Below are 55,590 nucleotides of genomic sequence, written 5' to 3' on the forward strand. Positions count from 1 at the left end.
GCTCCATGGCGGATCCCAGACCAATTCGACCTCTGCATCGCGAATCCCCGGTACTGAGGACGCGCGCAATTCAACCTCGCCCGGCATCGTCTCGGCAACCGGACAATGCGGCGTGGTCAGCGTCATCGTGATGGTCGCATCGCACTCATCATCAACCTCAACCCCGTAAATCAGGCCAAGATCATAGATGTTGACCGGAATTTCCGGGTCATAAATCTCTTTGAGCGCGTCGATAACGGCTTGCTGCAAATCGCCACCGGCGCCGGTCGCGGTTTCGGCAGGTTTCTGGTGAAGAAAACCTTCCAGATAATCGCGCGTGCGCGGTGCTTCGGCGCCCGTTTCGGTGGTCGCTTCATCGGGATCGATAGCGTCCTCCACCCTTGCGCGGGGCGGCTTTGTGGGAGCGTCGTTTGGCGTGGTCATATCTATATGCCTTTTCCAAAGATCTTACGGGTGCGGGCGATGCCGTCGAGAAGCGCGGTCACGTCTTCTTGCGTCGAATAAAGCCCGAAACTTGCGCGCGCGGTTGCTGGCACGCCGAGATAATCCATCAAGGGCTGGGCGCAATGGTGCCCGGCGCGAATGGCGACGTTTGCCTCATCGAGAATAGTGCCGAGGTCATGCGGGTGAATGTCATCGATGGTGAAGCTGACAATGCCCGCGCTATTGGCTGGACCATAAACGGTCACATCATTCATCGCCGTAAGCTCGCGGCGCAAACGCTCGACAAGCTTGGCTTCGGCTTCGTGCATTGCCCCAAGCCCGACCTCTGACACGTAATCGACCGCCGCGGCAAATGTGATCGCCTCGGTTATGGCAGGAGTGCCCGCTTCAAACCGCTGTACCCCTGAGCCGTAGGTCGTGCCTTCAAAAGTAACGCGGTCGATCATTGCGCCGCCGCCTTCCCATGCAGGCATATCGGCAAGGATGTCCGCACGCGCCCACAGCGCTCCAATACCCGTGGGGCCATAGAGTTTGTGGGCGGAGAAAACGTAGAAATCGCAAGTCAGAGCCGCCACATCGACGGGCATATGCGCCACCGCCTGACAGCCATCGAGGAGCAGCTTTGCGCCAACCTTATGCGCCATATCGGCTGCGCGCTTGGCGTCGAGAACGCTGCCCAGAACGTTGGAAACGTGCGCCAAAGCAACGATCTTGTGCTGTTCGGTCAACATCGCTTCGGCAGCGTCCAGATCAATCTGGTGATCATCGGTCAGCGGCACCACATCGATATCCGCGCCCACTTCCTGCGCCAACATTTGCCACGGCACGATATTGGAGTGGTGCTCCAACTGAGAGAGCAAAATCCGGTCACCCGCCTTGAGATTGGCCCGCCCCCAGGTCTTCGCCACGAGATTGATCGCCTCGGTCGCCCCGCGCGTGAAAACCAACTCGTCTTCCTTGCCGCCGATCAGAGCGGCAACCCGCCGACGCGCAGCTTCATAGGCCATCGTCATATCGGCGGAGCGCGAATAGACACCGCGGTGAACGGTTGCGTAATCCTCACCTAGCGCACGCGTCATCGCCTCGATCACGGCCCGCGGCTTTTGCGCGGTCGCAGCGGTGTCGAGATAATGCCAAGGCTTACCTTCGACAGTGACAAGACCGGGAAAATCAGCGCGCAAATCGCGGTTTAGGGCTGTGGGAGCATTCACAGCGCCGAACTTTCCAGCGCGGTGAGCGCTTTTTCGAGCAGCTTTTCGCGGGCTCCCTCATCGTCGAGCTCTACAAAGGCATCGCCGATAAACGCCTGTACCAAAAGCCGTTGCGCTTGCTCAGGAGAGAGGCCCCGCGCAGCCATGTAAAAGCGCGCCGCTTCATCCAATTGGCCAACGGTTGCACCGTGAGCGCACTTCACATCATCTGCGAAGATTTCGAGTTGCGGTACGGCGTTTGCGCTCGCGCCTGCCTCGAGAAGCAAGCCTTTGAAATCTTGCGCAGCGTCGGTTTTCTGCGCGTGGCGAGCGACCTTGATCTCGCCAAGGAAATTGCCCGTTGCCTGCCCCCAATGAACCGCGCGAACGGTTTGGTTTGATGTCGCATTGGGCTCAGCGTGCACAGTTTGCGTCACAAATTCGCGCACCGCATCGCCGCCGCCAATTGTGACCCCGCCAAATTCGAAATGCGCAGCCTTGCCAAGCGTCACTTCGATCTCAAGCCGGGTGTAATCGGAGCCCGCGCTGGTCGCGAAGACTTCCGCCCGCGCGCCGTCGCCCACCGTCAGGCGGAGGCGGGTGACTTCTGGCGCGTCGCCGCCGACAGTCAGGCAGATACGCTTCGTCTCACCGCTGGCGACCGCGACGTCCTGCCAGTCGGCAAGCGCATCTGCGCCAAGCTTCGCGACCGCATCAATATCGGCGTAGCGCCACGCTTCGTCGCGGCGAGTAGGGAGGGTTGCGGCCTCGCTCACGCCGCGACCTCTGCCATCACCGCGTCATAGCCTTCATCTTCAAGGCGAAGCGCCAAGTCTGGCCCGCCGGTTTTCACGATGCGTCCACCCGCGAGGATGCTAACCCGGTCTGGTTTCACCACGTCAAGCAGGCGTTGGTAGTGGGTGATAAGGAGCACGCCTTTATCGGGTGCGCGCATGATCGAATTGATGCCTTCACCCACAATGCGCAGCGCGTCGATGTCGAGGCCGCTGTCGGTTTCATCAAGCACGGCGAATTTCGGGTTGAGAATGCCCATCTGAACCATCTCAGCGCGCTTCTTCTCGCCACCGGAGAAGCCGACATTCACTTGCCGCTTGAGCATTTCCATGTCCATTTTGAGAAGGCCCGCCTTCTCTTTGGCAAGTTTCAGGAACTCGCCGCCCGAAAGAGGCTCTTCTCCGCGGAACTTGCGCTGGGCGTTCAGAGCTTCGCGCAGGAATTGGACGTTGGAGACGCCGGGGATTTCAACCGGGTATTGGAAGCCAAGGAACAGGCCCGTTGCCGCGCGCTCATGCGGGTCGAGGTCGAACAGGTTACGCTGCGCAAACTCGACCGATCCGCTTGTCACCTCATATCCGGGCTTACCGCCAAGGACATTGGCGAGCGTCGATTTGCCCGCGCCATTGGGGCCCATGATGGCGTGAACTTCGCCTGCTGCGACTTCGAGGGAAAGGCCTTTAAGGATCGGTTTTGGGTCGTCCTCGCCAACAGTGGCGTGAAGGTCGGTGATCTTAAGCATTGCGGTCAAATTTCCTGCGGTTAGGGCGCGAATAGTCTTGGTTGGGGTTGGCCTCGCGGTGGGCGCGGGCGGCCTCTTTCTTGTCGCCGATACGCATTCGCATTCCAGCGGTGATGCGCTGGAGCACGGCGTCCATGTCATCGAGAATGTCGGTGGCCTTGATCCGCATCACGCGAATGCCGACAGCCTCAAGGCTCTTATCCCGGCGTTTGGCGAGGGTCTCGTCCTGATCCTCTTCATCGATCATGATCGCCATGCCGAGGTTGTGGCAGTTGAAGTCGACAATGGCCGAGCCGACGACGGCAAAGCGCTTGAAAGTGTAGCGGCCGAGATCGGCGTCTGCGAACTTTTTGGCGAGCGCCTTGTTCGCAGGCGAAGCAAAGCGCCGCATTTCGCGCGCACGGTTGTGCAGCTCGTCGAGGCGCTTCTCGGAAATCTTCCACCCGCGGCCCTTTTTGTTGAGGGCGGGTGCTTCATCAGAGGGCTCGCGCAGGCCTAGGGTTTTGCGGTCTGTCATTGCCGAATTCCTTTGTTTCCAGTGGACTCGAACAACGCGTGGTTTAGTAGGACAATGTAAGCCTGATCTCGCAATATGCCCGAGGCGCAACCGATGACGGCTGCTTCGCCACATTTGGGGCAAATGGCCGTCCATCGCTTAACCCGATTCGATGTTTCAGGACTGACCCATTCGTCTTTCCACTGCGTGACTGATTTTGCGCTGAAAGCAGCACAACAGCTTGCACATTCAGCGCGTTTGCTTTGCTCAATCTCTGCACGATTGCCCGTCATGTGAGGACGAGCCTCAGCTATGAATTCATTCCTTGAGAGCTGCTTCACCCCACACTCCCCTCAAGCGAGATCGCCAGCAGCTTTTGCGCTTCCACGGCAAACTCCATCGGCAGCTCTTTCAGAACATCTTTGGCAAAGCCGTTGACGATCAGCGCCACGGCCTCTTCTTCGTCAAGCCCGCGCTGCATGGCATAGAAGAGCTGCTCATCGGAGATTTTGGAGGTGGTCGCCTCATGCTCAATCTGAGCGCCGGGGTTCTTGACCTCGATATAGGGCACGGTGTGCGCGCCGCATTCATCGCCCAGCAGCAGGCTGTCGCACTGGGTGAAGTTGCGCACGCCTTCCGCCTTTGGCCCCACGCGAACAAGGCCGCGATAGGTGTTGTTTGATTTGCCAGCGCTGATCCCCTTGGAGATGATGGTCGAGCGCGAGCCCTTGCCATTGTGGATCATCTTGGTGCCGGTGTCGGCCTGCTGGTAATTGTTGGTGACCGCGACCGAGTAGAACTCGCCCACGCTGTCTTCGCCATTGAGGACGCAAGACGGGTACTTCCACGTCACAGCGGAGCCAGTTTCAACCTGCGTCCAGCTGATCTTGGAGCGGTCGCCTTGGCAAAGCCCGCGCTTGGTCACGAAATTGTAGATGCCGCCCTTGCCTTCGGCATCGCCGGGATACCAGTTCTGGACGGTCGAATATTTGATCTCTGCATCTTCCATCGCGACCAGTTCAACTACGGCGGCGTGCAGCTGGTTTTCATCGCGCATGGGGGCGGTGCAGCCTTCAAGATAGGAGACGTAGGAGCCCTTTTCCGCGACGATCAAAGTGCGCTCGAACTGGCCGGTGTTTTCGGCATTGATGCGGAAATAGGTGGAGAGCTCCATCGGGCAGCGCACGCCTTCGGGAATGTAAACGAAGGTGCCATCGGAGAATACGGCTGAGTTGAGGCAGGCAAAGTAATTGTCGCGCGTGGGCACCACGCGGCCCAGCCACTTTTTAACAAGCTCAGGGTATTCCTTGATCGCCTCTGAGATGGAGAGGAAGATCACGCCCGCTTTTTTCAGTTCCTCGCGGAAAGTGGTCGCAACGCTGACGCTGTCAAACACCGCATCCACCGCGACTTTGCGCGCGCCTTCGACCCCGGCGAGCACCTCTTGCTCTGCCACGGGAATGCCCAGCTTGTCGTAAACCGCCTTGATCTCGGGATCGAGGTCATCGAGCGATTCAAGCTTCGGCTTCTTCTTGGGCGCGGCGTAGTAATAGGCGTCCTGATAGTCGATTTTGGGATAGCCAACCTTGGCCCAATCGGGTTCTTCCATTTCCTGCCACAGGCGGAAAGCTTTGAGCCGCCAATCGAGCATCCATTCAGGCTCACCCTTTTTGGCGGAGATGAAACGGACGGTGTCCTCGTTCAGCCCTTTTTCGGCGAACTCGGTTTCAATGTCCGAGGACCAGCCATGCTCATACTCAGCCGCAGCCGCTGCTGCGTCTTTCGCATCCTGGTCCATTTCTGGCCTGTCTAATTGGACGTCTTGGTCGACGTTATCGGTCATACCGTAAGCTCTTTTTGTGGGATCGTTTGAGAGGGTTGGTTTGCTGGTTTTTGGCGCAGGTCAGCGAGAGAAATCTCTGCCAACGCGCCACGCAGCTTGGAATTGATGAGCGGCCAGTGCGGCTTCATATTACAGCCCGCGTCGTAATCACACTCGCCATGGTCGATGCAGGACGTGAGCGCAATCGGGCCCTCCACCGCCTCTACAATATCGGCAACCGTGATCGCAGCCGCCGGACGGCCCAATTGAAGCCCACCGTTCACGCCGCGCACCGAGCGCAAAAGATGCGCCTTTGTCAGTTTGGAAACAAGCCGCTGCACCGTGGGTACGGGGAGGCCAGTTTCATGCGCCAGTTCGGCCGCACTCACCCGCCCGTCCCCGCAATGGGTCGACGCTTGCACCATGGTTATAATGGCATAGTCGGTGAGATTCGAAAGGCGCATCGGAGCGTAAAAATGCCTTGTTGCGAGTGGTTCTTAAATCGGACTGATTGAGTCGGATTTGAAATACGCACAAACTGGTCCGATTTCAAGGCCCCTTCCGGTTCGAGCCTGTCTCGTTCAGCGCACGCGCCCTTTGCTTGAAGGCAGAAAAAAAGGACGGCCCAGCATTTGTGGAGCCGCCCTTTAAAGTCGAGGAACTCTTTGCACTGCTGCGTTGAGCCCTTCGGGTCGCATCAGTTTGATAGCCATCGGAACCCTTTGTGAATTGTATTGAAGCGACAAGCTGCGTTTCTTTGCATTTTTCTTGGCGACCGCCCGTCGCATTGCTTTTTGCGGATGCCTTTTGGGTGCTTCTGCTTGGGCAGGCCGGGATGGTTTGGCCTCGACATCTGTCACTTTTTGGGGCTTAGCGCGAAAGCCATGCTCAACCCGTTCAAGCTCTTCGATCTCGCCCGCCCTGCCATTTTCGCGCTCGACCCTGAAAAGGGTCACAGGCTCGCGATAAATGCCCTCAAGACGGTGCCCGTTGCCGCGTCTCGTGCCAATGATGCAACCAACTCCATGCTGCAGACCGAAGTCGCTGGCCTAACCTTCCCCAACCCGGTCGGTGTGGCTGCGGGATTTGACAAGGATGCAGAGGTGCCTGACGCGCTGCTTGCGCTGGGCTTTGGTTTTACAGAAGTGGGTTCGATCACCCCCCGACCGCAAGCGGGCAATCCGAAACCGCGCCTGTTCCGGCTGACCGAGGATCAAGCCGTTATCAATCGGATGGGGTTCAACAATGCGGGCGCTGAGGTTGCGCTTGAACGCCTTAAGGCGAGAAAAGCGCGCGGCGGGATTGTCGGTATCAATATTGGGGCCAATAAGGATTCCGAAGACCGCATCGCAGATTACGCCCATATGGCCCGCGCGATGACGCCATATGCAAGCTATCTTGCGGTCAATGTGTCGAGCCCCAATACGCCGGGACTTCGTGCGCTTCAGGACGAAGGGGCGTTGTCCGCGCTGATCGATGGCGTGATTGCAGCGCGCGCTGAGGCTGCGGGCGAACATGTGCCTCCGGTTTTCCTGAAGGTCGCGCCCGATCTTGAGCCTCAGGATGTAGACGCGATTTCGCGCATTGCCATCGACAAGGGGTTGGGCGCGCTGATCGTCTCCAACACCACGATTTCGCGCGATGGACTGACCTCGCGCCATGCGGGCGAAGTGGGCGGCCTTTCAGGAGAGCCATTGCGCGCGCTTGCGCTTCAACGTTTGCGCGATTTTCGCAAAAGCACTGGCGGCGAAATCGCATTGGTCGGCGTTGGAGGGATTTCCACCGCTCAGCACGCGTGGGACCGGATCAAAGCGGGCGCGAGCCTTGTCCAGCTCTATTCCGCAATGGTTTATCACGGGCCCACCTTGGGCGAGCAAATCGCACAGGGCCTAGTCGAGATTATGAAGCGCGAAGGCGTGACGAGCATTGCAGAGGCGGTGGGAAGCGAATAACTCTTGTGCCCATGTTCAAACCCCTGATCGCACTTTCGCCGCTCGCGCTCTTTATTTCAGCTTGCGTAGATGCCCCAACAACCGTCACCAGCACCCCTGACCCGGTCGCGGCGAACAGTGAGGGTGCGGTAAGCAGCGCTGACCCGCGCGCCACCGCTGCTGGCGAGGCGATCCTTGCGAAAGGCGGCTCTGCCACCGATGCGGCGATTGCGGTCATGCTGGCGCTTACCGTGGTTGAGCCGCAAAGTTCCGGCATTGGCGGGGGCGGATTTATGGTGCGTGCCGGCGGGGAAGGCGGCGAGGACGGCGTGACTACGCTTGATGGCCGCGAAACCGCGCCAATCGCTGCAACGGGCACGCGGTTTCTTGATGAAGAAGGCGACCGCTTGCCGCGCGAACTTCGCGTCACTTCTGGCCTTAGTGTCGGTGTGCCCGGCAACCTTGCGCTGGCGGCGAAGGCGCATGAGAAATACGGCAACTTGCCTTGGGCTCAATTGTTTGAACCTGCGATAGCTTTGGCGCGCGATGGTTTCGTGGTGAACCGCCGGCTGCACGCAAGTTTGAGCGGTCGCAAGGAGCACGCAGGTAAAACCGAAGCTGCGCGCGCAATATTCTTCGGCGCTGATGGCGAGGCGTTGCCGGTTGGTGCAAAGGTGAAGGTGCCAGAACTCGCCGAAACGCTGGAGCGCATTGCCGCGGACGGGGTCGGCGTTTTCTATGAAGATAGCGCTGAGGAATTTGCAGCCTATGTCGCGGGCGAGACCCCGCAAGATGGTTTGATGACCGCAGGCGACGTAATGGAATATCAGGCCAAAGAGCGTGAGCCGGCTTGCGTTCGTTACCGCGTCTATAAAGTCTGCGGCATGGGCCCGCCTTCGTCTGGCGGTGTTGCGGTCGGGCAAATGCTGGGCCAGCTTGAACGCTTTGATCTGGCCGCGATGGGCCCGCAGAGCGTGCAATTCTGGCACCTGTTCCTTGAATCGCAGCGCGTCGCCTATGCTGACCGTGAGTTATACATTGGCGATGAAGATTTTGTCGAAGTGCCTGTCGATGGGCTTCTTGATCGCAGCTACATCGCAAGCCGCAGTGCGCTTATCGACCCTGATAAAGCGTTGGAAGAAGCGCTTCCCGGCACACCTCCCGGTGCACCTTTAGCGCGTGCAGACGGTGATGAGCCAGTTGAAAATGGCACCACCCATTTCGCTGTGGTCGATGCCAATGGAAATGCGGTTAGCTACACTTCCACCATCGAAGGGGCATGGGGCTCTGGCCTGCATTGGGGCGGTTTTTACCTGAACAACGAACTCACCGATTTCAGTATGACGCCCGAGGTTGACGGCAAGCCCGTCGCGAACCGTGTCCAAGGCGGCAAACGCCCGCGTTCCTCCATGGCACCGACCATTGTGTTCGATGAAAAGGGTGAAGTGGTCCTTGTGATCGGTGCAGCTGGCGGACCTACTATCCCGGTACAGGTCGCTCGCTCGATCATCGGCGTACTCGATTTCGGCATGAGCGCTGAGGACGCGCTGAACCTTCCGCTGATCATGGCCTTTGGACAGGTCGTGATCACCGAAGAGGGCAGTGTTGTCGCCGATTTGGTGGATGAATTAAAGCAGCGCGGTCATGAGCAGATACGGGTCATCGCCCCGCGCGGCAAAACAAACGCACTGCGCCGGATCGACGGAGGCTGGGAAGCAGCTGGTGATCCACGCATCGCTCCGCTCTTGTCATATGAGCCCGACCAGGAGCCAGCCTCTGAAAGCGCGGTCAACGCGCCTTAACACACAAGCGAAACGGTGCCGGGTGGCTTGCCGCTACGTCAATCTTCCCCTATTTTGAGCGCATAAAGACACAATAAGCGCCCGATCAAGAGGCGCATATGAGGAGCTAATCCCAAGTGAACGCCCCCTATTCGCCGCCAGTCGTCGACGAAAATGACGACCCCATCCTTCAGGACATCGACCGCGCGAACAATCTGGTTGAGCTGTTTCTCAAGCGCGCCGATGAAAAGGGCGATGCACCTTTCCTGGGTCACAAGTCTGAGGGTGAATGGGTCACACAAAGCTGGGCCGAAGTCGCCGATAAAGTGTGCCTTCTGGCCGAAAGCCTGCGCAGGATTGGCTTAAAGGATGGCGAGCGGGTGGCACTGGTTTCGGAAAACCGGCCCGAATGGTGCGTTGCCGATCTTGCGATCATGGCGGCAGGCTGCATTTCGGTGCCCACCTATATCACCAATACAGAACGCGACCACGCGCACATCCTCGACAATTCGGGCGCGCGCGCTGTTATCGTGTCGAATGAAAAGCTTTTGAAGCCGCTTGTCGGGGCAATCGGGCTTACGGGAAACACTGATTTCGTTATCGGCATTGACGATTTGAAGCGGCATCAGGCCGGAAGCTTTGAATATCACAGATGGGATCAGCTGACCGCTGGCGATGCTACGTCCGCGCGCAAGGCGGTTGACGAGCGCATTGCAAAAATCGGCCGCAATGACACCGCCTGCCTGATCTACACCAGCGGCACGGGCGGTGCGCCGCGCGGCGTGATGCAGCACCACGGCGCAATTCTTTGCAATGTCTCTGGCGCTGGCGAAATCCTGCTGAGTGACTTTGGTATAACCGATGAGCGCTTCTTGTCCTTCCTCCCACTTAGTCACGCTTATGAACATTCCGCCGGGCAATATCTGCCGATCGGGGTAGGCGCGGAAATCTTTTACGCTGAAGGTCTGGAGAAACTTGCCTCGAATATCGAAGAGACACGGCCCACTATCATGGTGGTGGTCCCGCGCCTTTTCGAAGTTCTTCGAACCCGCATCATGAAGCAGATTGAAAAACAGGGTAAGGTCGCGAATTTCATGATGGATGCGGCCCTTAAGATCAGCGGCAATGCCAAGGGCGGGAAAAAACGCCTGCGCGACCGTCCGCTTGATATGCTGGTTGAAAAAACCCTGCGCCCCAAAATCAGGGCCAAGTTTGGCGGACGATTGAAGGCCATGGTTTCAGGCGGTGCGCCGCTTAATCCGGAAGTTGGCAATTTCTTCGAAGCGATGGGCCTCACCATGCTGCAAGGGTATGGCCAGACCGAAGCAGGCCCCATCATGAGTTGCAACCGGCCCAAGACAGGGCTCCGCATGGACACCGTCGGCCCGCCGATGCGCGGGGTTGAGATCAAGATCGCCGAGGATGGCGAAATCCTGTGCGCAGGCGAGCTCGTCATGCACGGCTATTGGCGCAACAAGGCCGAAACAGCGCGCACGGTGAAGGATGGCTGGTTGCACACGGGCGATATTGGCCTGATTGACGAAGCAGGCCGGATCAAGATCACCGACCGCAAGAAGGACATGATCGTCAACGACAAGGGCGACAATGTTGCCCCGCAAAAGGTTGAGGGGATGCTAACCCTTCAGCCTGAAATCGCTCAGGCAATGGTGAGCGGCGACAACAGGCCCTATGTGGTCGGACTGATCGTTCCCGATGCCGAATGGGCGCTCGAATGGGCGCGGGCGAATGACGAGAAATTTGACCTCAAGGCCCTGCAAGACCTCCCCGCCTTTAAGAACGCCGTGCGCGCGGCGGTGGACCGGACGAACAAGGACCTCTCCGTGGTCGAAAAGGTCAAGAGCTTCGCCTTTGCGGACGAGGCCTTCACCATCGAGAACGAAGAGATGACCCCGAGCATGAAAATCCGCCGGCATAAGATTCGTGATCGCTATCAGGAGCGGATTGATGGGATGTATCGGAGGTAGGCGGCGCCTATGAGTGACGCACCTTCAAAAGCGGAACGGATGGAAATCCGAAAGGCGATTGGGAACCGATCTGTCCCCGGACCTTACAATCCGCCTTACCACCGCGGCGCAGATTATCTGACGGCCCACGCTTGCTTTGATTGCCGTAGCTCTTGGAAGATGCATGAGGATAGCAATGGTGTCTGCCCAAATTGCGGTGGGTCGGCAAACTTCATGGGAAGAGCGTTCAAGGCACCCAAAAAATCAAACTCAGAGCAATGGAAGAAGGTTGAACGGCTTTGGCGAGCAGGATTTCGCTTTTTTCCAAATACCGGTTGGCGAGACGTAGAGCCTTATCCTGAACGCCTGCGTGAAGTTGAAGGTTTCATTCGCCAGAATCCGAAGCATCCATTTCGAGTGGTTCGCTAGCAACTACAACAGATTAGCCTTCGTCTCGTCGCGGTGTTTCTTTAGGTAGCGCATGAACGGAGTACCGCCCGTCCCGACCTCGGTGTCATTGCCCGCGTGCTTCAAGCCCTGCTTGTTGATGTAACTCGCCGCATATTCGAGGTGCCGCGTGCGGAAGTCGGCGACGGCTTGCACATTGGCGTTGTAGGCCGCGTTCAGCCCACTCGACCCCACCTTTTTGGCAAACGCGCGAAGGCCGCTTGAGGCGCGCACATCGTCGATGAATTTGCGGTGCCCGCGCGGGCGGTATTCGTGCAGTTGGTCGAGGAAGCTCCGCAAGGGGTCAGCCGCGTGTCCCACACCCAAAAGCGCATCCATGCTCGGCACGATCGAGCTTTGCGAACCCGTCTGTCCCCGAAACGCTTGCGCTTTCGAGCCGTAGCGCTCGACCCCTTCATAAATCACCCCATCGGGAAGCGCCGGATTGTCCTTCCAGCCGTGGATGTAGGGGCGCACGCGCTCGAAATAGACGTAGGGATCGCAGCGCTCTGGCATCCGATCAAACAGTGCGTTGATATCGCCCCAAATGGCGGCGGTCTTCTCCAGAAGATTGCGCGCAGTATCTTCATCTTCGTTGGCGGCGGCTGCGACAATATCGCCAAACTCGGCGAGCACTTGCCCCGCGCGTGCTTCAATCGCGACATGGACGAGTACAAACCACGCCTCGTCCTGCCCTGCGAGGAAGTTTTGCAGCATCTTGAGATTATCGAGAGCGATGCCGCGATCCGCGTCGATCTTTGCCCAATTGTCGAGGACATAAGAGCTGTAGGTCAGAAGCGGCTGTTGATCCAAATGGTCAGCGAGCGCCACCATCGGAACCGCCAAGCACGCCGGAAGAACGGCGCCCGGCTCCGCCTCGCCCCAGACGTAAGCCTGCACCATGAAGGTGAAGTGCACGGTCGCGATCTTGGCCTGCTCTTCGGTTAGTTCTTCGGTGGAGGAATATTCACTCGGATCGGGCAAGCGGTTGGCAAGGAGTTCGCGCACGCGGCCAGTCGGCAGAAAATCGGGAAGCTGCATCGCAATCGCTGCGGCATCGCCCCATGCGCCGGGGAGTGTCACGTTCTCAGCGTCAAAAGTGCTTAGAAAGCCGCGCTCTGGCGACATATCGTAATAGGAGAGCGGCTGAATGGCGGTGGCCGGCGATGGTCGATCGAGCATGGTGAAGGCGTCCGTTGTTCTTCGATAGCTCACTTTACCGCGTCTTTCGTGGCATATCCTTGCAATCTGCATTGCCAATCGCCCCTCATAATCAATATAATGCGGCCGTGGACGATTTTGATCGCAGAATATTGCGCGAGCTTGAAGCGGATGGGCGGATCACCAATGCCAAGCTTGCAGAGCGGGTGAACCTCTCGCCCTCCGCTTGCCTGCGCCGTGTCCATGCACTTGAGGCTTCCGGCCTCATCAAAGGCTATCGTGCCGTGCTTGATCGCTCGCGGCTTGGCGTGGAGATCACGGTGTTCGTGATGGTGGGCCTCTCAGCGCATCTCTCCAAAGACGCGCGCGAATTCGAAGCTGCGATGGAGGCAGCCGACGAAGTGCGAGAGTGCCACAACATCACCGGGTCGGTGGAGTATTTGCTGCGCGTCGAAGTGGAAAGTTTGGAAGCCTACAAGGCGTTCCATGCTGATACCTTGGGCGTGCTGCCGCAAGTGGCGAGCATCACCTCGCACATCAGTCTTGGATCGTCGAAAGACCTGCGCGCCTAGAGGCCTTAGGCCGCTTCGACGTCCTCGACATATTCCGGGAGGAAGCTGGGCTGACGCTCTGACCATGCGGGGGCAGTTGCTGCGGCTTCGCTCAAGGATTGAAGCAGCACTTTGCGGTGACCCGGGCGGATCAGCGGGAGGGCAGCTGCAGCGCAGAAAACGCTTGGCAGATAGGGGCGCACTTCGGCACCCAAAAGGCGCTCATAAAGGAAGCGGAAGGCGGAGAAGCTCTCGATGCGCTCCTGGCCAAGGTCGAAGGCCGCGATGCGGATGCATTTGCCAACAAAGCGCTCAATCTCGCCAATTCCGCCCTCTTGGGGGACTAACCCACGCAAAGCTTTCAAATCCTGATAGGCGACATACTGGCGACGGATCGCGACGTTCTCGTCTTCGCTGCGTCCCCATAGACGAAACGCATCACAGCGTGACAAACCAATATCGAGGCTGCGCTTGATGTAGCGCTGCTCGCCAGCGGTAAAGCTGGCAAATTCGCGCATTTCGCCGATGGTCAAAGTCGCTGTGCTGGCAAGTGTCATATGTCGTCTCCTGACTTCAAGAGACGGGTTTGACGCCCTATGGTTAATACGTAGTAACCAAGGCTGAGGATTTACAAATCGCTCAGCATATTTGCGGCTTAGATAAGGCCTGCAAGCGGGCTGGAGGGGTCTGCATATTTGCGCACGGCCATACGGCCAGCAAGATAGGCCTCACGCCCTCCTTCAACCGCGAGTTTCATCGCGCGGGCCATGCGGATGGGGTCTTTGGCTTCGGCAATGGCGGTGTTCATCAGGATGCCGTCACAGCCCAGCTCCATACCGACAGCCGCATCAGAAGCCGTGCCAACGCCTGCATCGACCAGCACGGGCACCGAGGCACCTTCTACGATCAGACGGATTGTCACCTGGTTCTGGATGCCAAGGCCAGAGCCGATCGGCGCGCCAAGAGGCATGATGGCAACCGCGCCTGCGTCTTCCAATTGCTTGGCGGCAATGGGGTCGTCGACGCAATAGACCATCGGCTTGAACCCTTCCTTGGCGAGCACTTCGGTCGCCTCAAGGGTTTCGCGCATATTGGGGTAAAGCGTGCGCGCTTCGCCGAGCACTTCGAGTTTCACCAAATCCCAGCCGCCTGCCTCACGCGCCAACCTGAGCGTGCGGATCGCATCATCGGCGTTGAAGCATCCGGCGGTGTTGGGGAGGTAGGTGATCTTCTTGGGGTCGATGAAGTCGGTGAGCATCGGCGCTTTGGGATCGGTTACATTAACGCGGCGCACGGCCACCGTGACGATTTCGGCACCGCTGGCCTCGACAGCGGCAGCGTTCTGCTCGAAATCCTTGTACTTTCCCGTCCCCACGATGAGGCGCGAGGTGAAGGTGCGGCCTGCAACTTTCCAAGTGTCCTTCTTGGAAGCGTCCTGATGATCACCGCCGCCGACAAAGTGCACAATCTCCAGCGCATCACCTTCTGCCAACTTCGCATTTTCCAATGTCGAGCGCGGCACGATCTCGCGGTTGCGCTCCACCGCGACTTTCTGCGGCTCCAATTCAAGCTCGCGCACTAACGCGGCAATAGTGGTGGCTGAGGTTTGGCGCGGTTCGCCGTTTAAGGTAATGGAAATGGTGTCACTCATGGGGCTTCAAATAGAGGGCTGGCACACGCGCGCAAGTCTCGCTTGCAACAGTTGCCGCCTCATTTTCCGCAAATGCACTTGCTTGTCGCCCATCTCGAGCACATTTACACCCCCATTATGGCCATTTCCGCCCCTTTGAGTGCTTCTGAACCCCTTTCTGCCACTTCTGTGCGCCCCTTGGCTCTTGCCCGCTGGTTGGAGGCTGTGGCGGTTCTCGTTGTCTTGATCGTTCTAGTCGGCGGGATCACGCGCCTTACTGAAAGCGGCCTGTCAATCACACATTGGAGCGTGGTGACCGGCATCCTCCCGCCGCTAACCGATGCGGCATGGCAGGCGGAATACGCGCTTTATCAGCAGACAGGCGAGTTCAAGTTTGAGAGCGGCCCTGCGGGGATGGACCTTGCCAAGTTCAAGTTCATCTATTTCTGGGAGTGGTTCCACCGCATCCTTGGCCGGGTGATCGGCCTCGCATTCCTCCTCCCGATGGTGTGGTTCTGGGCGAAAGACGCTATCCCGCAAGGTTATAAGCCGCGCCTTCTCGCCATGTTCGCGCTCATCTGCGGGCAGGGCGCGCTTGGCTGGTATATGGTCAATTCAGGGGTGGAGAATGAGCTCCTTACCGATGTCAGCCACTATCGCCTTTCAGCGCACCTTCTGACCGCGCTCTTCCTGCTCGCGGGGCTGGTGTGGACATCGCGCGATTTGAGGAGCGGCACTGTAGCAAAGCTCACCCTCCCATCTGCCATTATCGCAGGCGTGCTCTTTATACAGTTGTTGCTTGGCGCGTGGGTGGCCGGGCTTAACGCCGGGCACGCGGCTTATGATTGGCCGCTGATGAACGGGAAGCTCATTCCCAGCTTCGACTTTTCAAATGGCATCGTAGCGACGCTCACCAATGACCCTTACCTGCTCCACTGGCTTCACCGCTGGTGGGCATGGGTCGCCGTCATCGCTCTTGTTGTCCTTGCGCGCCGTGTGCGCAAGACCGACCGCGCCGCTTCCATCGCAGTGCACAGCGCTTTTGGTGTGATGATCATTCTTGGCATCACCACAGTCCTTACCCAGGTTGAGCTTTGGGTTGCGGCTGCTCACCAGCTGACCGGGGCGCTGCTTGTCGCCTCTGTCGCCTGGGCGATGCATTCCGACGGGAAGCGCGCTTTATGAGCGGAGGTGCGCTCGTCTGGTGCCCCTTCCCCAATGCGGATGCCGCGCGCAGCATTGCCGCCACCTTGCTCGAAGAAAAGCTCATCGCCTGCGCCAATATCGTGCCCGCCATCGAGTCGATCTTCACATGGAAGGGAGAGGTTTCCAGCGAGGTTGAAGTCGGCGTTCTGTTCAAGACAACCCAAGAGCATTTGAACGCCGTGACCGAGCGCCTTGCTGAGCTACACCCCTATGAAACACCTGCGATCATGGGGTGGTTAGTTGATCAAACACCTCCAGATACCCTGCAATGGCTCAAACAGAGCCTCAAATAGCCCTCAGTGCTTATGTGGTATTATTTTACCACCCCGCAAACCCGCAGATTTGCTTGACTTGGATGCCCTAAAGCGACAAATGCGCCCCACTTTGATGGGCGGGAAACCGTTCACAACCGTGATTCGCAAACAATTGCGGGCCACAAACCAGTTACACCCTTGATTTAAGGATGCATCAGCCATGAAGGCTCTCAGCAAACAGACCGCGTCGGTAAAGCCGGCAGAGGTCGAAAAGAAATGGCACCTCATCGATGCCGACGGTCTGGTCCCAGGTCGCCTTGCCTCGATCATTGCCAATATCCTGCGCGGCAAGCACAAGCCAAGCTACACCCCGCACGTCGATTGCGGCGATCACGTGATCGTCATCAACGCCGACAAGGTGAAATTCACCGGCAAGAAGCACACCGACAAAGTGTACTACAAGCACACTGGCCACCCCGGCGGCATCAAGGAAACCACCCCTGAGAAAGTTCTCGAAGGCCGTTTCCCTGAGCGCGTGCTTGAAAAAGCCGTTGAGCGTATGATCCCACGCGGTCCTCTTGGCCGTGCGCAGATGAAAGCGCTTCACCTCTACGCTGGCACCGAGCACCCCCACGACGGCCAAAAGCCAGAAGTGCTCGACGTTGCTGCAATGAACCGTAAGAACAAGGTGTCTGCATAATGGCTGATGAAAACAACACCGTCTCTGATCTCGCAGATCTGAAAGACATCGCTGCTGATGCGCCGGCTGCTGACGCTGCTGAAATCGCACAGAACCCGTCTGCCCCTCTGCGTGAGCAAGAGCTTGACGCACAAGGCCGCGCTTATGCAACCGGCCGTCGCAAGGACGCAACCGCTCGCGTATGGCTGAAGCCCGGCACCGGCAAAATCACCGTCAACGGCCGCGATCAGGAAGTGTATTTTGCACGTCCCACCCTGCGCCTGATCATCAACCAGCCTTTCGCCATCACAGAGCGCGAAGGTCAGTACGACATCGTTGCAACGGTCAAAGGCGGCGGTCTTTCTGGCCAAGCAGGTGCGGTCAAGCACGGCATCAGCCAGGCGCTCACCAAATACGAGCCTGAACTGCGCAGCACGGTGAAATCCGCTGGCTTTCTTACCCGCGACAGCCGTGTGGTCGAACGTAAGAAATACGGCCGCGCGAAAGCCCGCCGCAGCTTCCAGTTCTCGAAACGCTAAGTTTCAGGACTTTCGGACTACAAAGAGGCGGCTCCCCAAAGGGGCCGCCTATTTGTGTTGGCAATCGCATGATGACACCGATCAGGCGATAATCTATTCATCCGCTCTATGCCTGACCTCAAACCATTCAAGCAACAAAGTGCCGAACACCTTCGGCTGGTGCTTGAATATAGCCAGATCGGCATATGGGAGCTTGATATCGAATCGGGGCTTGCCGTCAGGAACGCGACGCATGACCAGATTTTCGGATATGACGAACCGCTGCCGGAATGGCGCTATGAACAGTTTCTAGCCCATGTCGTCGATGGCGAGAGGGCGAGGGTCGATGAGCTTCAGAAATCGGCCATCGAAGAAGGACGCGAGTGGTCGTTTGAATGTCAGATAAAGACAAACACTGGCCAATTTCGCTGGATCAAAGCGGTGGGTCGGCCTCTTAAAAATGATCAGGGCGAGATAACCCGGCTGATTGGCCAGGTTATCGACATAACCGATTCAAGACAAAACGAAGCCAGGCTCCGGTTGATAACCGAAGAGCTCAACCACAGGGTTCGAAACCTGCTTTCCATGATCAAGGCAATGATCAAAATGGCGACGCGCGGGGCAAAGGACGTCCAGGAGTTTTCGCGCGCGCTGGAAGGAAGAGTGGGCGCTCTGGCCCGGGCTCACGATCTGTTGGTCGGCAATTCGCGTGCGGCGATGACGCCAAGCGCCGTCCTCACAGCGGAGCTCTCGGCCTTTGAGGATGCTGAAAAACGGGTTCGAATGACGGTCAATGACGAAACCGAACTCTCGACCTCGGCCAGTCAGGGTCTGGCGCTGGTCTTCCATGAGTTGCTGACCAATTCGATCAAATACGGCGCGCTTTCGATTGATGCGGGATATATCGCTGTGACTATCGACCGCGCCGACGACTCCATTGCTATCCTCTGGAAAGAACATGACGGCCCAACCCTTAGCGGAGAAATGGGCAACGGTTTTGGAACCCGCTTGATATCAAGAGCACTCGCCTCGCAAGGCACCACTCAGCAGCTTTTCCTGCCCGAAGGACTTGAATGTCGCATCAATCTGGCTGTTGATCACGATTGAACTCAAGGGCTCGATCTGATCGACCTTGCCTGATTGAGAGACGTGCCAAGCCCCCTCGAAGCAGCGCGATCACGCAGGCTCATTCGCCTCAAGGCTTTCGACAATGCCCGGCACAATGATGCTGCGCTCGCCGCCGAACTCTTCGCGCACAACGATGAGGCCCTGCCGCTCCAGATGGTCGAGAAGGCGCCGCACCCGGCTTGGCGATGAACTGCCGTAAAGGAGCGCCAATTGGTCTTCATCAGGCATGGGCTCGCCCAGAGCCGCTGCGACGACCATTGCGAGATAAGGGGCAAGCACATCTTCATCGACGCCTGCGCTTCGCTCCTGTGCGACCGCTTTGCCGGGGTCATTGAGCCTGTAGAAACCGGCGATCTCGAAGGCGAACAATCGGCGAAAGAGGGCAATGTCGATATGCGCGCTAGCCACCCCATGCTGGCGGCAAAGGACTGCGAAATCGCGGAACAGGCTTGTGGCGGACCGGAAGGTTGCGCCCTCCTCCGCCGCGAGCCCGCGCACGACGCCTTCAATATCGGCGGGTGAAGAGGCGGGAGCATCGGGATTGGTCGCAGGCGTTGCTGAAGCAAGAGACGGCTCTGGCTGCGAGGCCCCCTCGCCCCCGTCACCCATCACAGTGCTTTCATCGTCGATGGCCTGCGGTTCGTTCTCTTCTGATGGTTGAGACGCCTCAACCGCAGCGGGCGTCGCAAAGGACTTGGGCGCAGCGGTCAAGGCTCGCTCAAGCTCAGCAGCCGGGCGGGGCGCGGCACCGGGGCGTGGCGCGGCTTGCTCGATCAGTGCTTCGCTGAGGCCATCATTGAGGAGCGCCTCCATCTCCTCACACGGGGCATCGGGCAGCGGCATAAGCGCGCCTGCTGACGCCTTGCCGCCGGTGCGGACCGAACCGACATTGACGGCAACCGGCCTGCGGCTGACCGCAGGGCCCAGCCCCAAAAACTGTCCCCTTTGAAGATCGCGGATTTTTTCTGCCTGACGACGATCCATGCCAAGCAGATCGGCAGCGCGCTGCATATCGATGTCGAGGAATGTGCGCCCCATCAGGAAGTTCGAAGCCTCAGCCGCCACATTCTTTGCAAGCTTTGCAAGTCGCTGGGTTGCGACGATCCCGGCAAGGCCACGTTTGCGCCCGCGGCACATGAGGTTCGTCATCGCTGAGAGGGTCATGCGGCGTGTGTCGTCTGCCATTTCGCCTGCTGCGGCGGGCGCAAACATCTGCGCTTCGTCCACGACGACTAGGGCGGGGAACCAATATTCGCGCGGCGCATCGAACAAAGCGGTCAAGAACATCGCAGCGCATCGTATCTGCTGTTCCACCTCAAGCTCGTCCAGCGCCAGCACAACCGATGCCCGGTGCTGGCGAACCCTTAAGCCAAGCGCCTTGATCTCGCCTTGCGAATAGGCCGCGCCATCGATCACGACATGGCCGAAATGATCAGCAAGCGAGACAAAGTCGCCTTCGGGATCAATGATAACCTGTTGGACTGACCCTGCACATTCTTCGAGAAGGCGGCGCAAAAGGTGCGATTTTCCGGAGCCGGAGTTGCCCTGCACGAGCAAGCGCGTTGCAACGAGCTCTTCGAGATCGAAATCGATGCTCTGCCCGCCGGGCCCCTCGCCTATGTTGATCTTCACGCTCACTGCCCGAACCTAGGCGCGCCGTGCCCCTGCGCAAAGGCGAGCACTGCGACTTTTCCAGCGATTCATGGGGACAAAACTGAGTGGCGAAACGCCTTCAGCGCTGCAACAGCATGATCCCCCAGCCAAGCCCGCTGCCACAGATGAACACTGGCCAGGACCAGAAGAAGCGAAAGCCCTCAAAGCTGATCGCATAGATCGCAAGGCTGCCTGCGCTTGTCCCTTGTGAGCCGATGACCAGCGCAACGCAGCCGGTCAGAAGGGCGCTGAGGCCCATTGCCTTCAACAATTCCATCTCTCGCACTCCACTTCCCCTTGGGGTCGGTCGGCTCATGCACCCGCCGCCAAAGCTTCGGGCATTATCCGTAAGAAGGCGTTAAGTACGAACGTCCAAAAAGAGTTAAATTTAGCGGCGCTGAGGTTACCAAAAGGGGGTCAGGCCGAGGGCTCAAGCTCGCGCAATTCGGAGGCAATCGGCTCGCCCTTGGTAAAGGTCAGCGCGCGGTAGGATGGCCCTGCTCCATGTCTCAACCGCGATGAGAGTGTGCCAGAGCCAAGCATCCGAATACGCGCGCCGGCCAGCTCGCGAATTTCGTCAAGGGGCTTGTGGATATGGCCCGAAAGCACCGCCTGCGCGCCCGCTTGGCCAAGTGCGGCGAAAGCCGCGTCCCCGCCAATCGTCGGGTTCTTTGCCTCGCCCTTTGGTCCCAAAAGCGGGTGATGCGTGGTCACGACAATATGCCGGTCATCCCCTTGGAGAGCGTGAAGCTCCTTTTGTGTCTCGCTCAACGCTTGCTCAGTCACAAATCCATCAGACCACGGGAAGCGCGGTTGAATACGCACGGTGGATTTCAACCCGACCAGAACGACATCCGGCGTCTCAAAACTGTCCACCGCAACCGCTTCGCGAAGCGCATTGTAACGGCGGTAAGGGTCAGTGAAACGCTCCCAAAGGTTCTTATAGGGCATATCGTGATTGCCCACGTTGAGCCAGATCGGAACACCAAGAGAGCGAAACCAGTCGGCGGCCTCTTTATATTGTTGATGCGTTGCACGCTGTGTCAAATCGCCAGTGCATACCAGCGCATCGGGGCGCTCTTCACGCACAGCTTTTGCCACCTGATCAAGACAGGCGCGGTCCTCGACCCCGAAATGCACATCGCTCACATGGAAAAGCCGCGTGGTCATAACGCCACGCTCTCAAGCGTGGCAGGGCCAAGGATGCAAGAAAAAATCGTGAAAACGCCAGCGATCCCTGAGTGTGACAAAACGGCGTAGTCATTGGTCGCATTGGGTTAGCCGTTCATCCTCAAGACTCATGGGTCGGTCATATTCACCGCCGCCAATCGACGAGTTGGGACGGGTTCGTCGAGGATGAAATGACGCAAGGTCAGCCCTTCTTTATTGAATAATCACAGCACGGGCGTTGGCATCCCCGGTTTGAACCCCCTTCAAACTCCAGCCCCGCTGCTTTGATGGAGAGTAGATATGAAGACCCTTACTTTTGCAGCCGCATCCCTTGCTATGATTGCAACCGCTTCCCCCGCCTTTGCTGGCCCCGCTTTTGCTGGCGAGAGCGACGTTCACTCGCAATCCGTACGCTACGCAGACCTCAACCTTGCCACTCCCGAAGGCCAGGCCCGCCTTGACCAGCGCATTGATGCAGCGGCCAAATCCGTGTGCCGCGTTAACGAAGTGCGCACCGGCACCCGCATCCGCTCACCCCATGTCAACGACTGCCTCGCCAGCGCTCGCGCAAGCGCAAAAAAGCAAGTCTCGGCGATGATGGCTGAGACACAGCGCGGCGGATAAGCACAGGGTCAATTGCATCAAACCACGCTCCACGTGATGAGTGCAGCCTGACACAAACACCCGCCTTGCGAGCGCTTCTTCCCCGAAAGCGCAAGCAAGCACAACACGGCTCGAACCCTCTTCAGTCCCGGGGTTCGGGCCGTTTTTTGTAATCCTCAGTGCGTTTCCTTCGCCGGGACAAGTCCCGGCTGCTGAACGGTGAAGTTTATCCTGAGCGGCTGGCTTGCCAGCCAGCCGAAGGGGGCGCGTGGTCACGCTTGCGGGCTCTGCGAGCCCGATGGGCACCCTCGCGTTCTGGCGCTCTTAGCGACCCGCCATCGCTTTCACTTTGGAAAGATAAGTGCGCCCGATCCTGAGCGCATCGCCATTTTGCAATTCAGCAGACCACACGCCAAGCCCATCGTGGCGAAGGCCGCGGATATTGTCTTTGCGAAGGATAGTAGAGCGGTGAATACGGATAAATTCATCCGGGTCCAGTCGCGCTTCCAAACCCGCAATCGTCTGAAGCAGCAAATATGAACGCCCCGCATCACCATCATCCGCCGGATTACCGACATGAAGGCGCACATAATCGCGCTCGGCATCGATTCTGTGCACTTCGCTTACCGCGATCCGCAAAAGCTCTGAACGATGGGGCACCCACAGCTCTTCGAGCCATTGGCTTGCAGCTGGTTTGCGTTCTCCCTTGCGCGCCACAGCCCGCTCAATCGCGCGATCGAGGCGGTCTGAGGCGACAGGTTTAAGGACATAGTCAATGGCCTCCAGATCGAAGGCTTCGACAGCGAAGTGATCATGTGCGGTCACGAAAATCACTGCGGGCGGCTCGTCCTGCTCTGCAAATTTGCGCGCTACGCCCAGCCCATCAAGCTCAGGCATGGTCATATCCAAGAGCACCAGATCTGGTTCAAGCTTTTCGGCAAGCCTGAGCGCTGCTGCGCCATCGCTCGCTGTGCCAACCACATTGATGGCGGGCAATTCGGCGCAAATCACCTGAATACGCTCCACCGCCAAAGGCTCATCATCGACGATGAGAGTGCGAAGCTGGACTTGGGGCTCTTCGCTTGATGCCATATCGTGCTTTTACCTTTTTGCGGGGCGGGACAGGGGAATGCGGATTTCGGTGCGATAGCCACCGGGAACAGGTGTCGAGGTAAACCCGATATCGGAACCAAAGCGCGCTTCCAAACGGTCGCTCACATTGGCAAGGCCGATACCGAAGCCATGCACCGCGCTATCGGGGACGCCGGGGCCATCATCACTGACGGTGATAACGAGGCGGTCAAACTCTTCGTGCGCTGCGACCTTGATGGTGACAGGCCGGGCAACGGCAGACACAGCATATTTGACAGAATTTTCAACGAGCGGTTGCAGGATCATCCCTGGCACACGCGCCTCCTCAAGCTCTTCGGGTAACTCAAAGACAGGTCGCAGACGTTCGGGAAAACGCACCGCTTCGATGTCGAGATAGAGCTTTTGCAGGTCAAATTCGTCTTTCAGTGCCACATCACTCGTTGGCTCATCAGCGAGTGAGTGGCGGTAGAAACGGCTGATCGTCTGGATCATGCGCTCGGCCTGCTCGGTCTTGCTGGTCATCACCAGCGCGGACAATGAATTCAAGGTGTTGAACAGGAAATGCGGGTTCACCTGATAGCGCAAGGAACGCAGCTCTGCCGCCTTTGCGGCCGACCGAAACTGTTGTTCGCGCCTCTCAGCAATGCGCGCCTGTGTCCCGGCGAGAAGGGCAAAATAGATCGAGGCCCAGGCAAGCAGAAGGAAATAGCGCCCCAAGGCAATTTCAACCACCGAACGCCATGTGTCCTTTGTCACCTCGGCAGGGGCAACTATCAGGCTTTCGGTGGGATTGATCGAGCTTGTGCCATCCGGGCCCGGCGCTTTGATCACCGTGCCTTCAGGCAGATCGTATAGAAGGTTGCCTTCATCATCGAAGCGAAACCCGCGTTCTTCGGCATAGTTTTGCTGAATCTGCGTCACCAGCTCTTCAAAAACGACATGGTTTATCTGTCCGATGGCGAGGGCGACTGGCGCTGCAAAAAGGCTGGCGGCACCGATTTTGATCCAGATCGGCTGGCGGTCGACAAGCCGCAAAATCGACCACAAAACCAGTGTCAGCCCAATCCCGGCGATCGTCACGACAAACCGCCGCGCCGCCATTTCAAGCTGCATATCGGCGCTGAAGAAGTAGCTTCTCAGCGTAATCAGCACAAAATACGCGCCCCACAGGACGACAATCGAAATGAGCACCGTGCGGAACGGCACGCTCACATCGTCAGGCTTGGTCGACGCCGATTTTTCAGGCGTTTCGGGAATACGGCTTAAATCCATTACAAAGCCGAAATAGCGGGTCTGCGCCTCAAGCGCCAATTTCTACATCGGCGCAAGCGGACGCTTTGTCGATTAGAGAAGCCATTGGACGAGGCGAAAAGGTCGCCCCGCCCCCGCAACACATCATTTAAGCGCGCGGCTTGATCATGTCCTTGGGCACGATCCACTCGGCAAATTGCTCTTCGGTGAGCAGGCCCAGTTCAAGCCCCGCCTCTTTCAACGTCGTGCCATCGGCGTGCGCTTTCTTGGCGATTTTGGCGGCGTTGTCATAACCGATATGTGGATTGAGCGCGGTCACGAGCATCAGGCTTTCATTCATCAGCTGGTCGATGCGGCCCGTGTTGGCCTCGATCCCGACAACGCAATTGTCGGCAAAGCTGCGCGAGGCATCGCTGAGGAGGCGGACCGATTGCAGCACGTTATAGATCATCACAGGCTTGAACACGTTCAATTCCAAATGCCCGTGGCTGCCCGCGACGCTCACGGTCACCGCATTGCCCATGACCTGCGCGCACACCATGGTCAGCGCCTCGCATTGCGTCGGATTGACCTTGCCCGGCATAATCGAAGAGCCCGGCTCATTGGCTGGCAGAGCAATTTCGCCCAGCCCCGAGCGCGGGCCAGAACCCAGCAGGCGAATGTCATTGGCGACTTTCATCAGGCTGACAGCGGTGTTGTTGAGCGCTCCAGCCAGTTCGACCAGCGCATCATGCGCCGCCAAAGCTTCAAACTTGTTGGGCGCGGTCACAAAATCGTGCCCCGTTGCCTCTGCCACTTGCGCTGCAAATTCCTCGGCAAAGCCCGCTTTGGAGTTGATCCCCGTGCCAACAGCCGTGCCGCCTTGCGCCAGCTCAAGCACACGCGGCAGCGCGTTTTCGATGCGCGCAATCGAATATTCGACTTGCTTTGCGTAACCCGAAAACTCCTGACCCAGCGTCAGCGGGGTCGCGTCCTGCAAGTGGGTCCGGCCGATCTTTACAATATCGGCATATTCCTTCGCCTTTGCGTCCAACGCGCCGTGCAAGTGCTGAAGCGCGGGGATCAGCTGCTCAATCGTCTCACACCCGGCAGCGATGTGCATGGCCGTTGGGAAGGTATCGTTCGAGCTTTGCCCCATGTTGCAATGGTCATTGGGATGGACGGGCTCTTTTCCGCCGTGAACGCCAGTGAGGATTTCATTCGCGCGGCTCGCGATCACTTCGTTCGCGTTCATGTTTGATTGCGTGCCAGAGCCGGTCTGCCACACGCTCAAGGGAAATTGATCGGCAAGCGTTCCGTCGATCACTTCACCAGCCGCCTTTACAATCGCATCGCCAAGCTCTTGGGACAAAACGCCCAGCTTCATATTGGCGCGCGCGGCGGATTGTTTTTGAATACCAAGCGCTTTTACAAGCGGTGCTGGCATCGTTTCTGTGCCAATCGCGAAGTTGTAAAGGCTGCGCTGTGACTGTGCGCCCCAATGCGCGTCAATCGGCACCGCAACCTCGCCAAGCGAGTCGGTTTCGATGCGAACTTCACCGGTCGCGCCAAAGATTGAACCATCATTATGCACAGCGCGCGCATCTTTTTTGGGCAAGTCACTCATCGAATGTCTCCATTATTCGGTCGATTGCAGATCCCACTGGCACCACCGGATGCGTAGGGCTTGATTCCGCTGCCCCATATGACGCGAAATCGCCACAGGTCAAAGGGTAGCTAGTGCTAAGTGTGCTATTGACTTGGAAGTCATCTTTGCGAGGTCTAAGGAAGGGTTGACGAACTGTATTGCAAACCTAATACAGCAACCCTTAAAAGTATGAGCGATATGATCATGACCCGCGACCCATCTTCCGACACTTCTGCCGCCAGAAAAGCGATGATCGACAGCCAGTTGCGCACCAGCGGCGTGAACGAAGAATTCGTGCTGGGCCGGATGATGGCTGTGCCGCGCGAAGATTTCCTGCCGGCTGACAAGGCGAGCCTTGCCTATATCGACCGTTCGATTGCGGTTGACGGTCAGGGTCACCTCGCCTCGCCCCTGTTTTACGGCAAGCTTCTTCTTGAAGCGGCTCCTGAAAGCAACGACCGCGTTCTGGTCGTCGAAGGGGGCACGAGCTATCTGACCGAACTTGTTCGCCCACTTGCAGGCGAAGTCACCTCGATCAACGCTGGCGAAGCGGCAACTGGTGATGGCGTTTCCGGCACATATTCGCTGATTGTTGTAGACGGCGCTATCGAGGGACTTTCAGACGCTCTCGAAGCTGCATTGGAAGATGGCGGGCGCATTGTCTCCGGCCTCTTGCTTCGCGGCGTCACCCGGCTCGCATCGGGCCGCAAGGTTTCTGGCCATCTTTCTTTTGAACCGGTTGAAGACCTCGGCATTCCGGTGCTGCACGCCTTTGATCGACCTAAACAATGGACTTTTTCGTGACCTCACACTCTCGCTTCCTGACAGTCGTAAAGGCTGCTGCCCTCACTGGCAGCGCGGCCCTTCTTATGGGAGCGAGCCCTATGGGAGCAAGCAGGGCGCACGCGGAAACCCTGCGCGATGCCTTAGTCGCGGTGTATAACACTAACCCGACCTTGGAAGCGGCACGAGCGAACCAACGTGCGACCGATGAAGGCGTACCAATCGCACGCGCGCCCGGTTTGCCCAGCGCAACAGTCACCGCCACGCATATCGAGTTCTTACGTCAATCGACCAACTCCTTTACCGCGCCAGAACGCAACCTTGGCGTCAACGCACAGCTTCAGGTGCCGATTTATTCCGGCGGCGCGGTGCGCAATGGCGCGCGTGCAGCGCGAGAACGCGTGGCTGCGGGTCAAGCGGATCTGCGCGGCACAGAAAGCGGTATCTTTTCGCAGACGGTCGCCGCTTACATGGATGTGCTTCGCACTGAAGCGCTGACAGCGCTGGCCGCCAATCAGGTCGAGGTTCTCGAAGTCACTTTCCAATCGACCAGCGACCGTTTTGAAATCGGCGATCTGACCCGCACCGATGTGGCGCAAGCGGGGTCGCGTCTGGCCGTGGCACAAGGCGACCTTCGCACCGCTTACGCCAACCAGATTGCCGCGCGTGAGACATATATTGAGCTTGTGGGACGTGCACCTAACGATCTTCAAGCCCCCCCGCCTCTTCCCGGTCTTCCCGATACGGTTGGTATGGCGGTGGTGACAGCGCTTGAGAACAACCCTGATCTCATCGCTGCCAAAGAGCGCGCTCAGGCCGCAGGCTATGATACAGAGGTCGCAGGGTCAGGGCGGCTTCCCACAGTCGGGCTATTTGCGAATGGCGATTACAGCGACTTTTTCGGCACTTTGGGCGGTCCGGTGGCGGCGCAGTTTGCCCAAAGTGAAACGACAGCCAATGCCGGAATCCGGCTGACGATCCCGATCTTTCAGGGAGGGCTCACCGCTGCTCGCCAACGTCAGGCAAGCGCACGCGAAAGCGCAGCGCTTGAACAGGTGATCGCAGCAGAACGCAATGTGATTCAGCAAACAAGAGCCGCCTATGCGAGCTGGCAGGCCTCCAACGAGGTCATCGAAAGCTCGAAAGCAGCAGTAGAAGCGGCAGAAGTCAGCCTTGAAGGCGTGCGCGCTGAAAATTCCATCGGCAATCGCACCATCATCGACGTACTCAACGCTGAACAAGAGCTTTTGCTCGCCCGTGCAAACCTCGTGACCGCCCGGCGCAACGCCTATGTCGCAGGATTCTCGCTGCTCGCTGCCATGGGCCGGGCCGAAGCACGCGATCTGAACCTCGATACCGGCGGACCGCTTTACGATCCAGAGGTCAACGCCAAGCGCGTTCGTGGCAAAATCTGGGATTGGGACCGCGACCCTGAACCTGAGCCGAAATCGACAAGAACCGTTGACATTGAAGCCGCTGAAGCTTTCATTGGACCAACTTTGGAGCCTGACGAAGCGCCGTAATTGGCGATTCGTAATGGTTAACGGATAACACGGGGCAATTTCAGTGGGCAAAAGCGGCGAACCTTCGGTCGAGGAAATCCTTGAATCGATCAAAAACGTGATGGAGCGTGACAGCCGCGCGTCTGCTGCTGATGCCAAACGTCGTAAGCGCACCGAGGCGCAAGAGGCAGAACCGGAAAAGCCCGAACCGTCACAAGCCAATGAGGAAGAAGTTCTAGACCTTGCCGAACTCGACCTTGCTGAAGTGGTTGAGCTTGCAGATGATGAGAGCCAGCCGCTCATCGGCGAGGAGACGCGCGGCGCCATGCAGGAAAACCTTGCCGCTCTCGCTATGCTCGCACAGCCCGGTGCCAAACCTCAAATCGTGCGCTCAGGCGAAACCTCGCTCGAAGGGCTGACCCGCGAACTCATGCGCCCCATGCTGGCTGAATGGCTCGACAAGAATTTGCCGGGCATGGTCGAAAAGATGGTGCAGGCTGAAATCGCCCGCATCGCCGGGAAACGCGACTAACTTTAACCGCACGGTTTGACTGGAAAGCGTGAGCCAATCGCGGTAGCGGTTGCGCTCATGATTACTCGCACCCTTTTGTCCAGCAGCCTTGCGGTTGCGGCCACACTTGCCTCATCCTTGGCTTCACCCCTCGCCGCGCATGAGCCCGCCTCTCCCGAAGCGGAAAAAGCTCCCATGAGCGCGCGCGATCTCATCACCATGCCGCGTCTTGGCAGCCCGACGGTCACGAAATACGGACGCTATGTCGTTTATTCGGTGACCTACACCGATGAAGAGACATTAAAGCGCTCGCCAAAGCATTATGTTTTGGACCTTGGTCGCCCGGGAAGTGCGCCAGTCGAATTCGACCTTGGGCTGCGCGGCCATTCGCTTGAGTTTGGCCCTGACAATTTCCTCTATTTCGTAAGCTCTGAACACACCGATGAAGACGCCGAGACACGCTCGCGCGTTTGGCGCGTCGCGCTTGAGGGCAACGGAAATGTGACGGGCGCCATGCTGGTCGCTGACATTGCGGGCACAGACATCGCCGGGTTCAAACTTGCGCCATCGGGCGACAAGATTGCGCTTTGGGCCGAAATCGACCGCAATTGCCAGCGGTTCGGCTGTGAGGCCAAACCAGAACCCACAGGCAGCGGTCGGCTTTATGATGGCGACGGCGGGTTTTATCGCCACTGGGACCGCTGGATTGATCCAGACCTGCTGTCGCGCGTTTTCGTCTTTGGCCTTGAAGATGGAAAAGTGGTGGGCGATGGCGTCGCGGCCGATGGCGGCATGGGCATTGGCAATACGCCAACACAACCCTTTGGCGGGAGCGAAGACATCGCCTGGGCACCCGATGGCTCTGGCCTCTATTTCGTCGCGCGCCGTTCGGACAGCAAAGAGCCGACTTCGACCGATCTCGACATCTATTTTTCCGACCTTTCCGGGGATGCCCCCAAAGAGCTGACCGCCGCCAATGAAGCGCATGATTCGACCCCCGTTCCCTCACCTGATGGCAAAAGCCTTGCCTATCTTGCGATGGAGCGGGCGGGGTACGAATCGGACCGCATGGTGGTGCATTTGCGCGACCTTGCAAGCGGCGACACCCGCGCTCTGACGGCAGACACCGATCTTTCCTTTGGCAGCCTTACCTGGAGCGAGGATGGTTCATACCTCCTTGCGACCGCGACCGACGTGCTGGATGTGCCCGCCTACAGGATCGACCCCAAATCGGGTGAAGTGACCGAACTCAACCTGATGGCTGGCAATGAAGCGCATATCGGCAATGTCACCCCGCTGGTGGGGGATCGCCTGCTCTTCACCCGCGATTCCATTGGTGTTCCAGCTGAGCTTTTCCTCGCGAGGATGGGTCAGACAGCGACGCCGATCACCAATGTGGTCACATCGCGCATGGGCAATATGGCCACCACTGTCACCACCCGTTTTAGCTTCGAAGGGGCAGGGGGCGACACGGTCTGGGGTCAGATCACCAAGCTTGAAGAGCACGATGGCGAAATGCCGGCGATCCTTTACATCCATGGCGGGCCGCAAGGCTCTTTCCTTGATGGCTGGTCATCGCGCTGGAACCCGCGCGTTCTGGCATCGCAAGGCTATGCCGTGATCTCGGTCGATTTCCACGGGAGCGCGGGATACGGCCAGGAATTCATGGACGCCATCAATCAGGATTGGGGTGGTAAACCACTCGAAGACCTCCAGAAAGGCTTGGCCGCAGCGCTCAAACTAGACCCGCAGATCGATGGGGAGCGAGCCTGCGCCATGGGGGCAAGCTATGGCGGCTATATGGTCAATTGGATCGCTGGCAATTGGCCCGATCGCTTCGACTGCCTCGTTCAACACGACGGCTTGTTCGATATGCGCAGCTTCTATTATTCGACAGAAGAATTGTGGTTCCCGCGCTGGGATTTTGGTGGATCGTACTCTGAAAACGCGGAAGTTTACGAGAAGTGGAACCCGGTCAACCACATCGACAAATGGCAAACGCCCATGCTGGTGATCACGGGCGAGCAGGATTTCCGCGTGCCTTACACGCAAGGGCTGCAAAGTTTCACCGTCTTGCAAGAGCGCGAGATCCCATCGCAATTGCTTGTCTTCCCGGACGAAAACCACTGGGTTCTGGGCGCGGCCAATTCGCTGCAATGGCACGAGACGGTGTTTGCATGGCTTGATCGCTGGTTAAAGCCGCGCGGCGATAAGGAGACGAGCGGGGAATGATCGACCAGGACTTGCTCGCCGCACAAACCGCGCTCGCCAAGAAATACGGTCAAGGCGAATGCGGCATTAAGCGGCAGATTTTTCTTTGCGCAGTGTCGGAAAAGCAAAAATGCTGCTCGCGGGCCGAGGGCGAGGTTGCTTGGCAATATCTGAAAGACCGGCTGAAAGAGCTCGGTCTGGCAGGGCCAAAGCGTAACGTCGATAGCCCGCGCGGGCCCGGTGGCGGGATCCAGCGCAGCAAAGCCGATTGCCTGCAAATCTGCTCAAACGGGCCGATAGCCGTCGTTTATCCCGAAGGCGTCTGGTATCATTCGTGCACCCCGCCCGTGCTCGAACGAATCATTCAGGAGCATCTGATCGGCGGATGCGTGGTGGAAGATTTTCAGCTTACGCCTCCCGGCGCCTGAAACCGGGCGTTTAGTCCTCGTCCTTTTTACCCGACCACAATTCGTCGCGGCTTGGCAATTGATTGTCGACCGATTCGTCGTGGCCTGTGCCCGACGACAGGAACACCAATCCCATCAATCCTCCACCAAGCAGCATGGTAAAGCTGATACCGAGCGCTACGGCGATATAAAAATGCACCGAAATCGCGCCGTTAAAGGCATAGAGCGTGCCTACCGCAAGCAGTACAACCGCCACGGTCACGCTCAATAAAAGCCGCATGATCTGGCGATAGCGCGCCCATGCGTGGGCTGCGTTTTCCGGATCGTCGAGAGGGGACTTATTGACCATTGGGGCTCCATGCGGGCGGCGCTGCGTGATTGCAATGGTGAAGATACGAGACGAGCGCCAATTAAGTTTTAGCACTGAGCAGACTCGCCTTTGCGCGCGATTAATGGCAGCTTTGCACTCTGAGAGGAGAGAAGCCATGACGATTGCAAAGATTATTGAGAGCAGAAAAGGCTCCGAAATCATCTCCTGCGATGCGACCACGCCAGTGAATGAAGTCATCGGTATGCTTGCAGGCAAACGGATCGGCGCACTGCCTGTCTTGCGCGGGGGGCAAGTCGCAGGGATCGTATCGGAGCGCGACATCATCTACCGGCTCGCGAGCGAAGGGCCTTCGTGCCTCACCGGCCCGGTTGAGGCGATTATGACCGCGCCCGCTGTAACCGTAGAACCCTCAACCAGGATCGACGACGCGCTCGCACTCATGACAAAGCGGCGGTTTCGCCACTTCCCAGTGGTTGAAAACGGGGCTTTGGTTGCATTTGTCTCCATCGGTGACCTCGTGAAAGACAAGATTGACGCAGTGGAGCATGAAGCGGCGGCCTTGCGCGATTATATTCAAACGGCCTGATCGGCCAAACGACTTGAGCAAAGCGCCTGCCAGACTTACATATACGCAATGGCTGACACACTCACTAAGACCCCGACCCTGACTGCGGCAGCGGCGGCACGCGTTGCGTGGATTGCTGATAAGCAAAGCAAGCCTGCTATTTTGAGGCTTTCGGTTGAGGGCGGGGGCTGTTCGGGTTTTCAATACAAGTTTGAAATGGCCGACGCACCAGAGGGCGACGATACGGTGAGCGAAACCGACGGGGTGAAGCTGCTCGTCGATCCTGTAAGCCTCGACCTTCTTCAAGGCAGCCTTGTCGATTATGTCGAAAACCTTGGCGGGGCTGCGTTTCGGGTTGAAAACCCCAATGCAGCGGCGGGATGCGGCTGCGGATCAAGCTTCGGGATATAATTCGGGCTCTTGCGATAGACGCAGGCGCGCTCATCCGCCATGAATGCGCCCATGAAGATCGCCACCTACAATATCAACGGCGTCAAAGCGCGCCTGCCACGCCTTAAAGAATGGCTTGAGGAAACGCGGCCCTCAGTTGCGTGCCTGCAAGAGATCAAGAGCCAGGATAAAGACTTTCCCGCAAATGAGTTCGAGGCGCTCGGCTATGAGCTGATCTGGCACGGGCAAAAGAGCTTTAATGGGGTCGCGATCCTCGCTGATACCAAGGCAGGTTATTCCATAAACGAGGTAAAGCGCGGGCTTGGTATTGATGGTCCCAAAGAGGGTGAAGGTGAGCAATCACGCTATCTTGAGGCGGACATAACCAAGGATGGGAAGACGGTGCGCATCGTATGCATCTACCTTCCCAACGGCAATCCGCAGCCCGGGCCAAAGTTCGATTATAAGCTTGCCTGGATGGAGAAGCTGCGCGCGCGCATGGGCGAGATCTGGGCAGAGGAAGTGCCAGCGGCGGTCTTGGGTGACTACAATGTCATCCCGCATGATGACGATGTCTATTCGGTCAAGGCGATGGCATCCGATGCTCTGATGCAGCCTGAATCGCGCGCCGCTTATTCGCGCCTTTTGTCTGATGGCTGGACCGATGCGATACGCACTTTGAACCCGCGCGGCGGGGTGTGGACCTATTGGGATTACAAAGCGGGCGCGTGGCAACGCGATCATGGATTTCGCATTGATCACATCCTGCTCTCACCCGAACTTGCCGATCGCCTTGAATCGGTAGGGGTCGACCGTGAGCACAGGGGCCGCGAGAAAGCCTCCGATCACGCGCCTACTTGGGCAATGTTGCGGGAATAAACTTCGACAACAAAAGGACCCCGCCGCTCACGCAACCTGGGGGGAGGGGGGAGAGGCGGGGCCTTAAGCCATCAGCTGATGCAATGATCAGCGATAGAAGACGTGTGTCTGAATCTGTGCGAGGCGGGTTTTTCTGCGGCTCCATTTCGGGCGAACGTAATTCGCATGGAAATAGACCGCATCACTGGCCTCGGTTTGCCAAAGATTGTTATGCGCGATTTTGGCAATCGCCTTGGCACGGTGCCAAGTGGCTTTGTTCGTGTTGATGCGAGGCATTTTGCCCCCGCGCACGAAAGAAAACTGAGCGCGCTGATAGACAACGCCGCAATAGCTGGCAGGCCAGCGATTATCCGATGCGCGGTTGATGACCACCTCAGCGACGGCCAATTGACCTTGCAAGGGTTCGCCGCGCGCTTCGAAATAAACTGCGCCTGCAAGACAGCGCATCTGCTCGGTCAGCTCTGCGTCTTTGTCCATGCTGGCCACCAGCTCGCGCAATGAAGAGGCTTCATTTGCAATCGGGGTGGCGGGTTCAGCAACTGGCTGCACCACTTCTTCGGAGACAAAGGTCACTTCCTCAGCTGACGCTTCTTGGGCGGGTACCTGGGGAACGATCTCGACTTGTTCAGGCTCTACGGCCTCAACACCGCCCATGACATCGTCGTCCTGGGCAAAGGCTTCAGCGCCATCGACGCTGGAGAAACTCAATCCTGCGACCGCTGCAATCGCGATCGCGCTGTATGAATAAGTCCTGCGACTCACTTCGATCTTCTTTTTGTGCGGTGAGCGAGCTCAGGCGCAGGCGCGAACCTTGTAGGGGTGCGATAGTGTCGCGGGGTATGAGAGGTGGTTCGGTTAGCCTGCCGGCTGCCCCCCGTCTGCGTGCTCTAAGCCGGACCGAATTGCCCTGAACCCAAGCCTGCGCGTCTGGAAGCGGCGCTCCAAATAGGCGGTTATCCCGATGGGTCAAGTTACCAGTCGATTAATCGGGCAAAAGCGCGATGAACCGTTCTGCATCGGCGATATCCACCTCCAAAACCCACAAATCGGGGTCTTGAGAGCGCCGTCTTGCAATATATTCGTCAAATTCCGACGGTTTTTCAATATCTTGCAACTTTGTGCATTCGAAAGGGCGCGTCCCGTCGAGTTGAGGCATTCTTTCGTAAAGCTTGGCAGGGCCACCGCGAAACATCGTTACAATCAGGATCGTACCTGCATCGCGCTCCCCTTTGGAGAGCACCATCGCAAAGCCGCCATTTGATTCGGCAAGGCGCGAGATGCTGGAAACCTCAAGGTGAGCAGGAAGGCGCTCGGACACAAATACAGCCCGTTAGCTCGCGTAGCCCGGCAGACTGGATAAAGGGATGCGAGAGCGCATGAAGGTGCCCGTACCCCGGCCAATTTCATCGCCTTCGCTATCGACCAGCCGCGCCTCGGCGACCATCACCCGCCTGCGACCGCTCACCCATTTGCCTTCGGCCACAACCTCACCCTCCTTCACAGGCTTGGTGAAGTGGAGGTTGAAACTGGTGGTCAAAAGAAAGGTGTCGGTTGCAAGCGTGTTAGCGGCATAAAAGGCCGCATCGTCGAGCATCTTGAAATAGATCGTACCATGCGCCGCGCCTGCTGCGTGGTAAATATCTGGCGTGATCGCAAAGGTGAGGCGCGAAAGCCCCTCACCCACGATTTCAAGCTTTGAACGGAATTTTTCATTCACAGGCGCAGAGGCGTAGAGCCTCTCAAGCGCGCGGTAATGGCCCTGCGCACCGGTTTCGCCAGCTGTATTCTCAGGCGGCATCGCGCTGAAGGAACTGATTTGTCAAAAGCGCATAGACCGCCTCTGCATCCGGCGCTTCGCTAAGGGCGCTCATCATATGCTCATCGCGCATCAGCCGCGAGATCGCAGCGAGCGCGTGCAAATGCGTGGCCCCTGCGTTTTCAGGCGAGACAAGACCAAAAGCGATCGTGACAGGAACAGCGTCGGCAGCCTTGAAATCAACCGGCGTCTCCAGCTTAAGAACAGCCAGAGTGGGACGCGACACAGTGGAAAGGCGGCAATGCGGAATAGCAACACCGCGACCAAACCCCGTGCTTCCTAGCGCCTCACGCTGTTCCAGACCTTCAAGCACATCATCTGCATCGAGCCCATAAACGGACGCGAACAGATCGGATAGCTTGCTTAAGATTTGTCGTTTCTCTTCAATGCGTGCGGTTGCGACCGCCTCAGCCAGAAGATTGATATTTACGTCCATGTGTATTCCAAAATCCCGTCGATTTCCCGCGTGAGGGAAGTCAAGAATAGGCCAATACCCGACAATAAAGCCGCAATTGTGGCCTGTTTGATCAGCCCATTTGCATTTTTATGTCTGGCTTGGATCGCTCCCGGTTATCCAGCGGTTCCCTTACCGCCACCCGGGTTTGCATATTCTTATGACGGCTCGACCCATCCGATTGAGCCGTCGGAGCGGCGATAGACCATATTGTGCCGCTCAGTTCCAGCATTTTTAAAAAATAATGCGGGAGTATCGCGCAAATCGAGCATCATAACTGCATTGGCAACGCTGCAAGTGGGCACATCAACGCTGGTTTCGGCGATGATTGGAGGTGCATCTTCGACGACTTCTTCAACCTCGGCATCAACCGCGAAGATTGTATAGGCCGCTTCCTCTTCGGCTCTGGCATGAGCACTTTGTTCGTGGTGATCTTTTAGGCGGCGTTTGTATCGGCGCAGCTGCTTTTCAATCTTGCCCGCCGCATCATCAAGCGCCTGATGCGCATCATGGGCCTCGCCATGGGCCTTTAGAATGAGCCCGTGCATCACGTGCATGACGATGTCACAGGTAAAAGCGCTGCCCGGACCCTTGCCGAAAGTTACGTGGGAGGAAAGCGCGCGCTCAAAATACTTCTCGATGATCCCCTCAAGCCGCTCTGTTGCGTGTTCCTGCAATGCTGCGCCGGTTTCAACCTGGTGGCCTGAGATTCGCAAATCCATAAAGACGTGTCCTTTCGTCAATCATCGCAAGCAAGGCGCTTTGGATCCATCAAAGCTTGAGTGTCTTGCCTAACGTGTCCAGATCGCCTCCTCGATGGAAGCGACAAATTCCTTATGCGCGGCCAGCTCCTCGGCGCTTGCCATATGCGGTCGCGGTTCGCGGCGTGGCGCTTTGGGTTTTGCAGCTGTGGCCGCACCTGCATCATTTTGAGGCGCGTTCGGGGTCGCTTCGGGCTCATTTGCAAGCTCAAGCCCGATCTGTCGCCCACCTGTCAGCTCCACATACACTTGAGCCAACAATTCTGCATCGAGCAAAGCGCCGTGTTTCACCCGGTGGCTGCGATCAACGCCGTAGCGCGTGCACAGAGCATCCAATGACAGCTTGGCACCAGGGTGCTTTTTGCGGGCGATCGCAACGGTATCGACCATGCGGTCCATTGAAATAGGCTCACGCCCGATACGCTCCAGCTCGGCGTTCAAAAAGCCAAAGTCAAAGCTCGCATTATGCGCAACGAGCGGGGCGTCTCCCAGAAACTCAAGCAATTCGTCAGCGGTTTCAGAAAAGAGCGGCTTTCCCGACAGAAATTCAGCCGAAAGACCATGCACCGCTTCGGCAGCGGCGGGCATATCGCGTTCTGGGTTGTAATAGGCGTGATAGCTGTTCCCGGTTTCAACCCGGTCGATCATTTCGACACAGCCTATTTCGACCATCCGGTCCCCTGTTTTGGGGTCAAGGCCGGTGGTTTCTGTGTCGAATATCACTTCCCGCATTTCTCGGACTATCGGCTTATGCAGCGCCAAGTGCAAGGGGTTAGAGCGACGCTTTTAGCTCCAAAATGAGCGCCTCTACCTGAGCCCGTGTCTCTTCAAGCGTGGTGCTTGTATCAATCACATGATCAGCGCGTGCGCGTTTTTCAGCATCGGGCATTTGTAATCCCACAATATGCTCGAATTTCTCCACGCTCATGCCGGGGCGGGCGAGCACGCGTTCGCGCTGAACCTCGGCCGGAGCAGAGACAACGACGATGGTGTCGACAGCTGCGTGCCCGCTGCCTTCGAAGAGCAAAGGGATGTCGAAAAGGATGAGCGCGGCATCCTTATGCTCTTCAAGGAATTTCCCGCGTTTCAAGGCGACCGCGGGGTGGACGATGGCCTCAAGTTTCTTGAGCTTTTCCTTGTCGCCAAAAACGATCTTGCCAAGAGCATCGCGAATGACACCTTCCGGGCCGGTTGACCCGGGAAAGGCTTCTTCGATAGCAGGGATAAGCTCGCCGCCCGGCCCCTGAAGAGCACGAACCTCGGCATCGGCATCGAATACAGGCACGCCAGCCTCCTCGAACATCGCCGCAACGGTCGATTTGCCCATGCCGATGGAGCCGGTGAGGCCTATGATCGAGGGTTTGGTCATGCTGTCATGCGCTCCACCAATTCGGCATCATATTCGCGGGGAGGGGGCGCGCCGAAAAACTTCTCGAAGGCAATCGCCGCTTGACCAATGAGCATGGACAGCCCGTGGATCGCCTCATGCCCTTTGCGTCTCGCGTCTTTGAGGAATGGCGTTTCAAGCGGGCTCGTCACAATATCATAGGCGATAGAGCCTGGCGGCGCGTGACTCCAATCAAATTGCAGCGGTGGATTGCCTGTCATACCGAGCGGCGAGGCGTTGACGACAAGATCAAGGCATCCTTCGCGGTCATCAAAGGCGAAATCAGTTGGCGCGGCGAAATGATCGAGATGAATGGCATGATGCTCACCCTTGGGCGCAAGTTCATCGAGGAGCGCGCGCGCTTTGTCCGGATTGCGTCCCGCCACGACGAGCGTGAAGCCTTCGCTCGCAAGCGCTGCAATGATCGCGCGCGCTGCGCCGCCAGTGCCAAGGATGCGGGCCATGCGGAAATAGTGCTGGTCTTGGAGGTGACCGCGCAAAGGCTCCAGAAATCCGCCCGCATCGGTATTATATCCGATGAGCGCTTCACCCTCACGCACCACCGTATTCACCGCGCCCAGCCGCTCGGCCAGCGGATCAAGACGATCAAGCAATGGGATGATAGCCTGCTTGTGCGGCATGGTGACATTGCACCCCGTCCATCGCGGGTCGGCATTGGACGCGTCGAGATAGTCGGCCAGACCCTCAGTGGTCACATGAGCGCGCGTATACTCGCCCGCAATTCCCAGCTTTTCGAGCCAGAATTCATGGATTGCCGGGGATTTGGACTGCGCAATCGGATCGCCGATCACTTGGGCAAGAGGTGTTTGCGGCGAAGTCATGCGAGGAGCGCTCCCTCATCGCGCAAAGCCTCCAACACAGCCAAAAGCGGCATTCCAAGAACAGTGAATTGGTCGCCTTCGATCCGTTCAAACAATTGCACGCCCATTGCCTCGATCCGGAAACAGCCGACCGTATAGCCGATCTCCGGCCATTCGGCGTCGAGGTAATGCTCGATGAAGTCGCTCGACAAGGTGCGTACATGAAGGCGGGCGAGGGATTGGTGGCTCCATTCGCACCCGCTGTCTTTGACCAAAGCGGCGGCGCTATGAAGCTCGATCACCTTGCCCGAAAAAAATGCGAGGTGCTCGGCTGCGTTTTCACGGCTGGCAGGTTTGTCGAAGCGTTTGCCGCCCGCGACTACGAGAGAGTCGCTTCCCAGAACAAGCGCACCGGGATGCGCTTTTGCGACTTCGGCAGCTTTGGCAACGCTTAAGCTCTCCGCGATTTCAGCGGGCGAAGCGTCCCCAAGGCTCTCTTCAATCGCGCGTTCGTCAACGTCGGCGGGTATAGCCTCATAAGAAACGCCAGCGGCATCAAGCATCGCCCGGCGCGAGGCGGACTTCGAGGCAAGGATTATCGGTGTTTTTGGGCGGCTCATATCGGCTTGCTCACCCCGTCCACTGATCGATCCTTGCGCCTGCGCTCCTGCGCCAGCCTAATTATCGCCGCCGCGCTTTCCTCAATCGAACGGCGCGTTACATCGATCACCGGCCAGCCATTGTCAGCAAACATACGCCGGGCATATTGCAGTTCGGATTTGACCTTATCTTCATCCACATAAGAGGTCTGCGTCCCCTCATTGAGAGAAAGCAGACGGTTGCGCCGGATTTGCACGAGGCGATCTGGCGCAGTTGTAAGGCCCACGACAAGCGGATGGCGCAGACCATAAAGCGCTTCTGGAGGTGGGCTCTCAGGCACAATCGGAATGTTCGCAGTCTTGAAGCCGCGGTTGGCAAGATAGATGCTCGTCGGTGTCTTTGAACTGCGCGAAACACCAGCAAGCACAATATCGGCCTCTTCCCAATCCTCCCATGCAACACCGTCATCATGAGCGATAGTGAATTGGATTGCATCGACGCGCCTGAAATAATCGTCGTCCATCGAATGTTGACGCCCTGGGCGGCCATGGGCTTCTTGCCCCAATTGCGCCTCAAGCGCAGAGGTCACCTGATCAAGCACTGGCACGGCGGGCAGGCCCAGATGACGGCAATGATCCTCAAGCCTCGTGCGCGTTTCCGGATTCACTAGAGTAAAGAGCACAAGGCCCGGATTTTCCGCCAGATCCGGCACAATCCGGTCAAGGTGCTGGCGCGAGCGGACCATGGGCCAGAAATGGCGGCTCACATCGGGATCATCGAACTGGGCAAGCGCGGCCTTGGCGATCATCTCAAGCGTTTCCCCGGTGGAATCGGAGACAAGATGCAGGTTTAATCGGTTCATGAGGCGATTCGCTTCCCACTCCTGAATTTGGGCCTGCCGATCTGTGGACAGATATGCGCATAAACCACGGGAGAGGAGGGCTAACAAGCTTGGGACGAGTTATCACCCCCGATCTGCCGCATTTCCTCTGATCGTTTCTGGACAGCTTGGCGATTTCCTCGACAGGCTGTGAACCTTGGGGATAGTTTACGATTGACTCAGGACTCTTACTGAGTCGCGCTCTGTAAAATTCACTAGACCTTTACCGATGTATCAGGGACATTACGGTAATTCCCGCTATCCACAGGGCCAACAGACTCCATCAATCCTTTTAAATTTATAATTTATTTGTTTAGAGAGAACCCATGCCTGGTCCTTTGCTAGAAACCCTGAAGGGTTCAATCCAAGAAGTCCCTCCCGTCTGGCTCATGCGTCAGGCAGGGCGGTATCTGCCTGAATATAGAGAGCTACGCGCGGAAAAAGGCGGGTTTCTTGAGCTTGTCTATGACAGCGATGCTGCCGCTGAAATTACGGTGCAACCGCTGCGCCGCTTCGGCTTTGACGGCGCGATCCTGTTCTCCGATATTCTAATCGTCCCGCACGCCATGGGGCAGGGGTTGGAATTTCTTGCAGGCGAAGGTCCAAAACTTAGCCCCACACTCCTCGAAGTGGATCTCGATAGCTTCACCCCTCAATACGAGCGGTTTGATCCAATTTATGAAACAGTGCGCAAAACCCGCGCGATGATTTCAGATCGGGTCACGATGCTGGGCTTTTCAGGGTCACCATGGACCAATGCCACTTACATGATCGGCGGGGAAGGGTCGAAGGACCAAGGCAAAGCGCGCCTTCTGGCCTATCAGGATGCTGGCCGGATGCAGGCGATACTCGACGCGATTGCCGAGGTGTCGATCACTTATCTTCGCGGGCAAATCGATGCAGGCGCGGAAGCTGTGCAGTTGTTCGACAGCTGGGCAGGGAGCCTTGCGCCCGATGAGTTTGAACGCTGGGTGATCGCACCCAATGCGAAAATCACTGCAGCGCTAAAACAAAGCCATCCGGATACGCCCGTTATCGGCTTTCCCAAGGGAGCGGGGGAGAAGCTTCCTGCTTATGCGCGCGAAACCGGCGTTGATGCGGTAGGTATTGATGAAACGATGGACCCGGTTTGGGTCAATGCGCAGCTGCCCGAAGGTATGCCGGTTCAAGGCAATCTCGACCCGCTGCTGGTCGAGGCCGGCGGCGAGATGCTGCCCAAGCGGGTAAAGGCCGTGCTTGAGGCGTTCAATGGGCGGCCCCATGTGTTCAACCTTGGCCATGGCATCGGTCAGTTCACCCCGATCGAGCACGTCGAAGCCTTGCTTCGCGCAGTAAGAGGATAGGGTAAGAGGTTAGAACAGATGCAAAGCATTCTTCTTGATATTTCCGTGTGGCTTCGCATTGGCCACGTCGTCTTCATGGTTTTCTGGCTCGCGGGGCTCTTCATGCTGCCGCGCCAGTGCATTTACATCCTCGATCATGCACCGGGTTCTGCGGGTGAAGCCAAGTGGGCGGACCGCATGGGCAAATTGCGCAAGATTATCCTCACGCCCAGTATCGTGGTGGTGTGGCTGCTTGGCCTTTTGATGGCTTATGCCTTTGGATATTTCTCACAAGGTTGGATGCACGCAAAGATTACGCTTGTGGTGCTTTTGTCAGGCTATCACGGCTGGCTGGTGGCGCAGAGCAAGAAGATGGCACGCGGGGAGCGCCCGCTCAGCGAAAAAACCCTGCGCTTTGCAGGTGAAGTTCCGGGACTCATTCTGATCCTTGTTGTGACGCTCGTCTATCTGCGTCCGTTCTAAAACTTGCGATCGCACTTCGACCAATCCGTGATTGACGAGCGGGCTGTGCAGGCATATTTATAAGTGCAAATCTTGAGTGTAGGGGCGGTTCATCCGCCTCTCCGGTCTGCTTTCCCAAAGCCCTTTGCCATAACTCAAGGACACTTTTTCCATCGGCGGGTTCGACTAAACAGCCTGCCTCTAACTAATCCTCTATGCCCATCGGCGTTTCGCTGTGGGCTCATCCCCTGTGGACTTCAAATCTCATGCATCTCAAAGACTTAAAAGCACGCACTCCGGCCGATCTGGTCGCTATGGCTGAAGAGCTTGGCGTCGAAGCCGCAGGCACGATGCGCCGCCAAGACCTCCTTTTCTCGATCCTGCGTGAGCTTGCCGAGGATGAGGAGTATGACGAGAAAATCATGGGCATCGGCACGATCGAAGTGCTGCAAGATGGCTTTGGCTTCCTGCGTTCTCCCGAAGCGAATTATCTTGCAGGCCCGGACGATATTTACGTTTCGCCTAACCAAATCCGCAAATGGGGCCTTCGTACTGGTGACACGGTCGAAGGCGAAATTCGTGCCCCTCAGGATGGCGAGCGCTATTTTGCGCTGACGAGCCTCAGCCAGGTGAACTTCGAAGATCCAAGCGCTGTGCGGATGCGGACCAACTTCGATAACCTCACCGCGCTTTACCCGACTGAAAAACTGAGCCTCGATACCCTTGACCCGACGGTCAAAGACAAATCGGCGCGTGTGATCGACATTATTTCGCCGCAAGGTAAAGGCCAGCGCGCCCTTATCGTGGCACCGCCGCGAACGGGTAAAACGGTTCTGCTGCAAAATATCGCAAAGGCGATCACTGACAATCACCCTGAGGTCTTCCTTCTGGTGCTGCTAGTTGATGAACGCCCGGAAGAAGTCACCGATATGCAGCGCAGCGTAAACGGTGAGGTGATTTCCTCAACTTTCGACGAACCAGCGCAGCGTCACGTCCAAGTCGCTGAAATGGTGATTGAAAAGGCAAAGCGCCTAGTCGAGCACAAGCACGATGTCGTGATCCTGCTCGATTCGATCACGCGTCTTGGCCGTGCTTACAACACCGTGGTGCCGTCTTCGGGCAAGGTTCTGACCGGTGGTGTTGACGCCAATGCACTGCAACGGCCCAAGCGCTTTTTTGGTGCGGCGCGTAACATCGAAGAGGGTGGTTCGCTTTCGATCATCGCCACCGCGCTGATTGATACTGGCAGCCGCATGGACGAAGTGATCTTCGAAGAGTTCAAAGGCACCGGTAACTCTGAAATTGTGCTTGATCGCAAGGTTTCCGACAAACGCATCTTCCCGGCGCTCGATGTGGGCAAATCGGGCACGCGTAAGGAAGAGCTGCTGGTCGAGAAGGACAAGCTTTCCAAGATGTGGGTGCTTCGCCGCATCCTCATGCAGATGGGCACCGTAGATGCGATGGAATTCCTGCTCGACAAGATGAAGGATTCCAAGACAAACGAAGATTTCTTCGATACGATGAATCAGTGATCGGATCTGGTCTTGGGAGGGGATAAAGCCTTGATCAAGCAGTATGTTTATATCAGCACTGCGGTGGGCCTTTCGCGCGAGGAGGTGAACGCCATCCTTGAAACCTGTGCACGCAACAATGCTGAGCAGGACGTGACCGGCCTGTTGCTTTATAATGGCCGCAATTTCCTGCAATTGCTTGAAGGGCAGGGCGAGCGTCTTGATCGGCTGATGTCGGTGATTGAAACCGATAAACGCCACTCCGGCGTTCTTGTCATGCACAAGGACGATGTTGAACAGCGCGTTTGCCCTGATTGGGCGATGAAACTGATTGCGATTTCTGAAGCGATTGAAGTCCGTCAACAGCGTCTTGAAGAAGAGCTGCCTGCCACGATTGATCCCGCCATTCGCAAGCTGGTCTTGAACTTCGCAATGCTGAATTGATTGGGTTCAACCAACCGCACTTTGTCCGGTCGAAGGGCAAACCAAACATCAGGAGCGACCATGAAGATCAACATTGAGATCGACTGCACCCCGCAAGAGGCGCGTGAATTCATGGGGCTTCCGGATGTGAGCGAGGCAAACAAGGCGTTTGTCGATGGCATGACTAAGGCGGTCGAGAACGCTCAAAATCCTGCACAGCTTCTGGAAATGGGTCAGATGATTGCGCCTATGGGCCAGGCGGGCCTCAAACTCTTCCAAAGTTTTGTCGAAGGTGGAATGCGCGCGGCGGGCGGCAGCGGGTCATCGGGTTCAAAATCATCCAAAGGCTGACCCATTTGAGCGCCTTGACCCCTGGGGCTTTTGCATGACCGCCACCACCCAGACCATTTTTGCTGTGTCGAGCGGCAGTCCGCCCGCTGCGATCGGCGTTATCCGGGTGAGCGGGCCAAGCGCGGGGCAGGCGCTTTGCGCCTTAACAGGCCGTGATATTGCCCCACGGCGCGCGTCTTTGGCTAAATTGCGCTCGAAGCGGGGCGACGTGCTCGATGAAGCTCTGGTGCTATGGTTTCCCGGTCCCGCAACCGCGACAGGAGAGGATCTGGCTGAGCTTCACTGTCACGGGGGCCGTGCGGTGCTTGCTGCGGTTTGTGCTGAGCTTGCGACGATGCAAGGACTGCGCCCTGCACAAGAGGGGGAGTTTACGCGCCGTGCTTTTGCCAATGGGCGGCTTGATTTGGCAGAAGCAGAAGGGCTTGCCGACCTTCTCGAAGCAGAAACCGAACTTCAACGCGCGGCTGCAATTGCCAGTGCCGGCGGCGCCTTATCGGGGCAGGTTGAAGCTTGGCGTGATACAGTGCTGCGGTTGTCCGCGCAGATTGAAGCTGCACTCGACTTTTCGGACGAAGACGATGTGAGCGGGGTGCCGGCCAGCTTTGCCGCCGATGTCAGCGCCTTGGCCGCACACATCTGCGACTGGCTCGACAGGCCAAGGTCAGAACGGCTCAAGGATGGCTTTCGCGTGGTTCTTGGCGGTCCACCCAATTGCGGCAAATCAACCTTGTTCAACGCCTTGGTTGAAAGCGAAGCCGCAATCACTTCGCCCATTGCAGGCACCACGCGCGACGTGATCGAGCGCAGCGTTGCCATTGCAGGTGTTCCTTTCGTCTTTATCGACACAGCCGGCCTCAGGGATGAGGGTGCCGAAGAAATCGAAGCCATCGGCATATCGCGGGCTCAGGGTGAATTTGCGCGCGCTGATCTTGTCCTCTGGCTGGGGTCGGAAGGGAAGGGCCCTTGCGGGGCGTGGGAAATCGCAGCTCGTTCGGATAGTCCTGACTTTGTCGCTAAGGATCGGGCCGATTATACAATTTCCGCCAAAGCCAACACAGGTGTGAGCGAACTGAAACAGGCGCTTGTCGAATACGCACGTGGCCGTTTGCCAAAGCCGGGGGAGACAGCTCTCAATGCAAGGCAACACGCGCGATTGCAAGAAGCACATGAGGCGCTTTCTTTCATAGCGAGTATGGATGATCTTCTTTTGATCGGTGAGGAGCTCAGGCGGGCCCGATTGGCGTTTGATCAGTTGATCGGCCGTTCGACGACGGAAGATATGCTTGATGCGCTCTTTGGCCGTTTCTGCATCGGTAAATAGCTAGCCCCAGGCCCGCTGAGCCCGTGTTCCACGTGAAACATCTTTGACGAGGGGCATGGGAGCGCCTATTTGGCAGGCCATGCAAAGGTATGATGTCCTTGTTATCGGCGGTGGTCACGCCGGAGTGGAAGCCGCGTGCGCGTCGGCTCGAATGGGTGCGCGCACCGGTCTTGTGAGTTTTGATCTCAACGCCATTGGCGCGATGAGTTGTAATCCAGCGATCGGCGGGCTCGGCAAAGGGCATTTGGTGCGCGAGGTTGATGCACTGGACGGGGTGCTGGGACGCGCGGCCGATGCGGGGGCAATTCATTATCGAATGCTCAATCGGTCCAAGGGCAGCGCCGTATGGGGGCCAAGGGTTCAGGCCGACCGCACACTGTTCAAGGCTGAGGTGCAAAGATTGGTTCGCGCGCAGGATCAACTTGAGTTGATCGAGGGCGAAGCAGCAGCATTGGTTTTGACCGGGGGCAGGGTCGGTGGACTAGAGCTCGCCGATGGCAGCGTTCTGAATGCCGAGCGTGTGATATTGTGTACCGGCACTTTCCTTGGGGGCGTCTTGTTCCGGGGCGAAGAACGATTTGAGGGCGGGCGTATCGGAGAAAATGCCGCAACCCGGCTTGCTGAGCAGCTTCGCGGTGCTGATTTGCCGATGGCGCGCCTTAAAACGGGCACGCCACCACGTCTCGATGGACGCACCATCGATTGGGCAACGCTTGACGAGCAACACTCTGACAACGAGCACTGGACTATGTCGCCGCTCACCAAGCGGAGGGCAAACCCGCAGGTTTTCTGCGGGATCACACGCACAACGCATGAAGCGCACGATATTATCCGGCGCAACCTTGATCGCTCCCCTTTGTTTTCAGGCGCGATTGGAGCAGCGGGCCCGCGCTATTGCCCGTCTATCGAAGACAAGATTCACCGCTTTGGCGATCGCGATGGGCACCAGATATTCCTTGAGCCTGAGGGCCTCGATACGCATCTTATTTATCCCAATGGGATAAGCACTTCGCTTCCCGTCGATGTACAGCGAGATATGCTGCGCGCGATGCCGGGGTTGGAGCAGGTCGAAATGGCTGTGCCAGGCTACGCGGTGGAATATGATCATATTGATCCGCGCGCTTTAACGCCTGATCTTCAGCTTAGGGCCATTCCGGGCCTCTATTGCGCAGGACAGATCAATGGGACGACGGGCTATGAGGAGGCCGCAGCCCAGGGCTTGATCGCTGGCCTTGAGGCGGCTGCCGCACAGCTTGGCAAGAAGGCTCCGCGGCTTGACCGGGCAAATTCTTACATAGCCGTGATGATCGACGATCTGACGTTGCAGGGTGTGAGCGAACCGTATCGAATGCTGACATCGCGTGCTGAATATCGCTTGCGCCTGCGCGCCAACAACGCCTCGACGCGGTTGACTGCACTCGGACTTGAGGTGGGTTGTATCAGCGAAGAACGGCGCAAGTGGTTCGAAGCTCGCGCTGTTTCACGTGAAACATTCGCTGGATTGTTTGAGCGCACCATACATTCGCGCGACTTGGCTAATGCGGGCGTCAATGTTCGGCGCGACGGGGGTGAGAAACCTGTAGGCGACTGGCTTCGTCACGGCGGGGTGACGCTCAAAATACTAAAGCCTTGGATTGGTGATCTATACGAGCTGGACAGTGATCTGTTGGAGGAGATGGCGGAAGATGCTGCCTACGCTCCCTATCTTGCGCGTCAGGAGGCTGAGTTGAGGGATTTGCGTGCCAGCGAAGGTTTGGCGCTGGCTCCCGATTTCCCTTATGGAGACGTTCCCGGCCTTTCAAACGAAATGGTTGAACGTCTCGCAAAGGCAGCCCCCATCAATCTCGCTGCTGCGGGACGTGTTCCGGGTATCACGCCAGCTGCGCTTTCGGCGCTATTGGTGCACGCACGCCGGTGGCAGGCTGCTGCGTGAGTGTGCAGACCATTCTCAAGAGCGAGGAAGAGGCGAGGGGATATGTCGAGGCCCTTGCCGATCGCAGCGATTTTGAGCGTCTCGAACGTTACGTTGAGATGTTGCTTGCCGAAAACCAGAAGCAGAATTTAATTAGCCGCCCGAGCGAAGCCAACCTTTGGCTTCGTCATATTGCCGACAGTGCGCAGCTGCTCGAGTGTATCTCGGAACCGGCAGAGCTGGCGGGCCCATGGCTGGACCTTGGGACAGGGCCGGGGTTGCCGGGGTTGGTGATAGCAATTCTGAGGCCGCAAATCCCTGTCGTTCTCGTCGAATCCCGCAAGCGCCGGGTGGACTTCCTGGACGAGTGTGTGCGCAAGCTCGCACTTGAAAATTGCAGGGTTGAGGCAAAGCGGCTTGAGCAGGTTTCCCCCTTTCATGCCGGTATCATTTCGGCACGCGCCTTTGCTCCTTTGGACAAACTTCTGCGTTTATCCGCACCCTTCTCCACAAGTGCCACGCGATACGTCTTGCCCAAAGGCCGTTCGGCGGCGCACGAATTAGAAGTGGCGAAACCGTCGATTCGCAAGATGTTTCACGTGAAACACTCGTTGACGGACGCCGATGCAGGTATCATCGTGAGCAAATAGGCCAAAAATTGGCTGCAAGCGCCTCGCGATGAGACTATGGAGGGAGCATATCGTGCTGACAATTGCCATTGCCAATCAAAAGGGTGGTGTGGGTAAAACCACGACCGCTATCAATATGGCGACAGCGATGGCGGCAACGGGCTGGCGTACTCTTCTCATCGACCTTGATCCGCAGGGCAATGCGTCAACCGGCTTGGGGGTGGATGCTGATACTCGAGAGGTGTCAAGCTATGACCTTCTCGTTGAAGAGCTCCCAATCGCAGAGGCCACGGCCGAAACGTCCATTCCCGGCCTTGATATCGTGCCCGCGACGGTTGATTTGAGCGGTGCAGAGGTCGAATTGGTGTCGGTGGACGAGCGAACCGAGCGTTTGCGCAATGCTTTGCGCAACCACCAGGACCACGATATTTGCTTTATTGATTGCCCGCCGTCGCTTGGCCTGCTGACTTTGAATGCGCTTTGTGCTGCCGATTCAATCCTCGTGCCACTTCAGTGTGAATTTTTCGCTCTGGAAGGCCTTAGCCAGCTTCTGCAGACGGTTGAACGGGTGCAGCAATTGTTCAACCCTGACCTCAACATCATTGGCGTTGCGCTCACCATGTATGACCGGCGCAATCGTTTGACCGATCAAGTGTCGGATGATGTGCGCGATTGCCTTGGTGACCTGGTGTTTGAGACGGTTATTCCGCGCAATGTGCGCCTGTCTGAGGCGCCGAGCCATGGACTTCCGGCGCTGGTTTACGACCACAGCTGCGTTGGCAGTCGCGCTTACATTGCGCTCGCGCGCGAACTTATCGGACGATTCCCACCTGAGAGGCAGGCAGCATGAGCGGCAAATCCACTGATTCCATCCAATTCACCGTTCCCCAACGCAAAGCGGCTGATCGCAAGAAGAAGCTGGGCAAAGGCTTGGGTGCACTGCTGGGTGAAACCAAGCGCGAAGAGCCGTTGGTGACACAAGGTGGAACCGGGAATGCGAGTGGGGCTTCGGATCGCCAAGGTGCGGGACCATCAGAGCAGTCAGCCGCACAATCAGGCGGAGGGCTTCCCGCAGGGTCACCACTCAAATCACTCCCCATCGCCTCGATCTCTCCTCTTCCCGGCAACCCGCGCAAGCATTTTGACGAAACTGCACTTGAAGAGCTTGCGGCCTCAATCGCAGCGCGCGGCGTTATTCAGCCCATTATCGTGCGGCCTAAATCCAACGGTAAGTACGAGCTTGTGGCAGGCGAGCGACGTTGGCGCGCTGCGCAAAAGGCGCGGCTCCATGAAATGCCGGCGCTGGTGCGCGAGCTTTCCGACCGTGAAGTTATGGCGCTGGCGCTCATTGAAAACCTTCAGCGCGAGGATCTGAACCCGGTTGAAGAGGCCAGGGCGTATCAGCGTCTTGCTGAGGATGAAGGTATGACGCAGGCAGAAATTGCGCGCATGGTTGAAAAATCACGCAGCCACGTGGCCAATATTCAGCGCCTTCTCGGTCTGCCTGAGGCTGTTCTGGATCTGGTCGAGGCGGGCAAGCTGTCCATGGGCCACGCGCGGGCCCTCGTCGGTAACGATGACGCTGCAGCGCTCGCCGAAAAGGCGGTGAATGATAACCTCTCAGTTCGCGAAATCGAAAAGCTGGTTCGCAAGGTTGCCAAGCAAATTGGTGCGACCAAAGAAACCTCCAACCCTCTGCCAGCGTCAGGCGAAGACGCTGATATTGTTGCTGTTCAACGCCATCTGGAGGAGTTTCTCGGGCTTAAAGTGCGAATTAAATCCGATTCGGACCCACGATCGGGTGAAATTAGCATCCGATATGGCTCTCTTGATCAGCTCGATCTCGTCTGCCAGCGCCTGACGGGGGGCGATTTTTAATCCGAATTCCGCTCGGATTTCTCGAAGAAAATCCCAATTTTCCAAAGGGTTGCTGCTTGGTCCGCGCAATCCTTACTTGGCTGTTAACCATAATCACAAACGAAAGCGGAACTCCGTAACTCTACTTAGATCCCACGAACAGGGGCAATCCCGCGTTCGGTTGGACGGTTAGGTGCAATGATTCGCGAAGGGTCGCGAGGGTGCTTCCCGAACCGCTCCAGCAAACGGGAAAAAGAGACTACACTTTCGGAAGGACCACTAATGACCAAGACTTTTCGCACTGCCGTCGCTGGCGTCGCACTCTTCGCTGCTGCTGGCATGGGTACCGCAGCAAGCGCACAAGTTACCGAAGCTGCCGACGCTCGCGCAGAAGTTCTCGCAGCGCTTCAGCTCACCAATGACCAGGCTCTCGATTTCGGTTCGCTTATCGTAAACAACGGTTCGACCGGTGGCGATGTCGTTGTCGACGCAACTGGCGCTCGCACTTGTAGCGGTGACGTGATCTGCGGCCCACTTGGCGCAGAACAGCAAGCGCTCTTCACCGTAACTGGGGCTGCAAACACCACTGTTGCTATCTCGCTTGAAGACGTTGCTGCAAACGGCACGACGCTCACGCACACTGGCAACGTTGGTTCGACTGCTGCAAACCACAACATTGAACTCGTCGCTCTGACAGACAGCGCAGCAGGCGGTTTCGCCAGCTTTAGCGGTAACGAGCAGTTCGGCGTTGGTGGCACGATCCAACTCGATGGCACTGAGATTGCCGGCACTTACCTTGGTTCGTTCAACGTAACCGTTGAATACCAGTAATCCTTGATTGCGAAGTGCGCCAGCTCTGGCTGGTAGCGCTCCGAGAGATCACAAAGGCCGCAGCTCTTACTCAAGGGCTGCGGCTTTTTGCGTGTTGAGGCGCCTCGATTTGGGCCCGTGTCTTTAACCAATCTTAACCATGCTTGCTTACCAACCTTACGTGAAACTACGCGGAAGGCCTTGGTGGATGGGGCTTCCGTTCAAGGGAGCTAAGATAGTTATGTTTCTGAAGTCATTGCGAAATTTTACAACAATCGCAGCCAGTTTTGCGGCCTTTGCTGCGCTTTCCATCACCGTTCCAGCGCAGGCCCAGGGCGATCTTCTCGTCGCACCGACGCGGGTTATCCTTGATGGATCGCGCGGGACCGAGGTGATTTTGAGCAATATCGGTGCCCAAGAGGCTACCTATCGCATTGGCCTCGATCTGCGTCGGATGACCGAGGATGGCCGCTTGGAACCGGTCGAAAAGGTCGACGCGAACGAGACGGAAGAGGCAGCGCTTGGCATGATCCGCTATGCGCCGCGCCGGATCAGTCTGCCGCCGGGTCAGCCACAAGCTGTGCGCCTCTCCGCGCGCCCAGGCGCAGATCTGCCTGATGGCGAATACCGCGTGCATATGTCTTTCAAAGCCATCCCGCGCCCAACCGAGGTGACGCAAGAGGAGACGCAAAGCGAAGGCGTCACCCTTCGTCTGATCCCGATCTATGGTATCACCATTCCGATTATCGTGCGCCACGGCAAGGTTGAGGCGCAGGTTGCATTGACCCAGCCTTCCATCGTTCAAGGCGACAAAGGCCCTGAGCTGGCCATGACGATTGAACGCACGGGCGAAAGTTCGACCTATGGCGTGCTCAGCATTGTGAAGCCGGGTCTTCCTGATCCCATCGTCCTTGCTGGCGGCATTGCGGTTTATCCCGAAGTTGGCTCGCGCAAGGTGCGCATCAATCTGACCGAAGAGCAGGCCGCGGCTTTGCGCGGACCAGCGCGGATTGAATATCGCGAGCTCGAAGAAAAGGGCGGGGCCCTGATCGCGGCGGTTGATGGAGTGATCGGCTGAACGCTGATCGTGAAGGCCTGAAAAGGCCGAGTTCGCCTGATGAAAACGCCCTTTCGCCAACGAATTCTAAGCGTCGCTGCGTTCACCGCAGCGGCGCTTGGCTCGTTTGCGTTAGCGAGCCCGGCTGAGGCGCAATCCTCAAACACGTCATCGTCCAATAGCGGCTGGCAAGCCAATGACGATGACTTCCTCTACCTTCAGATGCAGATCAAGAACCACAGGCTGGCCCTCGACGTGCGCGGTTATCAGACCGACCGCGGCGTGTGTCTTGATTTGGCTGACGTGATCCAAACGCTCGATTTGCCTGTGCGCATTGATAAAAAGTCGCGCCGCGCAACTGGTTGGTTGTTCGCAGAAGATCAGGAAATCACGATCGACCGTGAAGCTAATACAGTACAAAACATGAACACTGGCGAAATCCCGCTCGCCAAGGATATTTATGACACGCCCGAAGGATGGTGTGTCGATACAGATGCCTTGTCACGGTGGTTTGGCGTCACTTTCAAACCCGATTTGTACAATGCAGCGGTGAGAATTGAATCGAATACCGATCTGCCCTTCATGCAGGCGATTGAGCGGCGTAAGCGCGCCGAGCGTATTCGCCCGCGCAATGTGAACTTTGACCTCTCGCAATATCCTTCGTCCAAGATGGAATATCGCAGCTGGCGAACGCCTTCGGTCGATGTGGTGGTCGATGCCGAAGCGCGCAGCAACAGTGGTGTTGGCGGGAGAGTCGAATTTCTCGCGGCAGGTGAAGCCTTGGGTGCGAGTTACACCGCGCGCATTGGCACTGACCGGAATTTCAACCCTCAAACGCTGCGCCTGCGGGCCTATCGCAGCAATGAGGAAGGGGGCCTTCTTGGACCGCTCGACGCAACCGATGTCGCCGTGGGCGATGTCGAGACTGTACCGGGGCGCCTGGTTGGTCAGACCGGGGTGGGGCGCGGCGCCTTCATCACCAACAGACCGCTGGGCCAAACCTCGCGCTTTGCCACCACGGTTTTGCGCGGGACGCTACCTTCGGGCTGGGATGCAGAGCTCTATCGCAACGGCCAGCTGATCGCGTTCCAGCAGTCGCGCCCTGATGGGCGTTATGAGTTCCTCGATGTGGACCTGTTTTTTGGACGCAATGAATTTGAGGTCGTGCTGTATGGCCCCCAAGGCCAGGTCAGGCGCGAGCGCTCCTCCTTGCCGGTTGGGATGAACCAGATTGAGCCGGGTGAAACGCAATATTGGGCGGGAATTCTGCAAGAAAACCGCGATCTTATTCAGCTGCAGTCCAATGAGGGCCAAGAAGATCAGAACTGGCGATGGGGCGCAGGCGTTGAGCGCGGATTGAGCCAGCGGACCAGCATTGGCTTTGGCGTTCACAATCTGGTGCGCAATGACAACCGCTATACCTACACTGAGGCAGCGCTGACCCATGCGCTGTCATTTGCGCAGGTAGAGCTTGCGGCCGCGCACGAGTTTGGCGGCGGGGTTGTTACCAATCTCAACACCTTGGGCCGGATTGGTGATGTCAATTTTGGCACCAATGCTCGCGTATTCTTTGGCAATTTCCGCGGCGAATTCGGTGAAAACGAGTTCAAGTACACTGGTGGGGTCAATTTCGCGACTGCTTTGCGCATGGGGCGTCTCTCGCTCCCGATCCAGGCGGCGTTCAACCGGGCCAAACGGCGCAATGGCGAGACGGTCGATGCGCTCAACCTTGTGACATCGGTGACGGCAGGGCGGCTCGCCCTGTCAGCGCAGCTTTTCCATGAAAGAGATAGCGGAAGGCCTGCCAATGACCGCACTGATCTTAACCTCCTCGTCAATCGGCGTTGGCGCAATCTGCGGCTGCGCGGAAATGCGAATTTCAGACTGGCGGGAGAGGATAAGGGGCTCGACACCGCCACCGTCCGGCTTGAAACCGACCTTAGCGATGAGGGCACGCTCCAAGGCGACATTGAATACATGGCGAACATCGATGAATTTCGCCTTGGCGCTGGCTACACCCACCGGTTCAAGGAGTTTTCCTTGCGCGGCGATGCCTTCGTCACCTCAAGCGGTGCGGTGGGCGTAGGGGTACAGGCCGCCTTCAGCCTTGGGCCCGATCCTGCGTCGGGCGGGATCAGGGTGTCGGGCGCAAAACTCGCGCGCAACGGCCAGGCTGCGGTCACCGTTTTCAGGGACGATAATGCCAACAATCGCCGCGATCCGGGTGAAGAGCTGCTTAAGAATGTGATGGTCGAAGCCGGCCTACGCACGACCGACGCGGTCACTGGCGAAAACGGCACGGCCATCGTCGATGAGCTCAGGCCTTTCCGGCCAGTTTTGGTTGGGATCGATGAAAGCTCTCTTGAAGATCCATTCCTCGCCCCGGCCAGCAAAGGCATCGTTATCACTCCGCGTCCCGGTGTTGTGGCACAGATCGAACTGGCTATTTCACCAACAGGAGAAGTGGAAGGCTCGCTTCTCAGCCCTACAGGCGTGGAGCAATCGGGCGTGCGATTGGAACTGATCGACAAGCGCGGAACGGTTGCGGCAGAAACCGTCAGCGAATTTGACGGCTTTTTCCTGTTCCAGCGCGTGCCTTACGGTGAATATCGCCTGCGTGTGTCGGAAGATGCGGCCAATGCTCTGGATATTGAGCCGCAACTCTCGCTGCGCGATGGCAATGCCCGCTTCACCATCGGCAATGAAAATGATGTCATCCGCTTTGGCACGGTGAAGCTACGGCCTCGCAAAGTGAACGAGAAAAACAGGCTTCAAGACGTCGAAGTGATTGCCTCAGCGGGACCGCCATAGTTTCCCTAAGCTTATGGGATCAATTGCCTTTGATGTAACGCGGCGCGGTTTTGATAGGGCGCGGTGCGGTCTTAATGGGGCGAGGAGCTGGCGCAGGGATCGTGCGCGTCGCGCCGGGGATCACCTCTTCACGCACCGTTTCGCGCACAACCACACGCTGGCGTTGTTGGTATTCCACCGGCACATAGACGATCTGCTGCGGCGGCGCGTAATAATACTGCGGCGCTGCGTAGGTGTAGCCATATTGCGGCGCGGCATAAACGGGTGCAGCGGCGACAGGCGGTGCGTAAGTGGGTGCAGGAATGCTGCGTGCGGCGAACTGAGGTCCGCCATGCGCATATTGCGTGAGGTAGCCATCAAGCGCTGCTTCACAGTCATATTCGCCGCGGTCATTGCGACCACCGCCGATGAGGCTTCCCAAAAGAACGCCGCCAAGCCCGCCGACACCTGCTCCCAGGAGCGTGCCGCCAAGGCGTTCGCTGTCAAACGCGCGGTTGCCGATGATCCCGCCTGCAATTGCGCCAAGCAGGCCGCCGATGATGCCGCCTTTTTCCTTGCCCCGGCGACCGCGCGTGCGGTCTTCGCAGGTGTCGATCCAGTCCTCGCGGGAGAAGACCTGTGCACCGGCTGGATAACCGTAGCCGTAGCCATAACCCTGTCCATAAACGGCTCCTTGCCCGTAGCCACTGTA

General features: G+C 57.8%; 60 protein-coding genes (2 of these 60 cut by a window edge). 32 read left to right on the forward strand and 28 right to left on the reverse strand.

Going from position 1 to position 55,590, the window contains the following annotated elements:
• From INR77_RS01425 to INR77_RS01455, 7 genes are all read right to left on the reverse strand, one after another.
• A protein-coding gene (locus INR77_RS01425; protein WP_223072186.1) for an SUF system Fe-S cluster assembly protein crosses the window boundary here: on the reverse strand, window positions 1-423 show its 5' portion. Its footprint begins 48 nt before the window's first position; the window shows 423 of its 471 coding nt (coding positions 1-423); it begins with the start codon at window positions 421-423; the stop codon falls past the left edge of the window.
• Between the two features lie 2 nt (window positions 424-425).
• A complete protein-coding gene (locus INR77_RS01430) occupies window positions 426-1,655 on the reverse strand; it encodes an aminotransferase class V-fold PLP-dependent enzyme (protein ID WP_223072187.1) in 1,230 nt (409 codons plus the stop codon).
• Window positions 1,652-2,410 (reverse strand): SufD family Fe-S cluster assembly protein, encoded by a 759-nt coding sequence (locus INR77_RS01435; protein WP_223072188.1) that lies wholly within the window; start codon window positions 2,408-2,410, stop codon window positions 1,652-1,654. The genes INR77_RS01430 and INR77_RS01435 overlap by 4 nt, the downstream gene beginning before the upstream one ends.
• Window positions 2,407-3,171 carry a Fe-S cluster assembly ATPase SufC gene (gene sufC, locus INR77_RS01440; protein ID WP_223072189.1) on the reverse strand — a complete coding sequence of 255 codons (765 nt, stop codon included), beginning with the start codon at window positions 3,169-3,171 and terminating at the stop codon, window positions 2,407-2,409. Before sufC ends, INR77_RS01435 begins: the two co-directional genes overlap by 4 nt.
• Window positions 3,164-3,688, reverse strand: coding sequence for an endonuclease domain-containing protein (locus tag INR77_RS01445; protein WP_223072190.1), 525 nt, complete (start codon window positions 3,686-3,688; stop codon window positions 3,164-3,166). The genes sufC and INR77_RS01445 overlap by 8 nt, the downstream gene beginning before the upstream one ends.
• Window positions 3,689-4,004: 316 nt before the next feature.
• Window positions 4,005-5,510: a Fe-S cluster assembly protein SufB gene (gene sufB, locus INR77_RS01450; protein ID WP_223072191.1), complete on the reverse strand. Its 1,506-nt coding sequence runs from the start codon at window positions 5,508-5,510 to the stop codon at window positions 4,005-4,007.
• Complete coding sequence (locus tag INR77_RS01455; RefSeq protein WP_223072192.1) at window positions 5,507-5,953, reverse strand: SUF system Fe-S cluster assembly regulator; 447 nt, start codon at window positions 5,951-5,953, stop codon at window positions 5,507-5,509. Before INR77_RS01455 ends, sufB begins: the two co-directional genes overlap by 4 nt.
• Window positions 5,954-6,373: 420 nt before the next feature.
• Here INR77_RS01455 and INR77_RS01460 point away from each other — a divergent pair, with 420 nt between their 5' ends.
• The 4 genes from INR77_RS01460 to INR77_RS01475 all read left to right on the forward strand — a co-directional run bounded on the left by INR77_RS01460 (window position 6,374) and on the right by INR77_RS01475 (window position 11,594).
• On the forward strand, window positions 6,374-7,441 hold the full coding sequence (locus tag INR77_RS01460) for a quinone-dependent dihydroorotate dehydrogenase (RefSeq protein WP_223073348.1): 1,068 nt from the start codon (window positions 6,374-6,376) through the stop codon (window positions 7,439-7,441).
• Window positions 7,442-7,452: 11 nt separating this feature from the next.
• Window positions 7,453-9,222 (forward strand): gamma-glutamyltransferase, encoded by a 1,770-nt coding sequence (ggt, locus tag INR77_RS01465; RefSeq protein WP_223072193.1) that lies wholly within the window; start codon window positions 7,453-7,455, stop codon window positions 9,220-9,222.
• A 116-nt stretch (window positions 9,223-9,338) separates the two neighbouring features.
• Window positions 9,339-11,186 (forward strand): long-chain fatty acid--CoA ligase, encoded by a 1,848-nt coding sequence (locus INR77_RS01470; RefSeq protein WP_255573859.1) that lies wholly within the window; start codon window positions 9,339-9,341, stop codon window positions 11,184-11,186.
• A gap of 9 nt (window positions 11,187-11,195) precedes the next feature.
• Window positions 11,196-11,594: a hypothetical protein gene (locus INR77_RS01475; RefSeq protein WP_223072194.1), complete on the forward strand. Its 399-nt coding sequence runs from the start codon at window positions 11,196-11,198 to the stop codon at window positions 11,592-11,594.
• A 3-nt stretch (window positions 11,595-11,597) separates the two neighbouring features.
• Here the strand turns inward: INR77_RS01475 and INR77_RS01480 are convergent, their stop codons facing one another.
• Window positions 11,598-12,827: an indoleamine 2,3-dioxygenase gene (locus INR77_RS01480; RefSeq protein ID WP_255573860.1), complete on the reverse strand. Its 1,230-nt coding sequence runs from the start codon at window positions 12,825-12,827 to the stop codon at window positions 11,598-11,600.
• A gap of 74 nt (window positions 12,828-12,901) precedes the next feature.
• Between INR77_RS01480 and INR77_RS01485 the strand changes: the two genes are divergently transcribed.
• Window positions 12,902-13,345: an Lrp/AsnC family transcriptional regulator gene (locus INR77_RS01485; protein ID WP_223072195.1), complete on the forward strand. Its 444-nt coding sequence runs from the start codon at window positions 12,902-12,904 to the stop codon at window positions 13,343-13,345.
• Window positions 13,346-13,350: 5 nt separating this feature from the next.
• On the opposite strand, the gene INR77_RS01490 is transcribed toward INR77_RS01485, so the two are convergent.
• On the reverse strand, window positions 13,351-13,881 hold the full coding sequence (locus INR77_RS01490) for a hypothetical protein (protein ID WP_223072196.1): 531 nt from the start codon (window positions 13,879-13,881) through the stop codon (window positions 13,351-13,353).
• Window positions 13,882-13,979: 98 nt separating this feature from the next.
• Window positions 13,980-14,975 carry a sulfur carrier protein ThiS gene (gene thiS, locus INR77_RS01495; protein ID WP_223072197.1) on the reverse strand — a complete coding sequence of 332 codons (996 nt, stop codon included), beginning with the start codon at window positions 14,973-14,975 and terminating at the stop codon, window positions 13,980-13,982.
• A 117-nt stretch (window positions 14,976-15,092) separates the two neighbouring features.
• On the opposite strand from thiS, the gene INR77_RS01500 reads away from it, so the two are divergent.
• From INR77_RS01500 to INR77_RS01520, 5 genes are all read left to right on the forward strand, one after another.
• Window positions 15,093-16,139, forward strand: a complete 1,047-nt coding sequence (locus tag INR77_RS01500) for a COX15/CtaA family protein (protein WP_223072198.1) — start codon at window positions 15,093-15,095, stop codon at window positions 16,137-16,139.
• Window positions 16,136-16,453: a divalent-cation tolerance protein CutA gene (cutA, locus tag INR77_RS01505; protein WP_223072199.1), complete on the forward strand. Its 318-nt coding sequence runs from the start codon at window positions 16,136-16,138 to the stop codon at window positions 16,451-16,453. Before INR77_RS01500 ends, cutA begins: the two co-directional genes overlap by 4 nt.
• 181 nt (window positions 16,454-16,634) lie before the next feature.
• Window positions 16,635-17,114, forward strand: coding sequence for a 50S ribosomal protein L13 (rplM, locus tag INR77_RS01510; protein WP_223072200.1), 480 nt, complete (start codon window positions 16,635-16,637; stop codon window positions 17,112-17,114).
• Window positions 17,114-17,632 (forward strand): 30S ribosomal protein S9, encoded by a 519-nt coding sequence (gene rpsI / locus INR77_RS01515; protein ID WP_223072201.1) that lies wholly within the window; start codon window positions 17,114-17,116, stop codon window positions 17,630-17,632. Before rplM ends, rpsI begins: the two co-directional genes overlap by 1 nt.
• A 108-nt stretch (window positions 17,633-17,740) precedes the next feature.
• Window positions 17,741-18,718, forward strand: a complete 978-nt coding sequence (locus INR77_RS01520; protein WP_223072202.1) for a sensor histidine kinase — start codon at window positions 17,741-17,743, stop codon at window positions 18,716-18,718.
• Between the two features lie 69 nt (window positions 18,719-18,787).
• Here INR77_RS01520 and INR77_RS01525 read toward each other — a convergent pair whose 3' ends face one another.
• The 3 genes from INR77_RS01525 to INR77_RS01535 all read right to left on the reverse strand — a co-directional run bounded on the left by INR77_RS01525 (window position 18,788) and on the right by INR77_RS01535 (window position 21,562).
• Window positions 18,788-20,377, reverse strand: a complete 1,590-nt coding sequence (locus INR77_RS01525) for a helicase HerA domain-containing protein (protein ID WP_223072203.1) — start codon at window positions 20,375-20,377, stop codon at window positions 18,788-18,790.
• A gap of 94 nt (window positions 20,378-20,471) precedes the next feature.
• The gene (locus INR77_RS01530; RefSeq protein ID WP_223072204.1) at window positions 20,472-20,669 is read right to left on the reverse strand and encodes a hypothetical protein; all 198 of its coding nucleotides are present in this window, start codon (window positions 20,667-20,669) and stop codon (window positions 20,472-20,474) included.
• Between the two features lie 140 nt (window positions 20,670-20,809).
• On the reverse strand, window positions 20,810-21,562 hold the full coding sequence (locus tag INR77_RS01535) for a metallophosphoesterase (protein WP_223072205.1): 753 nt from the start codon (window positions 21,560-21,562) through the stop codon (window positions 20,810-20,812).
• Between the two features lie 300 nt (window positions 21,563-21,862).
• Between INR77_RS01535 and INR77_RS01540 the strand changes: the two genes are divergently transcribed.
• Window positions 21,863-22,186: a UrcA family protein gene (locus tag INR77_RS01540; RefSeq protein ID WP_223072206.1), complete on the forward strand. Its 324-nt coding sequence runs from the start codon at window positions 21,863-21,865 to the stop codon at window positions 22,184-22,186.
• Window positions 22,187-22,489: 303 nt separating this feature from the next.
• Here the strand turns inward: INR77_RS01540 and INR77_RS01545 are convergent, their stop codons facing one another.
• From INR77_RS01545 to fumC, 3 genes are all read right to left on the reverse strand, one after another.
• Window positions 22,490-23,257 (reverse strand): LytTR family DNA-binding domain-containing protein, encoded by a 768-nt coding sequence (locus INR77_RS01545; protein WP_223072207.1) that lies wholly within the window; start codon window positions 23,255-23,257, stop codon window positions 22,490-22,492.
• 9 nt (window positions 23,258-23,266) lie between these two features.
• A complete protein-coding gene (locus INR77_RS01550; protein ID WP_255573861.1) occupies window positions 23,267-24,568 on the reverse strand; it encodes a sensor histidine kinase in 1,302 nt (433 codons plus the stop codon).
• Between the two features lie 88 nt (window positions 24,569-24,656).
• Entirely contained in the window at window positions 24,657-26,114 is a 1,458-nt protein-coding gene (gene fumC / locus INR77_RS01555; RefSeq protein WP_223072208.1) for a class II fumarate hydratase, read from the reverse strand.
• A gap of 210 nt (window positions 26,115-26,324) precedes the next feature.
• Between fumC and INR77_RS01560 the strand changes: the two genes are divergently transcribed.
• Genes INR77_RS01560 through INR77_RS01580 form a run of 5 tightly spaced genes read left to right on the forward strand, consistent with a single transcriptional unit; the run spans window position 26,325 to window position 31,570 of the window.
• The gene (locus tag INR77_RS01560) at window positions 26,325-26,939 is read left to right on the forward strand and encodes a protein-L-isoaspartate O-methyltransferase (protein WP_255573862.1); all 615 of its coding nucleotides are present in this window, start codon (window positions 26,325-26,327) and stop codon (window positions 26,937-26,939) included.
• Window positions 26,924-28,441: a TolC family outer membrane protein gene (locus tag INR77_RS01565; RefSeq protein WP_223072209.1), complete on the forward strand. Its 1,518-nt coding sequence runs from the start codon at window positions 26,924-26,926 to the stop codon at window positions 28,439-28,441. The genes INR77_RS01560 and INR77_RS01565 overlap by 16 nt, the downstream gene beginning before the upstream one ends.
• Before the next feature lie 43 nt (window positions 28,442-28,484).
• Window positions 28,485-28,952, forward strand: a complete 468-nt coding sequence (locus INR77_RS01570; RefSeq protein WP_223072210.1) for a DUF2497 domain-containing protein — start codon at window positions 28,485-28,487, stop codon at window positions 28,950-28,952.
• A 57-nt stretch (window positions 28,953-29,009) separates the two neighbouring features.
• Window positions 29,010-31,163 (forward strand): S9 family peptidase, encoded by a 2,154-nt coding sequence (locus tag INR77_RS01575; protein WP_223072211.1) that lies wholly within the window; start codon window positions 29,010-29,012, stop codon window positions 31,161-31,163.
• Window positions 31,160-31,570 (forward strand): ferredoxin, encoded by a 411-nt coding sequence (locus INR77_RS01580; RefSeq protein ID WP_223072212.1) that lies wholly within the window; start codon window positions 31,160-31,162, stop codon window positions 31,568-31,570. The genes INR77_RS01575 and INR77_RS01580 overlap by 4 nt, the downstream gene beginning before the upstream one ends.
• Before the next feature lie 10 nt (window positions 31,571-31,580).
• Here the strand turns inward: INR77_RS01580 and INR77_RS01585 are convergent, their stop codons facing one another.
• Entirely contained in the window at window positions 31,581-31,898 is a 318-nt protein-coding gene (locus tag INR77_RS01585; protein ID WP_223072213.1) for a hypothetical protein, read from the reverse strand.
• Between the two features lie 136 nt (window positions 31,899-32,034).
• Here INR77_RS01585 and INR77_RS01590 point away from each other — a divergent pair, with 136 nt between their 5' ends.
• From INR77_RS01590 to xth, 3 genes are read left to right on the forward strand one after another with little or no spacing between them, the layout of a single operon-like run.
• Window positions 32,035-32,466 (forward strand): CBS domain-containing protein, encoded by a 432-nt coding sequence (locus INR77_RS01590; protein WP_223072214.1) that lies wholly within the window; start codon window positions 32,035-32,037, stop codon window positions 32,464-32,466.
• A gap of 48 nt (window positions 32,467-32,514) precedes the next feature.
• A complete protein-coding gene (erpA, locus tag INR77_RS01595; protein ID WP_223072215.1) occupies window positions 32,515-32,856 on the forward strand; it encodes an iron-sulfur cluster insertion protein ErpA in 342 nt (113 codons plus the stop codon).
• Window positions 32,857-32,907: 51 nt separating this feature from the next.
• The gene (gene xth, locus INR77_RS01600; RefSeq protein WP_223072216.1) at window positions 32,908-33,714 is read left to right on the forward strand and encodes an exodeoxyribonuclease III; all 807 of its coding nucleotides are present in this window, start codon (window positions 32,908-32,910) and stop codon (window positions 33,712-33,714) included.
• An 87-nt stretch (window positions 33,715-33,801) separates the two neighbouring features.
• Here the strand turns inward: xth and INR77_RS01605 are convergent, their stop codons facing one another.
• The 10 genes from INR77_RS01605 to INR77_RS01650 form a co-directional block, all read right to left on the reverse strand.
• Window positions 33,802-34,476: a cell wall hydrolase gene (locus tag INR77_RS01605; RefSeq protein WP_255573863.1), complete on the reverse strand. Its 675-nt coding sequence runs from the start codon at window positions 34,474-34,476 to the stop codon at window positions 33,802-33,804.
• 220 nt (window positions 34,477-34,696) lie between these two features.
• A complete protein-coding gene (locus INR77_RS01610; RefSeq protein WP_223072217.1) occupies window positions 34,697-35,032 on the reverse strand; it encodes a DUF1491 family protein in 336 nt (111 codons plus the stop codon).
• Window positions 35,033-35,044: 12 nt separating this feature from the next.
• A complete protein-coding gene (locus tag INR77_RS01615; protein ID WP_223072218.1) occupies window positions 35,045-35,512 on the reverse strand; it encodes a PaaI family thioesterase in 468 nt (155 codons plus the stop codon).
• Window positions 35,502-35,966, reverse strand: coding sequence for a PTS sugar transporter subunit IIA (locus INR77_RS01620; protein WP_223072219.1), 465 nt, complete (start codon window positions 35,964-35,966; stop codon window positions 35,502-35,504). The genes INR77_RS01615 and INR77_RS01620 overlap by 11 nt, the downstream gene beginning before the upstream one ends.
• Before the next feature lie 176 nt (window positions 35,967-36,142).
• Window positions 36,143-36,706, reverse strand: a complete 564-nt coding sequence (gene hpf, locus INR77_RS01625; RefSeq protein ID WP_223072220.1) for a ribosome hibernation-promoting factor, HPF/YfiA family — start codon at window positions 36,704-36,706, stop codon at window positions 36,143-36,145.
• Between the two features lie 69 nt (window positions 36,707-36,775).
• Window positions 36,776-37,477, reverse strand: coding sequence for a DNA polymerase III subunit epsilon (gene dnaQ / locus INR77_RS01630; RefSeq protein WP_223072221.1), 702 nt, complete (start codon window positions 37,475-37,477; stop codon window positions 36,776-36,778).
• 40 nt (window positions 37,478-37,517) lie between these two features.
• Entirely contained in the window at window positions 37,518-38,114 is a 597-nt protein-coding gene (coaE, locus tag INR77_RS01635; protein WP_223072222.1) for a dephospho-CoA kinase, read from the reverse strand.
• The gene (gene aroE, locus INR77_RS01640; protein WP_223072223.1) at window positions 38,111-38,974 is read right to left on the reverse strand and encodes a shikimate dehydrogenase; all 864 of its coding nucleotides are present in this window, start codon (window positions 38,972-38,974) and stop codon (window positions 38,111-38,113) included. The genes coaE and aroE overlap by 4 nt, the downstream gene beginning before the upstream one ends.
• Window positions 38,971-39,573, reverse strand: a complete 603-nt coding sequence (locus INR77_RS01645; RefSeq protein ID WP_223072224.1) for a nucleoside triphosphate pyrophosphatase — start codon at window positions 39,571-39,573, stop codon at window positions 38,971-38,973. Before INR77_RS01645 ends, aroE begins: the two co-directional genes overlap by 4 nt.
• Window positions 39,570-40,415 (reverse strand): pyruvate, water dikinase regulatory protein, encoded by an 846-nt coding sequence (locus INR77_RS01650; protein WP_223072225.1) that lies wholly within the window; start codon window positions 40,413-40,415, stop codon window positions 39,570-39,572. Before INR77_RS01650 ends, INR77_RS01645 begins: the two co-directional genes overlap by 4 nt.
• A gap of 344 nt (window positions 40,416-40,759) precedes the next feature.
• Here INR77_RS01650 and hemE point away from each other — a divergent pair, with 344 nt between their 5' ends.
• The 13 genes from hemE to INR77_RS01715 all read left to right on the forward strand — a co-directional run bounded on the left by hemE (window position 40,760) and on the right by INR77_RS01715 (window position 54,899).
• Window positions 40,760-41,776 (forward strand): uroporphyrinogen decarboxylase, encoded by a 1,017-nt coding sequence (gene hemE / locus INR77_RS01655; protein WP_223072226.1) that lies wholly within the window; start codon window positions 40,760-40,762, stop codon window positions 41,774-41,776.
• Between the two features lie 18 nt (window positions 41,777-41,794).
• A complete protein-coding gene (locus INR77_RS01660) occupies window positions 41,795-42,238 on the forward strand; it encodes a CopD family protein (protein ID WP_223072227.1) in 444 nt (147 codons plus the stop codon).
• A gap of 245 nt (window positions 42,239-42,483) precedes the next feature.
• The gene (rho, locus tag INR77_RS01665) at window positions 42,484-43,749 is read left to right on the forward strand and encodes a transcription termination factor Rho (protein ID WP_223072228.1); all 1,266 of its coding nucleotides are present in this window, start codon (window positions 42,484-42,486) and stop codon (window positions 43,747-43,749) included.
• 30 nt (window positions 43,750-43,779) lie between these two features.
• Window positions 43,780-44,172 carry a BLUF domain-containing protein gene (locus INR77_RS01670; RefSeq protein WP_223072229.1) on the forward strand — a complete coding sequence of 131 codons (393 nt, stop codon included), beginning with the start codon at window positions 43,780-43,782 and terminating at the stop codon, window positions 44,170-44,172.
• Window positions 44,173-44,232: 60 nt separating this feature from the next.
• Window positions 44,233-44,502: a DUF6489 family protein gene (locus tag INR77_RS01675; protein ID WP_223072230.1), complete on the forward strand. Its 270-nt coding sequence runs from the start codon at window positions 44,233-44,235 to the stop codon at window positions 44,500-44,502.
• A gap of 34 nt (window positions 44,503-44,536) precedes the next feature.
• Complete coding sequence (gene mnmE / locus INR77_RS01680; RefSeq protein ID WP_223072231.1) at window positions 44,537-45,823, forward strand: tRNA uridine-5-carboxymethylaminomethyl(34) synthesis GTPase MnmE; 1,287 nt, start codon at window positions 44,537-44,539, stop codon at window positions 45,821-45,823.
• A gap of 79 nt (window positions 45,824-45,902) precedes the next feature.
• Complete coding sequence (mnmG, locus tag INR77_RS01685) at window positions 45,903-47,756, forward strand: tRNA uridine-5-carboxymethylaminomethyl(34) synthesis enzyme MnmG (RefSeq protein WP_223073354.1); 1,854 nt, start codon at window positions 45,903-45,905, stop codon at window positions 47,754-47,756.
• Complete coding sequence (gene rsmG, locus INR77_RS01690) at window positions 47,753-48,385, forward strand: 16S rRNA (guanine(527)-N(7))-methyltransferase RsmG (protein ID WP_255573864.1); 633 nt, start codon at window positions 47,753-47,755, stop codon at window positions 48,383-48,385. The genes mnmG and rsmG overlap by 4 nt, the downstream gene beginning before the upstream one ends.
• A gap of 52 nt (window positions 48,386-48,437) precedes the next feature.
• Entirely contained in the window at window positions 48,438-49,214 is a 777-nt protein-coding gene (locus INR77_RS01695) for a ParA family protein (RefSeq protein WP_305040809.1), read from the forward strand.
• Complete coding sequence (locus INR77_RS01700; RefSeq protein ID WP_223072232.1) at window positions 49,211-50,242, forward strand: ParB/RepB/Spo0J family partition protein; 1,032 nt, start codon at window positions 49,211-49,213, stop codon at window positions 50,240-50,242. Before INR77_RS01695 ends, INR77_RS01700 begins: the two co-directional genes overlap by 4 nt.
• 261 nt (window positions 50,243-50,503) lie before the next feature.
• Complete coding sequence (locus INR77_RS01705; protein ID WP_223072233.1) at window positions 50,504-51,052, forward strand: DUF4402 domain-containing protein; 549 nt, start codon at window positions 50,504-50,506, stop codon at window positions 51,050-51,052.
• A 220-nt stretch (window positions 51,053-51,272) separates the two neighbouring features.
• Window positions 51,273-52,109: a molecular chaperone gene (locus tag INR77_RS01710; RefSeq protein WP_223072234.1), complete on the forward strand. Its 837-nt coding sequence runs from the start codon at window positions 51,273-51,275 to the stop codon at window positions 52,107-52,109.
• Window positions 52,110-52,148: 39 nt separating this feature from the next.
• Window positions 52,149-54,899 carry a collagen binding domain-containing protein gene (locus tag INR77_RS01715; RefSeq protein ID WP_223072235.1) on the forward strand — a complete coding sequence of 917 codons (2,751 nt, stop codon included), beginning with the start codon at window positions 52,149-52,151 and terminating at the stop codon, window positions 54,897-54,899.
• 19 nt (window positions 54,900-54,918) lie between these two features.
• Here the strand turns inward: INR77_RS01715 and INR77_RS01720 are convergent, their stop codons facing one another.
• Window positions 54,919-55,590, reverse strand: the 3' portion of a protein-coding gene (locus INR77_RS01720; RefSeq protein WP_223072236.1) for a hypothetical protein. Its footprint extends 297 nt past the window's final position; 672 of the gene's 969 nt are visible here — the last part of the coding sequence; its start codon lies off the right edge, out of view; the stop codon is at window positions 54,919-54,921.

The organism is Erythrobacter sp. SCSIO 43205, from assembly GCF_019904235.1.
Lineage (GTDB): Bacteria > Pseudomonadota > Alphaproteobacteria > Sphingomonadales > Sphingomonadaceae > Erythrobacter.

What these genes read in the sequence shown, in the direction of transcription:
- sufC (WP_223072189.1), bottom strand. Translation starts at nt 3,171, where the DNA reads ATGCTTAAGATCACCGACCTTCACGCCACTGTTGGCGAGGACGACCCA.
- INR77_RS01445 (WP_223072190.1), bottom strand. Translation starts at nt 3,688, where the DNA reads ATGACAGACCGCAAAACCCTAGGCCTGCGCGAGCCCTCTGATGAAGCA.
- sufB (WP_223072191.1), bottom strand. Translation starts at nt 5,510, where the DNA reads ATGACCGATAACGTCGACCAAGACGTCCAATTAGACAGGCCAGAAATG.
- INR77_RS01455 (WP_223072192.1), bottom strand. Translation starts at nt 5,953, where the DNA reads ATGCGCCTTTCGAATCTCACCGACTATGCCATTATAACCATGGTGCAA.
- INR77_RS01460 (WP_223073348.1), top strand. Translation starts at nt 6,374, where the DNA reads ATGCTCAACCCGTTCAAGCTCTTCGATCTCGCCCGCCCTGCCATTTTC.
- ggt (WP_223072193.1), top strand. Translation starts at nt 7,453, where the DNA reads ATGTTCAAACCCCTGATCGCACTTTCGCCGCTCGCGCTCTTTATTTCA.
- INR77_RS01475 (WP_223072194.1), top strand. Translation starts at nt 11,196, where the DNA reads ATGAGTGACGCACCTTCAAAAGCGGAACGGATGGAAATCCGAAAGGCG.
- INR77_RS01490 (WP_223072196.1), bottom strand. Translation starts at nt 13,881, where the DNA reads ATGACACTTGCCAGCACAGCGACTTTGACCATCGGCGAAATGCGCGAA.
- thiS (WP_223072197.1), bottom strand. Translation starts at nt 14,975, where the DNA reads ATGAGTGACACCATTTCCATTACCTTAAACGGCGAACCGCGCCAAACC.
- INR77_RS01500 (WP_223072198.1), top strand. Translation starts at nt 15,093, where the DNA reads ATGGCCATTTCCGCCCCTTTGAGTGCTTCTGAACCCCTTTCTGCCACT.
- cutA (WP_223072199.1), top strand. Translation starts at nt 16,136, where the DNA reads ATGAGCGGAGGTGCGCTCGTCTGGTGCCCCTTCCCCAATGCGGATGCC.
- rplM (WP_223072200.1), top strand. Translation starts at nt 16,635, where the DNA reads ATGAAGGCTCTCAGCAAACAGACCGCGTCGGTAAAGCCGGCAGAGGTC.
- rpsI (WP_223072201.1), top strand. Translation starts at nt 17,114, where the DNA reads ATGGCTGATGAAAACAACACCGTCTCTGATCTCGCAGATCTGAAAGAC.
- INR77_RS01520 (WP_223072202.1), top strand. Translation starts at nt 17,741, where the DNA reads ATGCCTGACCTCAAACCATTCAAGCAACAAAGTGCCGAACACCTTCGG.
- INR77_RS01530 (WP_223072204.1), bottom strand. Translation starts at nt 20,669, where the DNA reads ATGGAATTGTTGAAGGCAATGGGCCTCAGCGCCCTTCTGACCGGCTGC.
- INR77_RS01535 (WP_223072205.1), bottom strand. Translation starts at nt 21,562, where the DNA reads ATGACCACGCGGCTTTTCCATGTGAGCGATGTGCATTTCGGGGTCGAG.
- INR77_RS01540 (WP_223072206.1), top strand. Translation starts at nt 21,863, where the DNA reads ATGAAGACCCTTACTTTTGCAGCCGCATCCCTTGCTATGATTGCAACC.
- INR77_RS01545 (WP_223072207.1), bottom strand. Translation starts at nt 23,257, where the DNA reads ATGGCATCAAGCGAAGAGCCCCAAGTCCAGCTTCGCACTCTCATCGTC.
- fumC (WP_223072208.1), bottom strand. Translation starts at nt 26,114, where the DNA reads ATGAGTGACTTGCCCAAAAAAGATGCGCGCGCTGTGCATAATGATGGT.
- INR77_RS01560 (WP_255573862.1), top strand. Translation starts at nt 26,325, where the DNA reads ATGAGCGATATGATCATGACCCGCGACCCATCTTCCGACACTTCTGCC.
- INR77_RS01565 (WP_223072209.1), top strand. Translation starts at nt 26,924, where the DNA reads ATGGACTTTTTCGTGACCTCACACTCTCGCTTCCTGACAGTCGTAAAG.
- INR77_RS01575 (WP_223072211.1), top strand. Translation starts at nt 29,010, where the DNA reads ATGATTACTCGCACCCTTTTGTCCAGCAGCCTTGCGGTTGCGGCCACA.
- INR77_RS01580 (WP_223072212.1), top strand. Translation starts at nt 31,160, where the DNA reads ATGATCGACCAGGACTTGCTCGCCGCACAAACCGCGCTCGCCAAGAAA.
- INR77_RS01585 (WP_223072213.1), bottom strand. Translation starts at nt 31,898, where the DNA reads ATGGTCAATAAGTCCCCTCTCGACGATCCGGAAAACGCAGCCCACGCA.
- INR77_RS01590 (WP_223072214.1), top strand. Translation starts at nt 32,035, where the DNA reads ATGACGATTGCAAAGATTATTGAGAGCAGAAAAGGCTCCGAAATCATC.
- erpA (WP_223072215.1), top strand. Translation starts at nt 32,515, where the DNA reads ATGGCTGACACACTCACTAAGACCCCGACCCTGACTGCGGCAGCGGCG.
- xth (WP_223072216.1), top strand. Translation starts at nt 32,908, where the DNA reads ATGAAGATCGCCACCTACAATATCAACGGCGTCAAAGCGCGCCTGCCA.
- INR77_RS01615 (WP_223072218.1), bottom strand. Translation starts at nt 35,512, where the DNA reads ATGCCGCCTGAGAATACAGCTGGCGAAACCGGTGCGCAGGGCCATTAC.
- INR77_RS01620 (WP_223072219.1), bottom strand. Translation starts at nt 35,966, where the DNA reads ATGGACGTAAATATCAATCTTCTGGCTGAGGCGGTCGCAACCGCACGC.
- hpf (WP_223072220.1), bottom strand. Translation starts at nt 36,706, where the DNA reads ATGGATTTGCGAATCTCAGGCCACCAGGTTGAAACCGGCGCAGCATTG.
- dnaQ (WP_223072221.1), bottom strand. Translation starts at nt 37,477, where the DNA reads ATGCGGGAAGTGATATTCGACACAGAAACCACCGGCCTTGACCCCAAA.
- coaE (WP_223072222.1), bottom strand. Translation starts at nt 38,114, where the DNA reads ATGACCAAACCCTCGATCATAGGCCTCACCGGCTCCATCGGCATGGGC.
- aroE (WP_223072223.1), bottom strand. Translation starts at nt 38,974, where the DNA reads ATGACTTCGCCGCAAACACCTCTTGCCCAAGTGATCGGCGATCCGATT.
- INR77_RS01645 (WP_223072224.1), bottom strand. Translation starts at nt 39,573, where the DNA reads ATGAGCCGCCCAAAAACACCGATAATCCTTGCCTCGAAGTCCGCCTCG.
- INR77_RS01650 (WP_223072225.1), bottom strand. Translation starts at nt 40,415, where the DNA reads ATGAACCGATTAAACCTGCATCTTGTCTCCGATTCCACCGGGGAAACG.
- hemE (WP_223072226.1), top strand. Translation starts at nt 40,760, where the DNA reads ATGCCTGGTCCTTTGCTAGAAACCCTGAAGGGTTCAATCCAAGAAGTC.
- INR77_RS01660 (WP_223072227.1), top strand. Translation starts at nt 41,795, where the DNA reads ATGCAAAGCATTCTTCTTGATATTTCCGTGTGGCTTCGCATTGGCCAC.
- rho (WP_223072228.1), top strand. Translation starts at nt 42,484, where the DNA reads ATGCATCTCAAAGACTTAAAAGCACGCACTCCGGCCGATCTGGTCGCT.
- INR77_RS01675 (WP_223072230.1), top strand. Translation starts at nt 44,233, where the DNA reads ATGAAGATCAACATTGAGATCGACTGCACCCCGCAAGAGGCGCGTGAA.
- mnmE (WP_223072231.1), top strand. Translation starts at nt 44,537, where the DNA reads ATGACCGCCACCACCCAGACCATTTTTGCTGTGTCGAGCGGCAGTCCG.
- mnmG (WP_223073354.1), top strand. Translation starts at nt 45,903, where the DNA reads ATGCAAAGGTATGATGTCCTTGTTATCGGCGGTGGTCACGCCGGAGTG.
- INR77_RS01700 (WP_223072232.1), top strand. Translation starts at nt 49,211, where the DNA reads ATGAGCGGCAAATCCACTGATTCCATCCAATTCACCGTTCCCCAACGC.
- INR77_RS01705 (WP_223072233.1), top strand. Translation starts at nt 50,504, where the DNA reads ATGACCAAGACTTTTCGCACTGCCGTCGCTGGCGTCGCACTCTTCGCT.
- INR77_RS01710 (WP_223072234.1), top strand. Translation starts at nt 51,273, where the DNA reads ATGTTTCTGAAGTCATTGCGAAATTTTACAACAATCGCAGCCAGTTTT.
- INR77_RS01715 (WP_223072235.1), top strand. Translation starts at nt 52,149, where the DNA reads ATGAAAACGCCCTTTCGCCAACGAATTCTAAGCGTCGCTGCGTTCACC.